This is a genomic window from Bartonella sp. AA1HLJMS (assembly GCF_042197445.1).
Lineage (GTDB): Bacteria > Pseudomonadota > Alphaproteobacteria > Rhizobiales > Rhizobiaceae > Bartonella.
The window spans coordinates 1-57,671 of the sequence record NZ_JBHIRW010000009.1; the positions used below are offsets into that span (position 1 = coordinate 1).

The 57,671-nt window shown below is 37.3% G+C and carries 49 protein-coding genes, 1 tRNA gene and 1 pseudogene (1 of these 51 running past the window's edge); 16 read left to right on the forward strand and 35 right to left on the reverse strand.

The window, feature by feature from the left end:
• Positions 1-43: 43 nt before the first annotated feature.
• The 4 genes from ACFIQE_RS04025 to ACFIQE_RS04040 form a co-directional block, all read right to left on the reverse strand.
• Positions 44-685: a ribonuclease HII gene (locus ACFIQE_RS04025; protein WP_375629540.1), complete on the reverse strand. Its 642-nt coding sequence runs from the start codon at positions 683-685 to the stop codon at positions 44-46.
• A 198-nt stretch (positions 686-883) separates the two neighbouring features.
• Positions 884-1,792, reverse strand: coding sequence for a 4-(cytidine 5'-diphospho)-2-C-methyl-D-erythritol kinase (locus tag ACFIQE_RS04030; RefSeq protein ID WP_375621086.1), 909 nt, complete (start codon positions 1,790-1,792; stop codon positions 884-886).
• Positions 1,793-2,029: 237 nt separating this feature from the next.
• A complete protein-coding gene (locus tag ACFIQE_RS04035; protein WP_375612095.1) occupies positions 2,030-2,878 on the reverse strand; it encodes a S49 family peptidase in 849 nt (282 codons plus the stop codon).
• A gap of 191 nt (positions 2,879-3,069) precedes the next feature.
• Entirely contained in the window at positions 3,070-3,858 is a 789-nt protein-coding gene (locus ACFIQE_RS04040; protein ID WP_375621087.1) for a tRNA1(Val) (adenine(37)-N6)-methyltransferase, read from the reverse strand.
• Between the two features lie 179 nt (positions 3,859-4,037).
• Between ACFIQE_RS04040 and ACFIQE_RS04045 the strand changes: the two genes are divergently transcribed.
• The 4 genes from ACFIQE_RS04045 to glyS all read left to right on the forward strand — a co-directional run bounded on the left by ACFIQE_RS04045 (position 4,038) and on the right by glyS (position 10,159).
• Positions 4,038-5,114 (forward strand): polyprenyl synthetase family protein, encoded by a 1,077-nt coding sequence (locus ACFIQE_RS04045; protein WP_375621088.1) that lies wholly within the window; start codon positions 4,038-4,040, stop codon positions 5,112-5,114.
• 95 nt (positions 5,115-5,209) lie between these two features.
• On the forward strand, positions 5,210-6,904 hold the full coding sequence (locus ACFIQE_RS04050; protein ID WP_375621089.1) for a tetratricopeptide repeat protein: 1,695 nt from the start codon (positions 5,210-5,212) through the stop codon (positions 6,902-6,904).
• A gap of 91 nt (positions 6,905-6,995) precedes the next feature.
• Positions 6,996-7,937 carry a glycine--tRNA ligase subunit alpha gene (locus tag ACFIQE_RS04055; RefSeq protein WP_375621090.1) on the forward strand — a complete coding sequence of 314 codons (942 nt, stop codon included), beginning with the start codon at positions 6,996-6,998 and terminating at the stop codon, positions 7,935-7,937.
• Positions 7,937-10,159 (forward strand): glycine--tRNA ligase subunit beta, encoded by a 2,223-nt coding sequence (glyS, locus tag ACFIQE_RS04060; protein ID WP_375621091.1) that lies wholly within the window; start codon positions 7,937-7,939, stop codon positions 10,157-10,159. The genes ACFIQE_RS04055 and glyS overlap by 1 nt, the downstream gene beginning before the upstream one ends.
• A 124-nt stretch (positions 10,160-10,283) precedes the next feature.
• On the opposite strand, the gene ACFIQE_RS04065 is transcribed toward glyS, so the two are convergent.
• The 8 genes from ACFIQE_RS04065 to ACFIQE_RS04100 form a co-directional block, all read right to left on the reverse strand.
• Positions 10,284-10,778 carry a F0F1 ATP synthase subunit B gene (locus ACFIQE_RS04065; protein ID WP_375621092.1) on the reverse strand — a complete coding sequence of 165 codons (495 nt, stop codon included), beginning with the start codon at positions 10,776-10,778 and terminating at the stop codon, positions 10,284-10,286.
• 11 nt (positions 10,779-10,789) lie between these two features.
• Complete coding sequence (locus tag ACFIQE_RS04070) at positions 10,790-11,356, reverse strand: F0F1 ATP synthase subunit B (protein ID WP_375621093.1); 567 nt, start codon at positions 11,354-11,356, stop codon at positions 10,790-10,792.
• Positions 11,357-11,498: 142 nt separating this feature from the next.
• Positions 11,499-11,729, reverse strand: a complete 231-nt coding sequence (locus ACFIQE_RS04075; protein ID WP_005773968.1) for a F0F1 ATP synthase subunit C — start codon at positions 11,727-11,729, stop codon at positions 11,499-11,501.
• Positions 11,730-11,783: 54 nt separating this feature from the next.
• A complete protein-coding gene (locus ACFIQE_RS04080) occupies positions 11,784-12,542 on the reverse strand; it encodes a F0F1 ATP synthase subunit A (protein WP_375606478.1) in 759 nt (252 codons plus the stop codon).
• A gap of 7 nt (positions 12,543-12,549) precedes the next feature.
• Entirely contained in the window at positions 12,550-12,984 is a 435-nt protein-coding gene (locus ACFIQE_RS04085; RefSeq protein WP_375621145.1) for an AtpZ/AtpI family protein, read from the reverse strand.
• A gap of 1,040 nt (positions 12,985-14,024) precedes the next feature.
• On the reverse strand, positions 14,025-15,449 hold the full coding sequence (gene der / locus ACFIQE_RS04090) for a ribosome biogenesis GTPase Der (RefSeq protein ID WP_375621094.1): 1,425 nt from the start codon (positions 15,447-15,449) through the stop codon (positions 14,025-14,027).
• A gap of 4 nt (positions 15,450-15,453) precedes the next feature.
• Complete coding sequence (locus ACFIQE_RS04095; RefSeq protein ID WP_375621095.1) at positions 15,454-16,125, reverse strand: tetratricopeptide repeat protein; 672 nt, start codon at positions 16,123-16,125, stop codon at positions 15,454-15,456.
• 574 nt (positions 16,126-16,699) lie between these two features.
• On the reverse strand, positions 16,700-18,472 hold the full coding sequence (locus ACFIQE_RS04100; RefSeq protein WP_375621096.1) for an SLC13 family permease: 1,773 nt from the start codon (positions 18,470-18,472) through the stop codon (positions 16,700-16,702).
• 353 nt (positions 18,473-18,825) lie between these two features.
• On the opposite strand from ACFIQE_RS04100, the gene ACFIQE_RS04105 reads away from it, so the two are divergent.
• The 3 genes from ACFIQE_RS04105 (at position 18,826) to ACFIQE_RS04115 (ending at position 23,247) form a co-directional block, all read left to right on the forward strand.
• Positions 18,826-20,532, forward strand: a complete 1,707-nt coding sequence (locus tag ACFIQE_RS04105; protein ID WP_375621097.1) for a hypothetical protein — start codon at positions 18,826-18,828, stop codon at positions 20,530-20,532.
• Between the two features lie 146 nt (positions 20,533-20,678).
• A complete protein-coding gene (gene nhaA, locus ACFIQE_RS04110; RefSeq protein ID WP_375613536.1) occupies positions 20,679-22,037 on the forward strand; it encodes a Na+/H+ antiporter NhaA in 1,359 nt (452 codons plus the stop codon).
• Positions 22,038-22,998: 961 nt separating this feature from the next.
• Positions 22,999-23,247, forward strand: a complete 249-nt coding sequence (locus ACFIQE_RS04115) for a hypothetical protein (RefSeq protein ID WP_375629565.1) — start codon at positions 22,999-23,001, stop codon at positions 23,245-23,247.
• 1,396 nt (positions 23,248-24,643) lie between these two features.
• Here the strand turns inward: ACFIQE_RS04115 and ACFIQE_RS04120 are convergent.
• Positions 24,644-25,900, reverse strand: a complete 1,257-nt coding sequence (locus ACFIQE_RS04120; protein ID WP_375612083.1) for an aspartate kinase — start codon at positions 25,898-25,900, stop codon at positions 24,644-24,646.
• A gap of 188 nt (positions 25,901-26,088) precedes the next feature.
• Here ACFIQE_RS04120 and ubiG point away from each other — a divergent pair, with 188 nt between their 5' ends.
• The gene (gene ubiG, locus ACFIQE_RS04125) at positions 26,089-26,832 is read left to right on the forward strand and encodes a bifunctional 2-polyprenyl-6-hydroxyphenol methylase/3-demethylubiquinol 3-O-methyltransferase UbiG (RefSeq protein ID WP_375621099.1); all 744 of its coding nucleotides are present in this window, start codon (positions 26,089-26,091) and stop codon (positions 26,830-26,832) included.
• Between the two features lie 20 nt (positions 26,833-26,852).
• Here ubiG and grxC read toward each other — a convergent pair whose 3' ends face one another.
• Entirely contained in the window at positions 26,853-27,107 is a 255-nt protein-coding gene (gene grxC, locus ACFIQE_RS04130; protein ID WP_375612081.1) for a glutaredoxin 3, read from the reverse strand.
• 47 nt (positions 27,108-27,154) lie between these two features.
• Positions 27,155-27,940 carry a ComF family protein gene (locus ACFIQE_RS04135; RefSeq protein ID WP_375621100.1) on the reverse strand — a complete coding sequence of 262 codons (786 nt, stop codon included), beginning with the start codon at positions 27,938-27,940 and terminating at the stop codon, positions 27,155-27,157.
• A 196-nt stretch (positions 27,941-28,136) separates the two neighbouring features.
• Between ACFIQE_RS04135 and ACFIQE_RS04140 the strand changes: the two genes are divergently transcribed.
• Complete coding sequence (locus ACFIQE_RS04140) at positions 28,137-29,015, forward strand: methyltransferase (protein WP_375707293.1); 879 nt, start codon at positions 28,137-28,139, stop codon at positions 29,013-29,015.
• A gap of 7 nt (positions 29,016-29,022) precedes the next feature.
• On the opposite strand, the gene ACFIQE_RS04145 is transcribed toward ACFIQE_RS04140, so the two are convergent.
• Entirely contained in the window at positions 29,023-30,378 is a 1,356-nt protein-coding gene (locus tag ACFIQE_RS04145; RefSeq protein WP_375621102.1) for an L-cystine transporter, read from the reverse strand.
• Between the two features lie 828 nt (positions 30,379-31,206).
• On the opposite strand from ACFIQE_RS04145, the gene ACFIQE_RS04150 reads away from it, so the two are divergent.
• Positions 31,207-31,644: a type ISP restriction/modification enzyme gene (locus tag ACFIQE_RS04150; RefSeq protein ID WP_375621103.1), complete on the forward strand. Its 438-nt coding sequence runs from the start codon at positions 31,207-31,209 to the stop codon at positions 31,642-31,644.
• Positions 31,645-32,772: 1,128 nt separating this feature from the next.
• Here the strand turns inward: ACFIQE_RS04150 and ACFIQE_RS04155 are convergent.
• Together ACFIQE_RS04155 and ACFIQE_RS04160 are read right to left on the reverse strand one after the other, a co-directional pair.
• Positions 32,773-34,146: a glutamate--cysteine ligase gene (locus ACFIQE_RS04155; protein ID WP_375621104.1), complete on the reverse strand. Its 1,374-nt coding sequence runs from the start codon at positions 34,144-34,146 to the stop codon at positions 32,773-32,775.
• A gap of 68 nt (positions 34,147-34,214) precedes the next feature.
• Complete coding sequence (locus ACFIQE_RS04160) at positions 34,215-34,958, reverse strand: 16S rRNA (uracil(1498)-N(3))-methyltransferase (protein ID WP_375613542.1); 744 nt, start codon at positions 34,956-34,958, stop codon at positions 34,215-34,217.
• A 235-nt stretch (positions 34,959-35,193) separates the two neighbouring features.
• Between ACFIQE_RS04160 and ACFIQE_RS04165 the strand changes: the two genes are divergently transcribed.
• Complete coding sequence (locus ACFIQE_RS04165; protein ID WP_273790383.1) at positions 35,194-35,337, forward strand: hypothetical protein; 144 nt, start codon at positions 35,194-35,196, stop codon at positions 35,335-35,337.
• Positions 35,338-35,652: 315 nt separating this feature from the next.
• On the opposite strand, the gene ACFIQE_RS04170 is transcribed toward ACFIQE_RS04165, so the two are convergent.
• The gene (locus tag ACFIQE_RS04170) at positions 35,653-37,533 is read right to left on the reverse strand and encodes an AsmA family protein (protein WP_375707294.1); all 1,881 of its coding nucleotides are present in this window, start codon (positions 37,531-37,533) and stop codon (positions 35,653-35,655) included.
• 315 nt (positions 37,534-37,848) lie between these two features.
• On the opposite strand from ACFIQE_RS04170, the gene folD reads away from it, so the two are divergent.
• Complete coding sequence (gene folD, locus ACFIQE_RS04175; RefSeq protein ID WP_375621107.1) at positions 37,849-38,748, forward strand: bifunctional methylenetetrahydrofolate dehydrogenase/methenyltetrahydrofolate cyclohydrolase FolD; 900 nt, start codon at positions 37,849-37,851, stop codon at positions 38,746-38,748.
• 66 nt (positions 38,749-38,814) lie between these two features.
• Here the strand turns inward: folD and edd are convergent, their stop codons facing one another.
• From edd to ACFIQE_RS04210, 7 genes are all read right to left on the reverse strand, one after another.
• Positions 38,815-40,638 carry a phosphogluconate dehydratase gene (gene edd, locus ACFIQE_RS04180; RefSeq protein WP_375621108.1) on the reverse strand — a complete coding sequence of 608 codons (1,824 nt, stop codon included), beginning with the start codon at positions 40,636-40,638 and terminating at the stop codon, positions 38,815-38,817.
• Between the two features lie 56 nt (positions 40,639-40,694).
• Positions 40,695-41,447: a 6-phosphogluconolactonase gene (gene pgl / locus ACFIQE_RS04185; protein WP_375629585.1), complete on the reverse strand. Its 753-nt coding sequence runs from the start codon at positions 41,445-41,447 to the stop codon at positions 40,695-40,697.
• A 10-nt stretch (positions 41,448-41,457) separates the two neighbouring features.
• Positions 41,458-42,930, reverse strand: coding sequence for a glucose-6-phosphate dehydrogenase (zwf, locus tag ACFIQE_RS04190; RefSeq protein ID WP_375707295.1), 1,473 nt, complete (start codon positions 42,928-42,930; stop codon positions 41,458-41,460).
• Positions 42,931-43,050: 120 nt separating this feature from the next.
• Positions 43,051-44,334 (reverse strand): NAD(P)/FAD-dependent oxidoreductase, encoded by a 1,284-nt coding sequence (locus tag ACFIQE_RS04195; RefSeq protein ID WP_375707306.1) that lies wholly within the window; start codon positions 44,332-44,334, stop codon positions 43,051-43,053.
• Between the two features lie 11 nt (positions 44,335-44,345).
• On the reverse strand, positions 44,346-45,773 hold the full coding sequence (locus ACFIQE_RS04200; protein ID WP_375618430.1) for a glutamine synthetase family protein: 1,428 nt from the start codon (positions 45,771-45,773) through the stop codon (positions 44,346-44,348).
• A gap of 458 nt (positions 45,774-46,231) precedes the next feature.
• Positions 46,232-46,528, reverse strand: a complete 297-nt coding sequence (locus ACFIQE_RS04205) for a class I SAM-dependent methyltransferase (protein ID WP_375707307.1) — start codon at positions 46,526-46,528, stop codon at positions 46,232-46,234.
• A 155-nt stretch (positions 46,529-46,683) separates the two neighbouring features.
• Positions 46,684-47,250, reverse strand: a complete 567-nt coding sequence (locus ACFIQE_RS04210; protein ID WP_375707308.1) for a hypothetical protein — start codon at positions 47,248-47,250, stop codon at positions 46,684-46,686.
• Between the two features lie 806 nt (positions 47,251-48,056).
• Between ACFIQE_RS04210 and ACFIQE_RS04215 the strand changes: the two genes are divergently transcribed.
• The 3 genes from ACFIQE_RS04215 (at position 48,057) to ACFIQE_RS04225 (ending at position 50,550) form a co-directional block, all read left to right on the forward strand.
• Positions 48,057-49,121, forward strand: a complete 1,065-nt coding sequence (locus tag ACFIQE_RS04215; RefSeq protein ID WP_375707296.1) for a coproporphyrinogen III oxidase — start codon at positions 48,057-48,059, stop codon at positions 49,119-49,121.
• 10 nt (positions 49,122-49,131) lie between these two features.
• Positions 49,132-50,352, forward strand: a complete 1,221-nt coding sequence (locus ACFIQE_RS04220) for an MFS transporter (RefSeq protein WP_375706897.1) — start codon at positions 49,132-49,134, stop codon at positions 50,350-50,352.
• Between the two features lie 72 nt (positions 50,353-50,424).
• Complete coding sequence (locus ACFIQE_RS04225) at positions 50,425-50,550, forward strand: hypothetical protein (protein WP_375629597.1); 126 nt, start codon at positions 50,425-50,427, stop codon at positions 50,548-50,550.
• Between the two features lie 777 nt (positions 50,551-51,327).
• Here ACFIQE_RS04225 and ACFIQE_RS04230 read toward each other — a convergent pair.
• From ACFIQE_RS04230 to ACFIQE_RS04265, 8 genes and pseudogenes are all read right to left on the reverse strand, one after another.
• The gene (locus tag ACFIQE_RS04230) at positions 51,328-51,477 is read right to left on the reverse strand and encodes a hypothetical protein (RefSeq protein WP_375640948.1); all 150 of its coding nucleotides are present in this window, start codon (positions 51,475-51,477) and stop codon (positions 51,328-51,330) included.
• A gap of 65 nt (positions 51,478-51,542) precedes the next feature.
• Complete coding sequence (locus ACFIQE_RS04235; RefSeq protein WP_375640949.1) at positions 51,543-51,716, reverse strand: hypothetical protein; 174 nt, start codon at positions 51,714-51,716, stop codon at positions 51,543-51,545.
• A 424-nt stretch (positions 51,717-52,140) separates the two neighbouring features.
• Positions 52,141-52,389, reverse strand: a complete 249-nt coding sequence (locus ACFIQE_RS04240; protein WP_375707309.1) for a hypothetical protein — start codon at positions 52,387-52,389, stop codon at positions 52,141-52,143.
• A gap of 56 nt (positions 52,390-52,445) precedes the next feature.
• A pseudogene (locus ACFIQE_RS04245) lies at positions 52,446-52,604 on the reverse strand (hypothetical protein); the annotation flags it as partial.
• A 248-nt stretch (positions 52,605-52,852) separates the two neighbouring features.
• Positions 52,853-54,196: an MATE family efflux transporter gene (locus tag ACFIQE_RS04250; RefSeq protein ID WP_375640950.1), complete on the reverse strand. Its 1,344-nt coding sequence runs from the start codon at positions 54,194-54,196 to the stop codon at positions 52,853-52,855.
• A 122-nt stretch (positions 54,197-54,318) separates the two neighbouring features.
• Entirely contained in the window at positions 54,319-54,474 is a 156-nt protein-coding gene (locus tag ACFIQE_RS04255) for a hypothetical protein (protein ID WP_375640951.1), read from the reverse strand.
• Between the two features lie 10 nt (positions 54,475-54,484).
• Positions 54,485-54,561, reverse strand: a tRNA-His gene (locus ACFIQE_RS04260).
• A 139-nt stretch (positions 54,562-54,700) separates the two neighbouring features.
• Entirely contained in the window at positions 54,701-55,783 is a 1,083-nt protein-coding gene (locus tag ACFIQE_RS04265; protein ID WP_375707297.1) for a quinone-dependent dihydroorotate dehydrogenase, read from the reverse strand.
• Between the two features lie 1,328 nt (positions 55,784-57,111).
• On the opposite strand from ACFIQE_RS04265, the gene mscL reads away from it, so the two are divergent.
• Positions 57,112-57,519, forward strand: coding sequence for a large conductance mechanosensitive channel protein MscL (mscL, locus tag ACFIQE_RS04270; protein ID WP_375707298.1), 408 nt, complete (start codon positions 57,112-57,114; stop codon positions 57,517-57,519).
• Positions 57,520-57,537: 18 nt separating this feature from the next.
• Here the strand turns inward: mscL and ACFIQE_RS04275 are convergent, their stop codons facing one another.
• Positions 57,538-57,671: the end of an ATP-binding protein gene (locus ACFIQE_RS04275; RefSeq protein WP_375629605.1), read on the reverse strand. 1,573 nt of this gene lie beyond the right edge of the window; only the last 134 of its 1,707 coding nucleotides appear in the window; the start codon falls outside the window, past its right edge — the gene reads right to left on this strand; it ends in the stop codon at positions 57,538-57,540.

Genomic DNA, 57,671 nt, shown 5'->3' on the forward strand with positions numbered 1-57,671 from the left:
GCTATTGCCTCTCTTATCGAAGCACTATCGAGTGGTAGAATCGTCATGACACATCATTTCTATAACACTCTTTTAGTGGTGCAAAACTATAACGATGTAATCCTATAACTGGTCCATATTTATCAAGAGCTGTACGATGCGCTAGCGTTGCATAACCTACATGCTTCTCTAAACCATACCCTTTATAAACTTGTCCTGCACATTCCATCATCCGGTCACGCGTTACTTTCGCAATAATGGATGCGGCTGCAATTGAAACCGAACGCTGATCGCCCTTAATCAACGCCATTGCAGGACAGGACAACTCAGAAGGAATATCACGCCCATCAACAAGGACATAGTGGACTGGAATGACTAATCCTATAATACAGCGACGCATTGCTTCTAAAGTTGCTTTTCTAATATTGGATTGATCAATTGTACGAGCACAAAGACTGGCGACTGAAACCGCTAATGCACTTTGCAAAATTTCATGATAAAGTCTATTTCGTTGGAGAAAAGAAAGTTTTTTTGAATCATTTAACCCATTAGGAATACGATCTTTATCCAAGATAACCGCTGCTGTTACCACAGGTCCAGCGAGAGGCCCCCGTCCTACTTCATCAACACCTGCTATATGACAAAAACCCTGTTTTTGCAAATCCAATTCGCACGAAAAATTTGGTTGAAGCGGCAAATTAAACATCTTTGATACATCACAAATACAACAAACATACATCTATTTCTGTAGCCTGATCATTTTTTGCAAGCATTACAGTTTTAAATGGCTCTTCAAACATTCCACGAATTCTTGCACAAAAAATAAAAAACACATTTCTTTGGTTACCCTCTTTCATTATGTATAATAAAATCATGATGAAATAAAAGCTTTTATATTTATTTATCAAATATTTCCTAAAGTCATGATAGGTTTTACAAACCAATTTGGGTGCATTGATTTGATAAAAAGAGCTGCTTGTTGCGCCGTTTGTTTATTTTTAAAAATGCCAAAGCAAGTTGCTCCCGTTCCAGACATACGGGAAAAAAGAGCCCCACATTCATCTAATATAGATAACACTTCAGCTAACTGAGGTGCTATTTTTAATGCAGGAGAAAAAAGATCATTACGCGTTTCTTGTAAAGCTTCAACCAATGAATCAACATTTTTTAAAGCCTCTGTATTAATTTTTAAAGAAGGATTATGACGCTTCTCTAACGCTTTAAAAACAGCTTGTGTTGAAATCTCTTGTCCATGATTAACCAATACCATTGCTAATGAACAAGCTTCTTTTAGTCGTATCATCTCTTGACCAATTCCTTTAACCAAAAGCGGCTGCTGATATTCTAATGCACAAAGGCACATGGGAACATCAGCACCAAGAACTAAGCTCTTTTTTGCTAATTCTTCGTAAGGACAATCAAGATTCCACTGTTGACGCAACATGCTGATAACCCCAGCTGCATCACCTGAGCCGCCACCAATGCCTGAAGCAACAGGTAATGTTTTTACAAGCCGAAAAAAAGCAGGTTGAGCACATTCCGGAAAAGTCTTATGCATAAAGTCCCGTGCGCGAATAACCAAATTGTCTAAATGGGAAACAAGTCCTTTTGCAAACCACCCCGTCAAAACAAACTGATTATTTTCACAAGGTGCATAGTGTAGACAATCACCACTAAGACTAAAATAAACCAAACTTTCTATTAAATGATACCCATCAGCACGTTGCCCCACAACATGTAAAGCTAAATTCAATTTAATAGGTGTAAATAAATAGGAATGTCTTTGGAACGAAGTTTGTACATTTGATATCATATGACCTAATATTCACTTACATAGGGTTCTTTTAAAAATTCCCCCCTTTTACCCATACTTTTAGCACGAGCCCTATAAACAGCTTGGAATATTCTTAATCGTTTTCTAAAAAAACAATAAATATAAAGAGTTCTCATACAAAATAAATGACATGTTCTCATTCGTATCATTGCAAGCCTTTTTCCTTCTAGCATCTGTTTTTAGATAAAATCTCTCTGGCTTGAATGATCCTTTCCATCACAAACCATAACGCTGCCAAAGAGCTCGCTCTTCTGCTGCCATCAATGCACTATCAACGACTGTATAAACCGTATGTGCCGTCACTCCTGAAGGCGTTTTAGGTCCTAAAAAACTTTTTGGAGGCATAATAAGTCGAAGTTTTGCATCATTACCAAAGCGCTCCTTAATAACAGAACGTACATCATTCAATCCATCAACCAGACCAAGCCCAACGCTTTGTTTTCCACTCCAAAACATTCCTGTAAAGAGATTCGAATCATCTGATAATTTTTCAGCACGCCGTTCTTTAACCAAATCGATAAAAGTTTGATGCACTTCAAGTTGGAGAGATTTCAAATGCTCAATATCCGCCTTTTTTTCTGGCTGAAATGGATCTAATGTAACTTTGTTCTTTCCTGCTGTGTAGACACGCCGTTCGATACCAATTTTCTTCAAAAGTTCCGGAAAACCAAAGGAAGCTGAAACCACTCCAATGGAACCAACAATTGAAGAAGGATCTGCAAAAATTTCATCCCCTGCACAAGCAATCATATAACCACCAGATGCTGCAATATCTTCAATAAACACAAGAACCTTTTTATTTTTTTCTTCTGCCAAGTCACGAATGCGCTTGAAGATAAAACGCGATTGTACAGGTGAACCACCAGGAGAATTAATAATAAGTGCAACAACCGGTGACTTTTTGTGTGCGAAAGCCTTCTCTAAAAGATTTGCACACCTACTGAGGGAAAGGGTACGAGATATAGATGCTGATGAATCCATAATTGCTCCTTGAAGGCGCACCACAGGAATTTCAAGTTTATCGGAAGAAAAACGGCGTGGAATAAAACTTTTAATAAAATCCATCAAAACAAAATCTCCTTATAAATTAAGAACAATTAAATAGGCAAGGACAACAAAAAGGAAGAACGCGATAACATCCAAAAGCGCCAATCAATCCCCACATTACAAGCAGAAATATAATTTCACCCAAAGTCAAACCTCCCTAACAACAAAGTGTAGACTTTAAATAATAAACTAAAAAACACAAGATACTATTAGAAAAGTTCCCACAAGCTTATATATCCATTATTAATTGCATCAACTCGGGGTGAAAAAGTATGGTCATTACCTTCATGTATAACCAATGCCGGTAAAATAGATAAAGCTGCTCGGCTTCCTCGTTTTGCGTAAAATAAAAGACGAATTGCTGCTGTTTTCGCACGAGCATGCACAGGAATTATACAAATACCACCAAAACGCCCTTCTAAAGCACGCAAGATATCTGACAGCGATTGTGGACGCGCAATGAGCCCTAAGTATCCACCTGGCTTAACAATAGCTGCTGCACTCCGCAACCAGTTATCAAACATTGCTTCAGACATAACATGTGCTTCAGATTTTTGTTTATCAGGTGTCTTACGATCGGTGGGATTATTAAAAGGTGGATTCATAATCGCAAAATCAAAGCTATTATCTATCAAACCTGCTTTTATACGGGCATTCCCTTTGAAGGTAACATCTGCTTCTAGCAAACAAATTCGGCTAGCAAATTGTTTATTTTGTTTTAGCATAAGCGTTTTTTGAGCGTAAGATACCATAAAAGCTGAACGTTCAACTAAGGTAACATGAACTTTCAGACAACGCGAAGCAACAGCCAAACCCGCAGCTCCAGCACCTGCACCTAAATCAACAACCTTGCCCTTTAAATCACTTGGAACCAAACTAGCTAATAACATCGCATCCATTCCAGAACGATGACCATATTTATGGGGTTGAACCAAATAAAATTTCCCGCGGTGAAAACTGTCAATTGTTTCACCACTCTGATTCGCTGCTTTATCCATTTAAAAGCCTAATGCTCACCTTTATAAACTGCATTTTTGCCATTCAGCTGCTATTTTAAATTTTTTATTATTTCATAACAATAAGATTACACTCGCTAAAGAACATTTCTTGCCAATAACATTCCAAGCTAACACTTTTAAACGACATCAAAAGCTTGAGTCAAAACCAAACCCCCTTTATGCTAATGAATAAAGTAAATTTTATATATGTCCATTGCAATACTCTAGGAGTAAACACATTGAGTGCAGCTATCAAACCAAAACAAATAAGAAATAATCAAATTTCTCTTCAATCTCTTGTCAATCTTACTCAAAAAGATATGGATTGCGTAAATCAATTTATTCTCTCTATGGCAAAATCAGAGGTTGAGATGATTCCTGAAATTTCTAACCATCTTATTTCATCAGGTGGAAAGCGATTACGCCCAATGATTACGCTCGCTTCTGCTCATATGTTCGGTTATCAAAGTGACGGGCATATAAAACTCGCAACAGCTGTTGAATTTATGCATACAGCAACATTACTACACGATGATGTGATTGATGAAAGTAATTTACGACGTGGAAAATCTACAGCACGGATGATTTGGGGGAATCAAGCAAGTGTACTTGTTGGTGATTTCCTATTGGGCCAGGCCTTTAAAATGATGGTCGATGTCGGTTCCATAGAAGCGCTCTCTGTCCTAGCCAACGCTGCTGCAATTATTGCTGAAGGAGAAGTTATGCAACTTTCTGCCGCAAAAAATATAAAAACCAGCCCTTCAGAATATCTCAAAATCATCAATGCAAAAACAGCAGCACTTTTTTCAGCAGCCGCTGAAGTAGGACCCATTATTGCTGGCTATGGAAATAAAGAGCGTTCTTCATTACGTGAATATGGAACATCCTTAGGTTTAGCTTTCCAATTAATTGATGATGCACTTGACTATAGCGGTAGTGCTCAAAACTTAGGAAAAAATATAGGGGATGATTTTAGAGAAGGAAAAATCACAATGCCTGTTATTCTCGCATATGAGCGTGGGAATATGGTAGAAAAAGATTTCTGGAAAAAAGCGCTTGAAGATGGCAATAATAATGATGAATCCTTCGCACACGCGCAACACTTAATGGAAAAGTATGATAGTATCACAGATACAATAGAACAAGCACGCATCTATGGAAAATATGCAATTGATGCTCTTGTTCCCATGAATGAAAATCTTGCTTATAATGCTCTCGTTGAGACTGTTGAATTTTGTATTGCGCGCGTAAACTGAATTCTTTGCAAGAATCGCAGTATTTCTCAACACAGTAATGAGATATGATCTATAAACAACACCATCAATTGATTATCTTGAAAAGGATTAGCTCCATGTGCTCTGCAACGGTATCTCGACTTTTTGCCCTCTTTATCGTGGGTATCATGCTGATGCCATCCCTCACCTACAGTAAAATAAGTGCAGCAACTCATACAAGCTCATTTACAGGTGCTTATTTAGCTGGAAGGGTTGCAAATCATGAAAATAAAACAGAACTTGCTATCAATTATTTTAAACAAGCACTGGTTTATCAACCTGATAACATTGAAACACAAAAAGAGCTCCTTGAAGCTATGCTCTCGGTCGGAAACTTTAAAGAAGCTGTCCAACAAGCCCAAAAACTCAAAGAGAACGATGTTATAACTCCCTTTGTTTCCTTAACTTTGTCAGTAGAAAGTCTCATCAAAAAAGATTATAAGACTGCCAAGGCTCTTCTGAAATTAAAGGAACTTCCTACGTCCAATAATCCAATACCTGAACTCATCGGCGCTTGGATTACATTTGGATCTGGACAAAAATCTCAGGCAATCGATGATCTTAAGAAACTCAAAGGTCCTGTCTGGTATGATCTTTTTATATCTTATCATCTAGCACTTATGAGCGACCTTGCAGAACGGCCAAAGGATGCAAAAAAATATTTCATTAAAGCACTGAGTAACAAACAGGGAACTCTTATCGCTCCTAATACTTATGAGCGTATTATCATAGCCTATGCCTCATTCCAATTGCGCCATAATATGCGCAACCAAGCTCTTCAAACAATCCAGCATGGCGAACAAATGTTGTCAGGTCGAGAAGTCCTTAAAAACTTTCAAGAAAAAATTGAAAAAAATTCTTTCTTAGAGAGAGTTATTAAAACACCTCAACAAGGAGCAGCCGAGGTATTATATAATTTTGGAACAGCCCTCAACTACAAAAACTCAGGGCGAATTGCACGTATTTTTAAGCAATTATCTTTCGCATTATACCCTCAAAATGACGCAACATTGTTTCAGCTCGCACACATTTCTGCTAAATTGAACGATCCACATCAAGCAATTAAACTTTATCGCGCTTTATCCCCTAAATCTCCTTATTATAAAGATGGACAACTTCATCTTGCATTCCTTCTTGCCAATAACAACAATTACAAAGAAGCAATAAAATTACTCACATTGTTAAATAAAAAATTTCCCAATGATCGTAATATTTTGATAACGCTCGTTGCTTTTTATATGCAGGATAATAAATTTCTTGAGGCCATTAAAACTCTAGACTACGCTATTACAAAGATAAAAAACTTTCAGCAGGACGATTGGAAACTCTTTTATCAGCGTGGTATTGCTTTTGAACGTTTAAAGCAATGGCCAAAAGCAGAACTTGACTTGCGAAAATCACTTGAATTTTTCCCAAATCAACCGCAGGTTCTTAATTATTTAGCCTATTCCCTTGTGGAACGTGGTGAGAAGCTTGAAGAATCGCTCCGTATGCTACAAAAAGCCTCTGCTTTACAAGCTCACAACAGTCATATTCTCGATTCTTTAGGGTGGGCTTATTATAAACTAAAAGAATATAATAAAGCAGTGCAAATATTAGAAAATGCTGTCAGATTACAACCTGAGGACCCAACACTAAATGATCATTTAGGGGATGCCTATTGGAAAGTTGGGCGTAAACGTGAAGCAATCTTTCAATGGAACCACGCAATTGACGGAAAACCAGAAAACTCTGAACAAATTCAAGAAAAGTTGAAATTTGGTTTGCAATAAACGATGCTTAACCATAAACCACATGAAATAATAAATAGAGAAACTAAAATTACTTTGTTTTTTGTTTAGTTCAATATAAAGAGTATAAAGCGTGAAACTGCCTGAACATCTTAACCCCAAACGTTCTTTTCAGGGACTAATCTTAACTTTGCAAAATTATTGGGCACACTATGGGTGTGCAATTTTGCAACCTTACGATATGGAAGTCGGAGCTGGGACTTTTCATCCAGCAACAACATTACGCTCTCTAGGACCACGCCCTTGGAAAGTTGCTTATGTCCAACCCTCTCGACGTCCAACAGATGGCCGATATGGTAAGAATCCAAATCGTTTACAACACTATTATCAATTCCAAGTGCTTCTCAAACCCTCTCCGCTCAATCTACAAGAACTTTATATAAAGTCGCTACAAGCTATCGGGCTTGATACAAAACTGCATGATATTCGCTTTGTTGAAGATGATTGGGAAAGTCCCACTCTTGGTGCTTGGGGGCTTGGATGGGAATGTTGGTGCGATGGAATGGAAGTCTCTCAATTTACTTATTTTCAACAAGTGTGCGGCATTGAATGCACTCCTGTTTCAGGGGAACTCACATACGGTCTTGAGCGTCTAGCGATGTATATCCAAGGGGTTGATAACGTCTATGACCTTAACTTTAATGGTTTGGAGGGAGAAAACAAAATAAGTTATAGAGATATTTTTTTACAAGCAGAACAGGAATACTCATATTATAACTTCGAATTTGCTGATACAAAACTGCTCCATCAGCACTTTATCGATGCAGAACGCGAATGCAGCGCACTTCTTGATGCTGGAAAACCAAATAAAGAAAATGTATTCCATCGCTGTGTTTTTCCTGCCTATGATCAATGTATTAAAGCGAGCCATATCTTTAATCTTTTGCAAGCACGTGGCGTTATTTCTGTAACCGAACGACAAAATTACATTCTTCGCGTTCGTAATCTTGCGCGCCGTTGTGGGGAAGCCTTCTTACTCACAGAAGCTGGACAAATATATACTGGAGAAGCCTAATGTCTGATCTTCTTCTTGAACTTTTCAGTGAAGAAATCCCCGCACGTATGCAACGAAAAGCTGCTGCTGATCTTAAGAAATCTGTTACAGATCAACTTGTGAATGCTGGATTGATCTATGAAGCTGCTCGTGAATATTGGACACCTCGTCGGCTAACATTGGACATACGCGGACTTTCCACACGCTCCAAAGATGTCCATGAAGAACGCAAAGGTCCCAGTATAAAATCACCACAGCATGTAATTGATGGTTTTCTACGTGCAACAGGATTAAATGATGTTTCTGAAGCGCATATTGGACATGATGATAAAAAAGGTCATTTTTATATTGCTAAAATTGTTAAAAAAGGTCGAGCTGCAGAAGAAATTATTGCCGATATTTTACCGGATATTATCCGCAACTTTCCATGGCCGAAATCTATGCGTTGGGGAAAAGATTCAGCACAAAGTGGTACTTTGAAGTGGATTAGACCTTTACAAAACATTCTTTGCATCTTCGGACCAGAAATTGGTGAAACACATGTTATTCCGTTTACAATTGGTTCTCTTAAAAGCAATAATTTAACTTATGGTCATCGTTTCTTAAGTGATGGAGAGCCATTTCAAGTGCGCCGCTTTGATGACTATGTTACTCAACTTGAAACCCATAAAGTCATTCTGGATGCCGAAAGACGAAAGAATATTATTTTAGCTGATGCCCAAAATCTCTGCTTTGCAAACGGTTTAGAATTGGTTCAAGATAATCCCCTCCTAGAAGAAGTTGCTGGTCTTGTTGAATGGCCTGTTATCCTGATGGGTGATTTTGACAAATCATTCCTTGATATTCCTCCAGAAATTATTCGTTTGACCATTAGAGCCAATCAAAAATGTTTTGTCACCCGTAAACAAGGAGAAAAAGTAAAACTTTCTCATCATTTTATTCTCGTTTCTAATATTCTTGCAAATGATGAAGGCAAAGAAATTTCGAAAGGAAATAGTAAGGTTGTCCGTGCCCGTCTTTCTGATGCACTTCATTTTTGGCAAACCGATCAGCGTGATTTGCCTGATCTTCAACAATTGGAATCTTCTATAAAAAAATTTCAACTTGATATAAAAAAACCTCTCGATCAAAGAATGGCGCGACTTGATCATTTGAATGTAACTTTTCATGCTAAATTAGGTACACAAGGAGCAAGGGTAGAACGCATTGCTGCACTCGCACAAGAAATTGCCCCTTTGATACAAACAGATCCTCTTTTAGCAAAACGTGCAGCCATCCTTGCAAAAGCTGATTTGCAAACAGAAATTGTCGGAGAATTTCCTGAACTACAAGGTGTTATGGGGCAAAAATACGCCCTTCTTCAAGGGGAAGATCCTCGCGTAGCTGTAGCAATCGAAGACCATTATAGACCTCAAGGACCAACAGATCGTCTTCCACAAGAACCACTTGCTATAACCGTTATGCTCTCCGACAAAATTGACATGCTCGTTGGCTTTTGGCTCATTAATGAAAAACCAACGGGCTCAAAAGATCCCTATGCGTTAAGACGAGCAGCATTGGGAATTATTAGGCTTGTACTTTCGCGAGATTGGAAAATCAATCTTATGCCGCTGTTCCAGTTAGCAACGAATCTTTTCTTACAACAAAAAAATAAATATGAAATCTCTCAAAGAGAAAATTCACAATTGCAGAATCTGATTCCAGAAAAAACAGAATATATTTTATCAGATCTGTTATTCTTTTTTCATGACCGTCTGAAAATCTATCTAAAAGAGGAAGGCGCTCGTTACGATGCCCTTGAAGCCGTTTTAAATAAAGATTCTGATGATTTTTTATTGGTTGCACGTCGTGTCGAATCCCTTATCGCTTTTATCAACACCCATGATGGAATGAACTTTGTAGCCTCTGTAAAACGTACTGCCAATATTCTTGAAAATGAATTTCAAAAAAGCACAACAATAGCGAATGTAATTAATCCTGAGCTCTTTGTCGAGAAAGAAGAAAAGCAGCTCTATCATGCAATCTGTGAAGTAGAAAGAAAGGTTCTTGCTCCCATCAATGCAACAAATTTATCATTTGCACTCAGTGTGCTAGCGCCACTTGGAAAATTGATTGATATATTTTTTGAAAAAGTATTGGTGAATGATAAAAAACCTGATGTTCGTGCTAACCGTCTTGCTCTTCTCAAACGCACTCACATTGTTACACAATCGGTTGCAGACTTCTCAAAACTTGTCATTTAAAATCAAAATACCCTATTAACTGATAAAAATAATGAAGATAGTTTTTTCTTTTTTATGACTTTTATTAATTAATATTGAGAAAATTATGCAACCAAAGAGACTGTTCTTTATCTCTCAAATATCATTAATTAAGATATGTTTTCATTTTGATAAATGATTCTTTCTCAAGAGACTCTTTGATAAGTTCATCTGCCTTATTAGAATCTATTTCCCTTGCAATAAGGGTACGTGCTGTAGAAATTGCCAAATCAATCGCTGATGAAGAAACCATGCGTATTGCATCCGCTTCTGCTTGGGCAATTTTTTGTTCTGCCAATTTATTGCGGTTTTTTACATATTCTTCTGCTTTTGCACGGGCCTCAGCAATAACAGATTCAACTTCATGCTTTGCTGCTGCAATAATTTCTTGCGCATCTTTTTCTGCTTCTGCATGTTTGCGTTGATATTCAGCCAATATTTCCTGTGCCTCTTCACGAAAACGCAGAGCCTCATCCAGTTCATCTTTGATACGTTTCGCACGCGCATCAAGATGGCGTATAGCCCTCTGTGGAATTTGGAAATAGACTAAAAGAGCCAAAAAAAGAACTAACCCAACAAATGCCCAAAAAGTATCAGTCATCTTTGTCTTCCTCAATAATCCGCAGTTTTAACAACTGAACGAACAGCCTCTTTGCTGATATCAACGTCAATCAATTTTTTCACAATTTCAAGAGCTACTTCTTCAGCGATAGAACCAACATTTTGCATCGCTTTATCCCGAATTTTTGTTATCTGTTTTTCAGCATCTGCGAGTTTTTTCTCTAGACTCTCTTCAATTTCTTTCCGTTTAAGCTCTGCCTTTTCTTTTAATTCTTCACTAGCTACCTGCGCTATAGCCTGCGCGTTCAAACGCGCTTCTGCTAATTTCCGCTCATAAGTTCCAACAACAATGTCTGCTTCTTGCTTCATGCGCATTGCCTGATCTAAATCAGATGCGATTCGATCTCGCCGTGTTTCAATAACACCGCCAATACGTGGTACAATTACACGGGAGATAAAAAGATAAAAAAGTCCGAAAGAAATTGCCAACCAGAAAAAATGCGAACCAAAATGCACAAAATCAAAAGGCGGAAACACACGATTTGCATGCTCTGCCACCTTTTTAATATGTTCTATCGACGTTTCAGTGTTCTGTGCATAAGCGCTTGAAACAAACATCTTCTTTCATCCTTTAAATAGCTTATTAAAGCACTCTATAACCGATGATAACTGACAAACACCTTTCTGGCATCTCTCTTGTTAAGAGCTAAAAGGGTAAATCTTTCCTCATGAAAGAACAGACATACCCTTTTGATGATGATTAAACCCCAAAAAGAAGTAATAAAGCAATGAGCAATGAAAAAATTCCCAAAGCTTCTGTTACAGCAAAACCAAAGACGAGACGTCCAAACTGACTATCTGCTGCTGATGGATTTCGTAATGCACCAGAAAGATAGCTACCAAAAATATTACCAAGTCCTAAAGCTGTTCCAGCCATACCAAAGCAAGCAAGACCAGCGCCAATATATTTTGCTGCAAGCACCATTTCCATGTTATTCTCCTTTAAAGCGAAATTGCATTATTCGACGGAAAACCGCCAGTTCTATTAATGTCCTGGATGAATTGCATCATTAAGATACATACAAGTTAAAACCGTAAAGACGTAAGCCTGAAGAAATGCGACCAAAAACTCAAGAGCAGTAATTGCTACAGTCATAATAAGCGGTAAAATCGAACCACCCACACCTACGAGTCCTACCCCAATCATTGAAACAACAAATCCAGAAAACACTTTAAGCGTAATATGACCAGCAAGCATATTCGCAAAAAGACGAAGAGAAAGACTAATTGGACGGGAGAGAAAAGAAATAACCTCAATCATTGTCACCAGAGGTAAAACCACAACAGGAACTCCACTGGGAACGAACAATTTCAAAAAACTGACCCCATGCTTATAAAAGCCATAACCAATCACCGTCAAAATTACCACCATTGCTAACGAAAACGTGATCATGATTTGAGACGTAACCGTATAAAAATAAGGAAAGAGACCAATAAAGTTAGCAACCAAAATAAAAGTAAACAGAGAAAAAACTAAAGGAAAAAACTGCATTCCCTGCACACCAGATGATTCCCGCAGAGTCGATGCTACAAATTCATATGCCATTTCCGAAAGAGACTGCATCCGTGTTGGAACCAATCCACGACTCGATGATGAAATAAAGAGAAAAATAGAAGTTACAACAACCGTGAGGACTGTAAACAATGATACATTTGTAAACGATAAATCCATATTTCCTATGGAAATCTTAATCAGCCTTAAAACCTCAAACTGATGAATAGGATCTGGAGCGTGCGCTGTCACTTCAACCTCATTTATCGGACCTCTCATTGGCCCCTTTATTTTGTTTATCTTGGCGCAATACGCCTTTTTTTCCTAATTGACTGGAGGAAACATACCCCACAGACCGAAGAATACTCAATACACCAGCAGCAAATCCAAAGAAGAGAAAAAATACCAATCCCCAAGGCCATGAACCTGCTAACTTATCAAACCCCACCCCCAAAACAATACCAACTATAATACTTGCCAGAAACTCACTGGAAAGCTTAATTGCACCTGCCATCCTTCCTTGTGATTTTTCCCGCTTATTCCTATGCTCCCGCTTCTTTAATGCTTGCTTGCGCACTAAAGCTACGCTTAAGTTCCTACTACGACATTCCAAATCCTCTGAATGAAGACACTCTCCTTGCTTTTCCTCTTCAGCCTCCTTACGGCTCATAACGGGTTTCTCGCCCATCGCCATCATTGGCTCCTTAATTAAAAAGCAACATAAGAATACATTTCATAAAACCGTGTGCATCATATTGTTCCCGAATTTATTCGTCAAGATACTAAAAGAAATCTATCACAAGTTATCGTATAAATTTTATTGCAGAAATAACGTATTTTTCAATTTACATGCTTTCTTAAAAAGATATTCCAAGCACCTAAACCGATTTCACGACAGCACCCGTGAATGTATAACGAAAAGTTCACGTGAATAATATAAAACTCATAGAACAACCATTTTTACGCTTAACAAAAGGTGTAAACTAATACCATCTTATTTTCCGACTCCCAATGTTATATCAGTCCTAGTTTTGAAAGAGAACATAGAAAGCTAAAAACAGTATGAGAGCGTTAATTTTCCCCTTTCATTCGAATAAACTTGCACTTTTTAGTTTATGGAAATGATAATAATCAATGGTTTCTATATGATCCTATTCGCAAAGTATTTTACATCCGCCATTACAGACCACATCACGAAATGAGCTTGAGGGTATTAAGAGAAGGTCCTTTAAATACAAAATATTAATAAATCCAAAATTTCAAATAGATTAAGCCAATAAAACACAATAAAATTTAAACACGATTACCATACTACTTTATAAAATTTTAATCCACTTTTATGAATTTCGTTCTTTACAATTGAATATCCGTAGATTCAGCAAATATTTTTGCTTTTTATTCAGACAAACTATCGTAAGCAAAAGCGCTTATTCATAAGCTTTATTTTTATGAAACGATAATCTCATGCTGTTTTCAAACAAGCATCATAATTATATTCCCCTACCCTCATATTGCATCTATTCTTGCACTTAAATAACCCATTAAGAGGATTATGTACTCTTTCTTAAATACTCCCTATCACACTCTTCTCATGCCATGCAAATAAATGATTATCAATAAAATTAAAACTTTAGCAAATAAAATTTTAATTTTATGAAAAGAAAGATCATTGAAAAAACTTATTTTTAAGATTCTTAAGTATAGATTTCATTCACTTAAAAAATTAAAGAGTTATCATTTCTTCTTAGAACGTGTCGCAAAAGGATTATCAGAGGCTCGTAATGATATGCGAATGGGTATACCAGACATATCAAATGTTTCACGTAACCCATTGATAAGGTAACGCAAATACGACTGAGGCATACTTTTGGGGCGCGAGCAAGAAATCATAAATCCAGGAGGACGTGTCTTAACCTGTGTGATGTATTTAACCTTAAGTCGACGTCCAGAAACCGCAGGAGGTGGATGATGTGCCACAACAGTTCCAAGCCATTGGTTCAATTTAGCCGTCGAAATGCGACGATTCCATACACGGTGCATCATCATGATATTTTCCATCAGTTTATCAATCCCTTGACCATATTGTCCTGATAAAGGAACAGCTCTCAAACCACGAACTTGAGGAAGAAATCGCGCACATTTTTCATGCAAATCAATCAATGTGGTCTGACTGCTTTCAATAAGGTCCCACTTATTGAAAGCAATAACTGGAACACGCCCTTCACGAATCACAAGATCAGCAATTTGTAAATCCTGCTTTTCAAAAGGTATCGTTGCATCAAAAACAATGACCACCACTTCTGCAAAACGAATAGCACGCAAAGTATCTGCAACAGATAGTTTTTCTAATTTTTCTTGAATTCTCGACTTTCGACGTAAACCTGCAGTATCAAAAAGTTTAATATGACGACCACGCCATTCCCAATCTACAGAAATAGAATCACGCGTGAGTCCTGCTTCTGGTCCTGTTAACAATCGCTCTTGTTTCAACATACTATTGATAAGAGTGGATTTTCCTGTATTGGGACGCCCCGCAATTGCAATCCTAATGGGCTTACTTTCATCGTAAATAAGCTCCTCTTCGTCCAAATCCTTTACATCATCACCAACAGATGTAGGTTGTATCATTCTATCTTCTTCTTTGTTGTTGCCAAAAACATGCTCTGACCCAACAGCATCTATAATTGCATCACGCAGATCACTAAGTCCCAAACCATGTTCAGCCGATATTGGGCATGGCTCCCCCAAACCTAATGACCACGCCTCATACTCTCCTCCTGTTGCCGCTCTTGACTCAGACTTATTGGCAACAAGCACAATTGGCTTTCCTGATTTGCGAACCAATGAAGAAAAATTTAAATCACTTGGTGTTATTCCGCTCTTTGCATCAAATACAAATAAAATAAGATCCGCTTCATCAATTGCAACTTTTGTATGAGAACGCATACGCCCCTCAAGTGTATGATCACCTGCTTCTTCCAGCCCAGCCGTATCAATCACATCAAAACGTAGATCTTGAAGTTTTGCCGCATGAATACGCCGATCACGTGTTACACCAGGCTTATCATCAACCAAAGCCAATTTTTGCCCAACCAAACGATTAAATAGCGTTGACTTCCCAACATTGGGACGACCAACGATAGCAATGGTAAGGCTCATCGATTTATTCCTTATTTGTCTTGCCCTCAGCTTGTATAAGCTCAAGCATCATTCGAGCCCGATCTGTTATTTTTAAACCCAAAGAACCTTCTTCAGAAATTTTCTTAAAATAATAAACCGCCTCATCCATTTTATCCGCCTTATAAGCAGCTAAGCCTAAAGCTTCTCTTGCAGACATACGCATAGGATCGGTATCACTTGCCATATCTTTAATGCGCTTTTCAACATCAGCTAATGTCCCTGTATCAACCAGAATATAAGCCGCCCGAATTTTTGCAACTTTCTGCAAAATCTGCGGTGCTTTCTCATCCGCTGCAACAGAATCAAAGATCTCCACTGACTTAATAATATCACCTTTCTCCATGAGTAAAGAAGCCTCACGTAAACGAGCAAGAAAAGGATATCCCCCAAAATGAGAGGTTTTAACAGTTTCTAATTGCTTTATCGCTTTATCAAAATCACGTGTATCCACAAGATCAAGACTCTTTACAAATGCATCACCAATATAACTAGCTTTCTTTATTTGTGTATGATGATAAACTTGATAAGCAACTATCATGAATATAAAAAGAATAGCTGCTCCAATAATTGAAAAACCATACCGTCTCCAAAAAGCAAGCGCCTTTTCCTGACGAAATTCTGCATTCACTTCAGCAATAAAACTATCATACGACATATATCATACCTTGAAAAAAGTTACTTCACCTGTGCTTTTACGCATAAATGGATAAAGATGGTAGCCCTAATTAACTAAAAATCTTTAAATTACTCGTTTATTTATTTTAAATCAACATGTAGCCAATTCAATCAGATTTTTGCAACAGTCTTAATCGAAAATGATGTAAGCACCCTGTTTGTTCACATTACAGCTTTTACATATTATGAAAAATTCACTGCCTTAATATTTATCATGATTGCCTATCATCTCAAGCGAACTTTCTCTCCATTATATAGAGGGATAATCTTTTAAAGTCTTCAACCGCAATCGTTGGTTGTATTGGATTATACAATTTATAATAGAAAAACCAATTCTTGAAAAAACTTGAATAAACAGTAAATTTCCATGAATATCTACTAAAACCAAATAGATAAATTTTTATCTGTATCCAAAATACCGAAGCGCCATGATTACAGTGTGGTATAATTCCAAATCTTCAGTTAAAGCTCTTTATATAAAGTATATCCCTTCAACTTATCTTCATACGATTAACAACCTTTTATAATTGATCCTTAAAGTTTCTAAAAATATCCTATTGTAAGGGCCAAACCCACATAAGCATTGGAACAGCAATAATAACGATCAACACCGCCAATGGAGCACCCAAACGTGGATAATCACTAAAACGATATCCTCCTGGCGCCATCACGAGCATATTACTTTGATGTCCAATAGGTGTAAGAAACTCACAGCCCGCACCAATTGCAACAGCCATCAAAAAAGCTTCAGGCTTATAATGAAGGGAATGAGCAAAACTTGACGCAATTGGTGCTACCATCATCACTGTTGCTGCATTATTCAAAAATGGCGTGACCAACATAGCTGTCACCAACATAAGCGCTAAAGCACCGGATGGCGGGAAAAATATTGCCAATTGGCTCAGCCATTGACCAATGAGATCAGTACATCCTGTTTTCTCTAACGCTTCACTCACTGGAATAAGAGCCGCTAATAGCACTAATATTGGGCCATCTAATGCCTGATACAGATCACGCGCGGGCAAAACACGAAAGATCACCATTGCAGCAGCAGCAGAAAAGAAAGAAAAAGCAACTGGAACAATATGAAAAGCTGTAAAAATAATTGCTATAAATAAAACAGCTAAAGAGATGAAACCATGTCGTAAATTTCCAAACACAATATTTCGTTTTGCTAGGGGCAAGCATTTCAATTCTCTTAATAAATTTGGAATAACTGCATCCTGTCCTTGCAAAACAATCACATCTCCAAGATGGAAAATAATATCATCAAGTCTTCCCCGCACCCTTTCATGTTGACGACTTAACGCAAGCAAATTTACATTATAGCGATCAAATAAAGAAAACTCTTTCGCACTAATACCGATAAGAGGTGAATTATGGGTAATGACTGCTTCAATAATATCAATATCACTGTCCTTATCACCTGCAACAATAGTTCGCCCCTTAGAAAACTCTAAACGAGCAGAGTTCATCACGCTATCTAACCCTGTATGTGATCCTTCCAGCAAAATAATATCATTTTCAGACAAAACAAAATCTGGTAATGGTGAAATAGATACTTTGTTTCTGATGATTTGAATCACCATAACATCACCACTTGATGGCTTAACCAAATCAACAATATTTTTTCCCACAATCGGTGAATTTATTGGAATATGTACTTCTGCAACATAATTACGAATATCAATGGCATCATCAAACGATACACCCGAACGCACACGCACAGGCAAAAGCCAATAAAAAAGAACCAAATATACAACACCAGCCGTCGCAACAACCGCACCAACTGGTGTAAAATCAAACATAGTAAAAGGTGTTCCTGCTAAACGTTCTTGCATCGCTGAAATAACAACATTGGGAGATGTTCCTATCTGTGTCATAAGCCCCCCCAACAAAGAACCAAAGGCCATGGGCATCAAAAAGACAGAAGGAGAAACCTGAGAACGACGTGCAAACTGAAAAGCTATCGGAAGCATAATCGCCAAAGCACCAATGTTTTTAACAAACATTGATAATACGACAACAGAAAGAACCAAAAAAGCTAATTGAAGACGCACCGATTTCACGTCTGGCCATATCCGTTGGATAATAAATTCCATTATACCAGAGCGAGATACAGCAGTACTGACAACAAACACACTCCCCACGATAATAACGATATCATTACTAAAACCGCTAAAAGCTTCCTTCGGACTGACAAGACCAAGGGCACAAGCTATTAATAAAGTACAAATAGCAACAAGATCATAACGAAATCGATCCCAAATAAAAACAACCATCATGAGACCAATGATCGAAAAAGCCATTATTTGATTTTCTGTCATAACACTTACCTCTCCCCATTAAATTATAATGAACAAGAACATATTTTTTATGTTTTAAATATTCCTATAAACAGCAGCAAGATAAAAGCAGACATCGAAATATTTTAGGATAATTTTAAAGTGATAAAAAATTATGATGCGCATAAACTTGCCTCTCCTTATTATGCGTGCTTTTCTATAAAGTGCTGAACCCAAAGAAAATTGATAAAAGTTGATAAAGCTATATTGTAAAAAAGATGAGAATAACTCTAATATAGAGAGTAGATAATTGTTGAAACTGGTACACGCTATATTTAAACCTTTGTCGTTGCTTAAAAGAATTTATCTTCACTCTCAATTCAAGAGTGGTAAAAATGAAAGAAGAAAGAATGGTCAATCTTAATAGTGGGTATCAAAGTAACCTCAGATATTGGCTCACTTGCATTATTGGATTTGTTGCTATCTTAGCAATTATAATTGTTGGTGGATTTTATATTGCAAAACCCTATCTTGACAGTTTTGTAAGAAAAGAAATAGCCCGTCATTCCATAAAAGCCGAAACATCTGAAGTAAGCATTCTAGGTAAAATCAATTTGAAGAATGTGACATTACCTGTTCCAGCTGGTACATCACTTAAAATTGGTGCCATTTCTGCCCGTCCTCCTCTTTCCTTTATTCCCGGAACTTTTACATTTTATAATGTTGATTTAAAGCATAATAATATTCACGTGCAAATTCCCCAAATTTCTCTTCGGAATGTATCCTTAAAAGAAAAGGATAGAACGATAACATCACGTCTTTTACAATCAATGATGCGTATTGAGCTTTCCTCAATTATTGCTCCCAATATACAACTTTCTATAGAAAATAAAAATAACCGAACAGAAACGGTTGAAATCAAGAATTTCCAGCTTTCTGATTTTAGAAATAACCATATCCATTCAGTTAGTATCAAAAATATGGATCTTAAAACGGTCGTAGCAAATGGTGCCAAACAGATGCAACTTATGGCTAAAAGTGATACAATAAAAGCCCATGATATCGATATCAACTATGCCTACTCTATCATTTTTGGAAAAAACAATGCTCTCAATCAAGGTAAAACCGTTACTGGCCCCATTTCTTTGAATAATATAAGTGTCGATATTTTTGAAGAGGCAGAAAAAAACAGCTCTTTCTTCCTTGGACAGTTTAAAACATCTGGTTTAAAGATGAAACCGCTTGAACAAACTCCTGAAAAATTAATCAAAGCTTATCTTAATGCAAGAAAAGAGAATAATAAAATCGCTGAAAAAGTAGCACAAAATGGTCTTCTTCTAAACATACTGCTCGCCATTACCTCAGCGGATGCCAAAGTTGATAATATCACCGTTGATATACCGCAGTTGAAAGCAACGCTCGAATCATTCCAATTCAAACCAAGTTTGTGGAAACAGCCTATCCCTAAAAAGCTTTTTCTTTCTCTCAATAACCTTTCCGTTTTACCTAAAAAAATGAATGAAAAAGACTTAAATTTGCTTAAAAAAATCAATCTTGAGCGCTTTAATGTTTCAGGAAAAATTGATATTTCTTACGATGAAAAAAAACGTATGCTCTTTCTTGATACAATGTCTTTCAATATGAAAAACGTTGGATCTGGGAACATATCTGCTAAGGTTATTGATGTTGATGAAAAGCTTTTTTCTGGTCAGAAAAATATAATGATTGCTGCGTCTCAAGACCTTGGCATCAATGAAATTAATATACAATATACGGATGCAGGTTTCATTGATAAGCTTTTTTCTTATCTTGCGCAAAACCTTAATGACAGCCAACATGATCTAAAAAAGGAACTTTATGACGATTTCTATCTAATGATGACGCAGACCCCAAAAATTCTTATAAAAAATCATGACGAAGCAGAAAAAATTTCAAAATCCTTAGGAGAATTTGCTAAAAATTCACAAACATTGATCGTTAAAATTAAAGCAAACGATAATAAAGGTCTCGCAATAGTTGATCTCGAATCTGCTCTACAAAATGATCTATCCAAGGCTTTAAGCAAAGTACATCTCACTATTAAAAATGAAACATCACCTTAAACATTTTGTGCTTTAAACATGATGATCTTACCTATAAATTAAGAACTTTATTCCTCTTTTTTCTTTTATATGATACAGAAGGTATCACACAGAGTCATTTATACAGAGAATATAGAATCTAAAATTGTCGATTCTTGGAGTTGTTCATGTCTGATTTATCTTCAAATCGCCTGCCTAATCGCGCTTCTCGTGTCACCAATCAAGCGCTTTCTGCTATCGAGCGTTTTCTCCATATTGAAGCTCTTAGTGGTGTTGTTCTTTTATTAGCTGCTGCTGCTGCACTTATTTTTGCCAATTCTAAATATGCTGCTTTCTATGAATCTTTTTGGCATACACCTCTTGGCTTTAATTTGGGTCATTTCACTCTTTCATGGGATTTACATTTCTGGGTTAATGATGCCCTTATGACTATTTTCTTTCTCGTCGCAGGAATGGAAATTCGACGCGAAATTCATGAAGGTGCTCTTGCCGATTTTAAACAAGCAATCTTACCAATTGTTGCTGCAATAGGGGGCGTTTGTGTTCCTGCAATTATTTACTTTATCTTTAATTTTAACGAGGGACATATCCGCGGTTGGGCTGTGCCAACAGCAACAGATATTGCCTTTGCTCTAGGTATTCTTGCTCTTCTAGGAAAAAAAATTCCTTCTAATCTTCATATTATTCTTCTATCATTAGCAATTATTGACGATATTATCGCTGTTCTTATTATTGCTTTTTTCTACTCAACAAACATTGATCCTAGCGGTTTAATGATTGCAGGAGCGGGTATTGCTTTGGTACTATTTTTTCAGTGGATCGGGCTTGCATCAGCATGGCTTTACATTTTACCTGGTGCAATCATTTGGTGGGGTTTAATGGTAACAGGTGTTCACCCATCGCTTGCTGGCGTAATCTTAGGGATGATGACTCCCGTTCTTCCTACCCGTACTCTTGTAGCGCCACTCACCATGCTCAGTAACGCTATGCAAATTCTTCAAGAAAAAAATACAAAAACAGATCTGCATCATATTTCAACAGCATTGAAAAAGATGCGCAAAGGACAACGGGCCATGATTGCCCCAGTAACACGTGTTCAAAAAGCATTGCATCCATGGGTTGCATACGGTATCATGCCAGTTTTTGCCTTCGCAAATGCAGGAGTAAGTTTTGCAAACTTTGATCTTTCTTCTGACAAATCATTCTTGATTGTTCTGGGTGTTGTCATTGGTCTTTTCATCGGTAAGCCTCTTGGTATTATCACTGCCAGTTATATAGCTGTAAAATCAGGGCTATGCCGCCTACCCCCTCATATGACCTGGACAGGCGTTTTACTCATTGGTTTTTTAGCAGGAATTGGCTTTACAATGTCTATTTTTGTTTCAATGCTCGCTTTTAAAGATATTATTCTGCTTGATGCGGCAAAAATTGGGGTCCTTTGTGGCTCAGGTTTATCTGCCCTTATCGGTCTGGGATATGGATTTATTTATATTAAGCGCAATAAAGGAATTTCTCATAGTTCCTAACAAACTAACTGAAAATACATTTTTATGCAGAACTTTTAAAAAACGATTTCGCTCATTTGTTGGGTTCGGACGATATTTAATGTAAAAGCTGTTGTCTCGCCTCATCTTTACACTTATGAAGGAGAAAGCTAACATCATCATACTATTTACGAGCCTCTAATGTTACAACACCTTTGACTCTTAAGAAGACTTATAAGAGATATTTTTATTTCTTTCTTCAATATTCTTTTACTCATGCACCAGCTCCACTCATGATATGCACAGAAATGATTTTAATTGTTTCAATATAAAAGGCTTCGTGGTTTCAGAAAAGCTGCCTTTCGTCAGGACTATTATTCACTATAAAAAAATTAATTATTATGAATCAATATCTTATGTTTAATCATACGAAACAGATAAGAATAAGCAAAATTCAATAATCAGTTAAGTAATTCCATGGTTTATTTTTTTCCAATAAACCACCCTCCTCGTTACTGATTTTATTGCGGTATTCTAAATAACTTTAATTTTTATCTGCTTAAAAGCACATTATTTTTGGATAAAAAATATTTAATTTATCATTATAAATCTTGAATGGAGTTCAAATATCGTATGATTTCTTCATTTCAAATCTGTACATGATAAATCAATCAAGACTATTCTCTTACACGTCACAAGCCGAGGAGAAATATGGATTATTTGAAGAAAGAAGACTGCTTCACCATATCCATACAAGAGTTGTTCAACACGAAAACTAAAAATTAAATGATGACGGCCAACTGACACCTTTGATCTAAGAAGGAGATGGGGCGCACAATGGCTTTACCGTTATACCATTCATGGTCGGTGCCGTGAAATGGACTTGGGGGACTTGAGAGATATTTTTTCAAAACAAGCGCGTAAATTGGCACTATAATAGCGTTTTGTTTTACGTGAAAGGTATATACGATTTAAATAACGCAATAAACAAAAACGTGAACCAATGTGTAATATCCATTATTTAAAAGATATTGCTGTCAATACCTTTGAAAATTGTAAAGCAGAATTAAAAGGAAGTTGGTTTTCACTTTTATGGCTTCATATTCTCACCCAATTAGGTTTTATCTCCATTTCAGAAATTACCCCACTAGGTATACGCAACATCCTTATTCCTATCTGGCATACAAAAACAGGAGTTGCTCGTAGGCCCCTTATCCGTCTCAATATACCATCAAATATGCATCTGCTCTGACATTAGATATTGATACAGGTAACAAAAAACAAAAGATTTATTTGGAATAACAACGTCATAACATCACTATTAAATTGACAATGGAGTGGAAAAATATTCCCGTTTTTTATCATCGACACATCGCTTGTCTCACTCCATGAAAGAATTAAACTTGAAGCATGCTTCCATAGGGAGCACTCTAGTTTACGTAATTAACTCGCGGGAAAAAAGAAACCCCTAGTCATTTAGACTATTCTAAAACATATGATTGATGGAAAAATAGAGCATATATATCGTTGTTCTCCCCTTTTTCCGCTCTTATTTGATATTTATTTTCTTTTTGTTTAAAGAGGTCGCTCTATATTTCTTGATACCATAAAATACTCTTCATAGATAATTTAAAAAGCAATGTTTCCGAGACTTTCGAATTTATACAACGCCACATAAAATACAAGAAGAGTAAAATAATATGGCTATATTTCTCACAAGAAGAGCTTTACTTACAAAGACCACCATTTGCAAAATATGTAAACATGATAAGAAACTAGCACAATATACTGCAAAAACGAAAGAATGTATTTCATGTGTGATTGGCAGTATGACACAGAAAATACTTATAATAGATTAGTTAAGGGAAGAAAGTTAACCTAAAGAACATATGGAGGTATCAAAAACTTTGTAAATCTTAATCATAATTCAAAAAAGAGAAATAGACATGAAAAAAATTTAAGTAATAAAATCATAAAAGCAACACACTGTAACATTATCATTAATTTTGATCTATATTTACATGATTTTATGAAAAGTACTTCTGAAGAAGCTATAAACGCATAAGACATGGTAATTTTATAACTTATAGTGCAACATAAATATTATCTATAGAGATATATTTTTTATTGCCTCGTAATACGGAAAAAATTAAATTTTCAAGATATACATAAAGTCATAAACAATCATTTGATGACAAACTAAACATCTCTAGAAAATACATCATCAATTCTATTTTGGTAATTCCGTCACTAATCCAATGAGCTCCCATTTCTCTAAGATTTATAATATTAAATCTGTATTCACGAGGCTGTCCCTCATGTAACATGCATTCTTTGAATAAACGCAGTGCATTGTTCCTTAGTTCTATTAAGGCTTATCGTAAAGTCTTCTCCATCTCACTCTATAGGCTCTAAAACGTTTATAGACGGCATATTTTATATCCCTTCTTAAACCGTTTTTTACCCAAACATCTTTCTCTTGTAATGTATAAGTGACCATTTTAAATTCATCATGAACAAGTTTAAAATGAGAGAGTCCTGCTGTATTAAATATTCCATTTAAGTTAAAATATAAATATCCTTAACAAAAATTATTAATATATATTAAAGCTTTACGTTATTGAAACTCTGTTGAAACTAAAAAATACTTATCCCTTATCAAGTGCATAAACAGCATGTAATGTTCTAACCGCAAGTTCAGTGTAAGCACTATCAATCAAAATAGAAATTTTAATTTCTGAGGTCGTAATTGCTTGAATGTTAATACCCTTTTCAGCCAAAGCCTTAAATGCTGTAGCGGCAACACCTGCATGGCTACGCATTCCAATACCAATCACAGATACCTTGGCGAGATCGCTTTCAAACTGGAGAACATCAAATCCAATTTCTTTGCGATTCTTTTCAAGAAGTGTAACGGCTTTTTCTACATCTGATGATGGTACAGTAAAAGTCATATCAGTTTTTGAGCCATCTTCAGAAATATTTTGCACAATCATATCAACATTAATGCTTTCTTCAGCCAAGGGACCAAAAATTGCTGCCGAAATCCCTGGACGATCGGCAAGCCGACGAAGGGAAATTTGTGCTTCATCCTTAGCAAAAGCAATACCAGTAACATTTTGTTGTTCCACAATTTCATCCTCATCGCAAATAAGTGTTCCAGAAGAACTCATTGGATCCTCCATGCCTAACGCATCAGGATCCTCAAAACTTGAACGCACAAAGGTACGAACCTTATGAACCATTGCCAATTCAACAGAACGAACCTGTAAAACCTTTGCACCAAGAGAAGCCATTTCTAGCATTTCTTCAAAAGCTACTTTTGGTAAACGACGCGCTTTCGGCTCTATACGTGGATCCGTTGTATAAACACCATCCACATCCGTATAAATATCACAGCGATCAGCTTGTACAGCAGCGGCTATAGCAACAGCACTTGTATCTGATCCCCCACGCCCTAAGGTAGAAATCCGGTTATCCGGAGATAACCCCTGAAAACCAGCAATAACGGCAACCTGACCTTCCTGAAAACACTCGATTAAAAAAGATCCATCAATATTAGTAATACGTGCACGGCCATGCGCATTGTCTGTATGAATAGGAATTTGCCAACCAAGCCATGAACGTGCATTCACCCCCATTTCTTGAAGTGTCAAAGCCAACAAACCTGACGTAACCTGTTCACCAGAAGCAACCACAACATCATATTCACGAGCATCTCTATGCATAGAGGAAGCATCACTTGTCCACTGAACAAGTTCATTTGTTTTACCAGCCATCGCAGATACGACAACGGCAACCTCATTGCCTGCATCAACCTCTCTTTTGACATGCCTTGCAACATTATGAATACATTCAATGTTTGCTACAGACGTTCCACCAAATTTCATGACAATGCGCGCCATTAATAACACTCTTACCTTTACATCTCTTATCTCAAACAGTAATGAGAATTAGATGCTGTATCAACTAACCATTTTCTCGACATAGCGAATATCTATCATTTGTGCAAGTTTCATTATGATTATATTAATTTCTCTTGACTTTGTATAAAATCTACTTGACCTGATCATTAAAAATAAAGGAAGGCAACATGATCGATGAAACACAAACAACTATTGATCAAAGTGAAATTGATCATTTTTCACGTATTGCTACAGAATGGTGGAATCCACAAGGAAAATTTCGACCTCTTCACCAATTTAACCCAACGCGCCTTGCTTACATCAGAGAAAAAATCTGTTTAGAGTTTAATCGTGACCCTTCTTCACTTACGCCCTTTCACAATTTGAAAATTCTTGATATTGGCTGTGGAGGAGGCTTGTTATCTGAACCAATGGCACGTCTTGGTGCTATAGTTGTAGGCGTTGATGCTGCACAAACAAATATTGAAGTCGCAAAAACCCATGCAGCCCAAAATGATCTTTCCATTGATTACCGCACGACGACAGCAGAAGTACTTGCCAATGAAGGAGAAAAATTTGATATCATCCTTAATATGGAAGTTGTTGAACATGTCGCTGACGTTAATCTCTTCATAGAAGCTACAGCAAAAATGCTGAAACCACAAGGGGTGATGTTTGTCTCAACACTCAACCGCACATGGAAAGCATGGGGGCTTGCTATTGTAGGCGCTGAATATATTCTACGTTGGCTTCCTAAAGGAACCCATGATTATAAAAAATTCCTAAAACCTCTAGAACTTAAAAATTTCTTATCAAAAAACGCTCTGACTGTCGTTGATGAGATAGGTATTACTTATAACCCATTAAACGACAGCTGGAATCGCTCAAAAGACATGGGCGTTAACTATCTCCTTCTTGCAAAACGGTCTTAAGAATATGTAATTTACAAATATTATATGCCTTGTAATAAAGAATTGAGCTTTCCCTCAGCCTCTAAAGCATAAAGATCATCACAACCGCCAACGTGATAATCACCTATGAAAATTTGTGGAAATGTATTACGTCCATTTGCACGCTGTACCATTTCTTGGCGAAGGGATGTGGAAGCATCAATATCTGTATACTTTACGCCTTTTTTATTAAGCAAATCACGTGCTTTTGTACAATAAGGACAGTTAGGGCGTGTATAAATTATTACCTCTTTCATAGTATTATCCTCCAATATTTTTTAATAATATTCATTTTAAATTCCTCTTAAGAAGAGGGAAAAATAGAATCTTCTTTGAGAACACGCGAAAATGTTAGCACATCAACCTGTCGTGCACCTGCATCTTTTAATGCAGCAGCTGCTGCTGTAACTGTTGCACCCGTTGTAAATACATCATCAATCAGCAAAACAGAACATCCTTTGAGATATTTTTTAACTTTATGCGAAACCTTAAAAGCATTTTTTACGTTAAGTTTTCTCTCTCTCGAAGAAAGACTAACCTGCGGACGGGTATGCCGACAACGAACAAGCCAACTCGGTTTTAAAAGCTTTTTTTGTGATGCTGCAATGTAACGTGCAAGCTCAGCAGATTGATTATAACGCCTCTCCCAAAAACGACGAAAATGCAATGGAATGGGAATAATAACATCACAATCATCAATAACCTCGCGTCCAGCAAACATCATCCAATTGGCCATAAATGATGCCAATTCTATATGATCACCATATTTTAAGCGCGTTACTAAAGTTCGTGCAAGCCCTTTATGAACAATGACTGAGCGAACACGTGAAAAAGGATGGGAATTACGGAGTGCTTCACCACTAAGAAAACCATCCCCCATATCACAAACAAAAGGAGTCCCCATAACAGGACAATAAGGTTTTGTGATAAATTGAAGATCTTTCCAACATTCGGAGCAAATCGTACCATAAGTAAAAACATTTTGCTTACATCCAGGACAAATTGGTGGATAAAGCATCGTTTTCAAGCGTTCAACGAACTTACTTAGTATATCCCCACTATTTAACGCCGCTTCTCGAAAATACAACATTATAAATTTAGGCTTTTACAAGTTTCCCTCAGAACAAAAGTTCCTTTGTATTTCCTCAATTTATAATTTTAATTCCTTTAAAAACTCTTACCTTCTATAAATTTATTTTCTTTCATATTATAAACTTGACAGAGCTTGCACAAATAATGAACCTTTTTAAAATATATTCTTTCATAGATCGAAAGTGTTCTACAATATGTCGCATCCTTTAATTTTTGATCATAACCGCATTGAACAATTCCGAAAACGTGCCTTTCAAAAAGCAAAAAAAGGATGTGACTTTTTACTCTCTCACATGGCAGAAGATCTCTATAAACGCCTTAGCACTGTTGATCGCCTCTTTACATTAGCTCTCGATTTACACAGCCATACAGACCTTGCTGCGCAAGCTTTAATGAAATCTGGAAAAGTTTGTTCCATAGAACGCATTGAGACCGATACGCTTTATCAAAGCCATGATAAAAAATTTCATTTACGTCATCGAGAATTTCTTGATTTACCTCAAAGTTACTGTGACCTTATTGTTTCACTTCTTTCATTACAATTGACCAATGATACCCCTGGTGTTCTAAGCCAGATAAAAAATACTCTTAAACCAGATGGCTTATTTCTTGCTGTTATGGCAGGAGCTGGTACATTAAGAGAATTGCGGGAAAGCCTGCTGCAAGCTGAAAGTGAAATTTATGGTGGAGCAAGCCCTAGAATCTACCCTTTTGCCGACATTCGTGATGCAGGCGCTCTTTTACAGCGTGTTGGCTTTGCCCTGCCTGTAGCAGACGTTGAAGATATCACAATACGTTATAATACAATGTTTGACCTTATGCACGATCTTAAAGCTATGGGAATGCAAAATGCACTCATCAATCGTTCACGACGCCCTGTATCCAAACGTTTTTTTCTCCGCGCAGCTGAAATCTATGCACAACAATTTAGTGATCCTGATGGACGTATTCGTGCACATTTTTCTTTCATCTGGCTCTCTGGTTGGGCTCCTCATCCCAACCAACAAAAACCCCTACAACCTGGTTCAGCGCAAATATCTCTTACAGATGTTTTACAGCCCCAAAAAATATAACCTAAAATTATTTTTTTAAAATACTTTTATCTGTTGTCCGTAATATTTGACTAGTGACCGTTCCAGCTATCATTGAATCGCTCACGTTTAGAGCAGTACGTCCCATATCAATTAGCGGTTCAATAGAGATAAGTACAGCAACCAAAGTAACAGGAAGCCCCATAATTGGTAACACAATCAATGCAGCGAAAATAGCACCTCCCCCCACACCAGCAACACCAATAGAACTCAACGTTACAACACCAACAAGCGTAGCAATCCAAGTGGGATCAAGAGGATTAATACCCATAGAGGGTGCAATCATGGTCGCAAGCATTGCTGGATAAAGACCAGCACAACCATTTTGTCCAATTGTTGCCCCAAAAGAAGCTGCAAAACTCGCAATGGATTGTGGTACACCTATCCACTGTGTTTGCGCTTCAATATTCAAAGGAATACTTGCAGCACTTGAACGACTGCTAAAAGCAAATGTTAAAACTGGTAAAACCTTTTTGAAAAAACGAAAGGGATTAATCCCAGAAATACCAAGCAATACACCATGAATTCCAAAAATTAAAATAATACCGACATAAGAGGCAATGATAAAAACCAGTAAATTTAAAATATCTGTAATACGCGATATTGCTCCTACTTTCGTCATAAGTGCAAAAATACCATAAGGCGTCAAAGCAATCACAATACGGACTAACCGCATAATCCAAGCTTGTGCTACTTGAATAAATAAAAGCGCTTTTTCTCCTTTTTCTGGCTCATCTTTCTTTAAAAGAAGAACCGATGCACCTAAAAATGACGCAAAAATAACAACACTGATAATTGACGTACGTTTAGCTCCACTCAACTCAGCAAATGGATTTTTAGGAATCATAGACAAAATCATCTTTGGTATATTCATATCTCCAAGTTTAGAAATATGACCTTCAAGAAGAGCAGAAACATTTTGCCCTTCATGCACTAAACCATCGGTTGTTAATCCAAAAAAATTAACCACAAGCACACCAACCAATGCTGAAAGAGCCGTTGTAAAAAGCAATATTGAAATTGTTATTATACTCATCTTTCCAACAGCATAAACAGAATGTAAATGAGCAACTGCTGAAACGATAGAGATAAAAACCAATGGCATAACAATCATTTGCAACAATAAAATATAGCCCTCACCGACAATGTTAAACCATTCAACGGATTTCAATAAAGTGCTTTCACCCTCTCCATAAATAAACTGCAAAACACTTCCAAAAATCAAGCCAAGGATAAGCCATAGCATAACACGTAGTGAAAGACTCCATTGCATTTTCTTACTTTGAGAAACCAATAATAAAAAAATAACAAATAGAAATAAATTGACGAAAAAATTAAATGTCATTGTCTATACTCACTATTATTATGGTTGACATAAATAATCTGCATAATTCAAAATCAATGCATGATATTTAAAATTAACCTATAAAGCTTACAAGGCTTTTACAAAATCATTATTTTTTTAATTTATAGATTAAAAGAGAATTTTTTATCTACTAATAACTGTTTAAAGAAAATAAATAAAATTATTTTCTTATTCTTTAAATTTTCACTCTCATAAAATATTTAAAAAAGAGAAATATAAGCAACATTCATTGCATCTTAATACTGAATAATTACAGCATATCTTATCCTATAAATCTCCTTACCTCTCTCTTTTTCTATTTGAACTGAAGCGGGCTTTCCAAGCAAGGATGAATTAACAATTGAACATTCATGATTTTTCTAGAAAATACACCAACAAGCTACTTCTGCTCATTTTATGGACTGCACTCTCAATAGCTTTGATCAGCACTTCAAATATAATTATTTTATTGAAAATACTTTTTATACATTCTTTCTTTGCTCTCAATGAAAGCTTTTTTATTTTTCAAAACTCTTTTTATAGTCATAAAAAGGCTTTGAAATACAACATGTTGATTTATAATCATAATTTACTGTTTTGCATATTAAATTTGCATATTAAATGAGAGTCCCGAATAACGTAAGATTCTCTCATTTCAAACCTGTTTATCTTGAATCAATCAAAATCATTTGCTTGCACGTCACAAGCAGGGCTGGCGTATGGGTAAAAATGTATAAGAAAGGAGTAAAAAGACCTTTTATGAAACATCTTAATGCAAGAGCTGTCGCAACATTGGAGGGCGGAGCTTGAGCAGCAAATATAAATAATATGATTGCTTTTTATAATAGCGCAGTAAAACGTTTTAACGATACCTATTCATATGCTGATCGAACAACACGTGCACATGCTATAGATAATTTTGCCACTTTAGATATAAAAAAGATAAGTTGGAGTTATAATCTTACGCAAGAACTAATAAGAGGAAAGGTTTTTGAATTTGAAGAGGCATGCCTCACTCAGAGTTCATATCATCCTTTTACGCAACAGTGGTTTTATTGTAATCGGAATCTCAACGATGGAATTTACCAAATGCCTCGTATAGTCCTGATAGGACAAAAAGTTGAAAATAGGATGATACAAATTACAGGCATAGGAGCACGAAGCGTTTTTTCTGTATTGATAGCTAAGAATTTGCCTAATCTAGATGCAATAGATACAGGTCAATGCTTTCCACGGTATCTTTATAAAAACGTTGAATCTCTGTAACTGTTCATGATGAAAAACAATCCCATTTGTTTGCAAATTCAATAAAGGAAAGAAAAACATCTGGTTTACAGAGGCGTGATGCCATTAGGGATGAAGGACGAGCACATTTTAAAGCTGCTTATCCTAGTGAGAGCATAACAAAGACGATTACAAATTTCTAGATAATGAAAACAATGGAAAAGACTGAGGATATATGATTAAAATGGGAGGCTTTAAACCTAAAAATATTATAAATTTTATGAATAATACAGTTTAAAGCATTAAAAGCAGTCTTACAGTAGATTTACAATGTATGGGGATAATTAATTGCCTATAATAAGTTGCGCTCATACTGATAAAGATTATTCTGCTATAGAAATGTTGTGCTTTTTTGACTTTTTGTGCGTATTCAAACACTCATTCGTTGCAAATTCAATCTCTTTATCTCGTGCCTCTTTATCAAGAATAATAGTATTTTAATATAATACCCCTTTGCATACAAATAGTTATTTCTTATCTATGAATAGCTTATAATTTCATATAACTCTATGAAGATAATATTTTTTATTTATCAATATTTAATGATGTAATTAACACATTCATTATATATATATAATAATCTTTATTTCTATCTATTTACATAATATATTTCTTTTTTTATAAAAATAAAATTGAGTTATACATACATCGATCTATCGGTATTTTTTCTACTTTCTTTTTAGCGCACTGAAAGATTGATATCGTAATTTTTGTATAATAAAATACTCTTTCATATAAGCATCGTATATTGAATTATAATAATTGACTATTAACGGCAAATTATATTTTTTTATCCCTTTTAAAAGTAAAAAATATTATTTTCAGACCTATTCATAAGTAGGCTTAGCCAAGTGAATAAAAAATGTTTGATAATAAGCTTTATCTCTTATGAACTATCTTTTGTACAAAGGGACAACATTATGATTACGGAAATATCGTGATATTATTAGGTATAAAAATCACACTCCCCAAGAAATTTTTGTATTGTATCCTTTCCGTTATGAGAAATGTTAAAAGCAAGATAGGGTATGCTCTCTAGAGCAAATGAGTGAATGAACCACCACGGTGATATGTATTTTTAAAAAAATAGGAAGTATCTTTGCTTCAAATTTAATAGGCACATTCTAAAAATAAAGGTTCTACAGACTCATTCCAAATAGAATAGTAATGGGACAAATATTTTTCAGCATCTGTTTGTCCCATTGCAACAACCTCTTCTAAAGGATTAAGAAAATTTGTTTCATCAAAACCATTCGTATCATACTGTTTGCGATTTTTTAAGCCTTTGCGAGCAATAGTAAGAGCTTGACGTGCTAACTCTAAAAGAATAGTTTGACGAAAAGGAGTTCTTAACCCTTCTTTAGGAACACGTTGGCGCAACTCTAAAACTTCTTCAAAACACCAATCTTTTGTCAAAGCCTCTGCCTCATTAAGTGCTTCCCTATCATAAAGAAGCCCAACCCAAAAAGCTGACAACGCACAAATGCGCTTCCAAGAACCACAATCAGCTCCCCTCATTTCTAAAAATCTTTTTAAGCGGACTTCAGGAAATAACGTTGATAAGTGATTAATCCAATCTCCCATGTTTGGAATTGAATTTGCAACTTGTCCTTTTAATGCTCCATTCATAAACTGACGAAACGTTATGTGTGTACAATCATAATAACGACCATCACGCACAACAAAATACATTGGAACATCAAGGGCCCATTCAACATAATCAGCAAAACCAAAACGCTCAGAAAATACAAAGGGCAGAACGCCTGTCCTCTGATTATCCGTATTACGCCAAATTTCAGAACGCCACGATAAAAAGCCATTTGGGCGCCCTTCTGTAAAGGGCGAACTTGCAAATAATGCCGTTGCAATGGACTGTAACTTCATGGATACTTGCATTTTTCGCCGCATATCACTTTCAGATGAAAAATCAAGATTAACCTGAACTGTTGATGTGCGATACATCATATTAAGACCATTATACCCCACTTTAGGCATATAATCAGTCATAATCTGATAACGTGATTTAGGCATTCGCGGCGTTTCAGCTAAAGTCCACTTTGGACTAGCTCCAAGACCTAAAAAACCTATACCTAATGGTTCTGCAATTTTTTTGAGAAGAGTTAAATGCTCCATCAACTCGTAATATGTATGGCTTACTGATTTTAATGGTGCACCAGATAATTCAAATTGTCCCCCAGGTTCCAAAGAAATGGCTCCCTGATCAACTGATCCTACGAGCCCAATAATATTCTCTTCATCTAAAATAGGTTTCCATCCTAAGGCGCTTTGCATCCTCTCTAAAAGCGCTCGGATTCCCCTCTCTCCTTCATAAGGAACAGGGTGAAAACCATCTCTATAAAACGGAAATTTTTCATGTTCTGTACCAATGCGCCAATCATCTTCTGCTTTATACCCCCCTTGGAAATAGCTAACCAAAGAATCTAAGTTATAAATTTCACTTTCATCAGTTATATCAAGCGCCATAACTTACCGTATCCTATAATTGGTATCATCATCTTAAATAAATTGTTTAGAATGATTTTACAGATTTCTCAATCCATTGCCCAATCCCCCACGGTAGCATTAAGAAGAGCCAAAGCAGCAACAGCGGCAGTATCAGCGCGTAAAATACGCGGACCTAGTGATATTGGAACCACAAAAGGATGTTTTTTTAAAAAGCTCCGCTCTTCTTCACTAAAGCCACCTTCCGGTCCAATAAGAATACCAGGTGTTGTAACGTCACGCTTTTTAAAAGAAGGTAATGGATTATGCGATTTATGCTCTTCATCACAAAAGAATAAAGGCTGTGTCTCATCCCACTGTGCTAAAAGTTCTGCTAATGATAGAGCCGATACGCATTCAGGAAGAGATAAAATTCCACACTGTTCAGAAGCTTCAATAACATTGGCTTCCATACGCGCCATATTGATACGCGTAACCTGCGTATGATGCGTTATAACAGGCTGCAAAATCGATACCCCCATTTCAACAGCTTTCTGCACCATATAATCCAACCGCGCATTTTTGAGTGGAGCAAAGCAATAAATAAGATTGGAATGCGTCGTTTGTAATCTTTCTTGATGGATAAGCTGAACCACAACAAATTTTTTCTTAACAGTGATAAGTTTAGCAAGCCACTCACCATCCTGTCCATTAAAAAGTAAAATTTCTGCTCCTTCTTTCATACGCAAAACATGCATAAGATAAGAAGCTTGTGCCCCCTCTATCTTTATTTCTTCATTCAAAGCCAATGTCTGTCGAATAAATAATCTTTTAAGTTTATAATTTATGCGCATAAAAATTTTGCCAATGCTCACTATCGTCATCGAGAAAATGAAGAAAAATATATAGCAAAAAGAAAAAATTATATCTATAGAACTATAATATATTAAAGAATTATAGAGTTTTTTTAGCTTTATGAGATAATAATAGGAACTTATAGATCCTTAAGTGATTCTGCTTTCATAAAAGTTTAAATAATGCACCATTCATCTTTGCATTCAGTCATTGATGCATCCGTGGAGGAAAAATATGTCTGCTAAAAAAGCTACAATTATTACGATTACAACCCTCTTAGCCTTTATTTTGATTACAGTGGGAATTGGTTCTGTTGGAGCCGACGGGAAGCATACAATTACCAAAGATGGCTATGGTATTTCTTCTGCGATTCAATAAGCACTGGCCAACATCCTCCTTAAAATTTTAATGTTTTTTAGCAATTTTTATAAGATTAGCACCAATATTATGAATCTCTTGTATTTGAAAGATTCCATAAGAAGGTTTTTTATTCCTCTCTTCAGTCATTTATCTATACCAACCTCACTTATTATGACGGTGAGGATGGTTTTTACTGCTTCACGACGAACGGATTTAAAATGAGAGAATCTTCCGATAATGGGAGCTCTGATTTAAATTTAAAAGACAATTTTAAGTTGCAAAAAGACGAATTACCATTATAGGATAGAATATTATACAGATGAAAAACGATACTCAATCTGCGTTAATATCTTTTGTAACCCAAAAATCACCATGATTTTGTCCTTTAGAGCTTAGAGAAAATGTAAAAGGCCATGCAAGGCTATTAGCAAGACATTGGACATCTTTACATAAAGTTTCTGATCTATAGTTTTTGCGTAGTTGTGCCTGTAATATCAGTTCATTTTCCTTCCCTTGCGCAATAGCAGTTGCAATGGTTCCTTGAATGGATAAGCTCAAGTCTGCTGTACGCATTAATGACTCTGTTACCTTCATCATACCTTCTGAAAAGCTTGTCTGAATATCCCAGTGATCAAATGTTGTTGAAAAAGTATCATTATTCATTAAAAGAAATTGTTGTTTATTTGAAAGTCTTGTTTGTAATTCATTCAGATCATACCCTAATAGCCGACCAGAAGACATCTTCAGTGTTAACTCACTCTGCATTTTCGTAAAAATTTCTGGCCAAGAATCAGCAAGTGTTCGTACCGTTGCAGTAAAATTCGTTTTGCTTTGTATAAATGGAATAAATCCCCAAATTTCTAAAGTCTCCTGCATATCAATAGAAGCGCCTGAAATATTTCCTCCAATACGCACTTTCTGTCCAGCTGACGTAACTTCAATATTACTTTGCACGGATCCACCAAAAATATTCGCATGTCCAAGATCAAAAATACCATGCCCATCTCTTATTTGTATTGCAGCAGCTAAATTTGTGAGTGAAATATTTCCTATTTTAGCTTGTGGCGCAGAAAGTCGTATATCCACGCCAATACGATCAAAAATTCTCATGTCAAAGCAGGCATTTTTCTTTTTACCTGAAAAAAACATTGAACCCAAGAGGCTAAGGTCTAGGTTATCAAAAGCTAAAGAGCCCATGAGATTTGGTACATAATCTTGAAAATCGAGTTTTAAAGCTCCTCGCGCATTGGCTTTCCCCATCGTAAATGTAACATTGTTCATTTGGATATGCATTGGCTGCGCTAAAAAATGAGATTCCCATACAATGGGTATTTTTAATTTATGTCCCCAAAACTGATTTCCACCAACCCAAGACAATGTCTGATTCCATCCAGGAGAACGCATCGACACTTTTCCGTCAAAAATATAATATTCAGATAATCGAGCCTTTCCTGTAAAAGTTATTCCCCCACGTACAGAATTGAGACTTGCCCTAATATGACTTTTGCCTCCTGCAAGAAGCAGCAATGCTTGAGAAGCATCAAGTGATAATTTTGTAAATTCTCCGCGCCAACGCGCATCTGCACGTAACCGTACTTCCTGAGTTGATTCCGGCCAATCTAAAGTTGCATTTAATCCTGTTATTTTTTCTGCTACTCCTGAAAAACTATCGTGATACACAAGAACACCATTTTTAATGACAATCCGTCCAAAAGGTTGTTTTAAAAGGTGCTCTATCTCTGGATGCTCAGGATTATGTTTTAATATTTCACGCGTATTACGTATAGCCACCCCTAATGCACCTTGTGAGCGAGAAAACCGATCAAAAAAATCTGCTATTGTTTTAACAGGCTTTTCCATAACAAATTGAGGACGCATAATCCGCGTCTCTGAAAAAGAAATATGTCCCCAAAGAAGATCGACGACAGAAAGATCAACTTCTATTGATTCAGCTTCCATTAATGGCGCAACATCATCCATTTTTGATGTTAAAGTAACGCCAGAAAGAAATGCTTTAGGATAAGGAAAAAGATGTAACCGCGGTGGATCACGCAATTGCACATTGTAACCCGTCCATGCACTTAAATCCTGCGCTAAACGAATACGAATCGCATCTGTAGAAATAAGATAAGGTAAAACGAGAATCCCCACTCCAAATAAAAAGATAATTGTAATAAAAACTCCGCTCAAAAATTTTATTATTCTGATGCGCACATTATCCCTCTATACTTATCCCCCTATAACAGATTAAAAACAAACTTAAATGATCATAAAAAGTTTTTATAATCCTATAATTCACTATATCCACTTTGTATCTTCATTATTTTTGTTCTTTATCCAAAATTTATTCAAACAGCAATGTTGCTGCTTCTTTATAAAGCAATTATTTAAAAGTCTTCAAAACTATAAATCCACAACATTATAAAACCATTCTTACTGTTCTCATATGAATATTGCTATAAAACTCTATCGTATTATTAGAAAATGCTTTACAAAAAAAACAAACAGCCTTACCGAAAGGATCTCTGAATGAATAATATTATCGACGGAAAAAAACTTGCTGAAGAGATTATTGTGAAAGTTAAGGCCGAAACAGCAAAGCTCCGCCATCACTATAATATACAACCTAGTATCGCTGTTATTATCGTTGGAGATGATCCTGCAAGTCAAGTATATGTCACCTCAAAAAATAAAAAAGCCGAAGAATGTGGGTTTCTTTCAATCAAACATGTCGTTTCCAAAGAAACGCAAGAAAAAGATCTCCTTCAACTTATTACAACATTAAATTCTGATCCCAAAATTCATGGTATTTTGGTACAGCTGCCTCTCCCTGCTCATATGAATACAAATCGCATAACACAAGCCGTTGCTTTCCAAAAAGATGTTGATGGTTTTCATTATATTAATGTAGGAAAACTCGCGGCAAACGCACTTGAAGATGCGATGATTCCCTGCACTCCAGCTGGTGCCATGATGATGATTGAACAACACTGTGGACGAGATTTATCTGGACTTGATGCTGTCGTTGTTGGACGCTCTAATATTGTTGGAAAACCTATGGCTGCCCTTTTAACAGCAGCCAATGCCACTGTGACAATTGCCCATAGTCGTACCCGTGACCTTGATGATGTGTGTCGAAGCGCTGATATTCTAGTAGCAGCTGTAGGCCGCCCACAAATGATTAAAAAAGACTGGATAAAAGATGGTGCAATTGTTATTGATGTCGGTATTAACCGCGTTGCTGCACCAGAAAAAGGTATAGGGAAAACACGTCTTGTTGGTGATGTCGATTTTGAAAACGTAAAAGAAAAAGCTGCTGCGATCACCCCTGTTCCAGGAGGCGTTGGACCAATGACAATTGCCATGCTTATGGTTAATACACTCAAAGCGGCCGCACGATCATACAATCTGCCTATACCAAAATTCTAAAAATTGTAACAATTCCTTGTATATGGTTTAATTGTATATGATTCAGCTTATTTATTTTTGCATTTTTCATGTCATAAAAACAGATGCCCCTTGATCTGCACGATTAACGGATTGACGAAAAACATGAAAAAGTTCGCGTCCAACACCATGTTCGTTTTTTGAAAGATCCGGAGATATGATTTTTCGCGCGTTAAATTTTGCTAAATCCTCCAAAAGGGTTAATTTACCCTCATGAGCATCAAGAAAAACAATATCACCATCCTGCAAACGTGCAATGGGGCCATTATCCACTGCTTCTGGTGTCACATGGAGAGCAGCAGGAATTTTTCCTGACGCTCCTGACATACGCCCATCGGTTATCAATGCTACCTTTTGACCGCGATCTTGTAAAACGCCTAAAATGGTCGTTAATTTATGAAGCTCTGGCATACCATTGGCTTTTGGTCCTTGATAGCGAATGACAGCGATAAAGTCTTTATTATGCAACACTCCAGATTTAAAAGATTTTTGTAGTTCCTCTTGATCATTAAAAACAAAGACTGGTGCTTTAATCTGCCAATACTCTGGTTTAACAGAGGAAACTTTTATAATAGCTGTTCCCAAATCTCCTGATAAAACACGAAGACCACCATCAAGCTGAAATGGCTTTCTCCACCCCGCTAACACCTTATGATCACCACTTTCCTTAAGAGCCGCTTCACGCACCACATGACCATCAGCAGAAAGCTTTGCTTCAATTGCATAAGCATTGAGATCTTTACCAAAAACCGTAGAAACATCTTCATGGACCAAGCCTGCCTCGATAAGCTCGCGAATAATAAATCCCATTCCCCCCGCAGCGTAAAAATGATTAATATCTGCTAAACCGTTAGGATAAATGCGCGCTAAAAGAGGCACAACGGATGAAATTTCTGCAATATCATGCCATGTCAATTTAATACCGCAAACAGCAGCCATAGCAATCAAATGAATCGCATGGTTGGTAGAACCTCCTGTTGCATTTAATCCTACAATGGCATTCACAAAAGAACGCTCATCAATGATCATACCAAGTGGACTATAATGATCACCAAGATCTGTCATTTCAAGTACACGTTTCGTAGCTTCTTTTGTTAAAGCATCACGCAACGGTGTATTCGCATTAATAAAAGAAGCTCCAGGCATATGAAGCCCCATCATCTCCAGTATCACCTGATTAGAGTTAGCTGTTCCATAAAATGTACATGTTCCTGGCCCATGATAAGAACGTGCTTCTGATGCTAAAAGTGTTTGCCGATCTATTTTATTTTCCGCGTAAAGTTGACGTATCTTCGCTTTTTCATCATTACCTTGACCACTTGTCATGGGACCAGCTGCTATAAAAATTCCTGGTAAATGACCAAATGTTAGGGCACCAATCAATAAACCTGGCACAATTTTATCACACACCCCAAGATACAATGCTGCATCAAAGACATCGTGTGATAAGCTTATAGCTGTTGCCATTGCAATTACTTCACGCGAAAAAAGGGAAAGCTCCATCCCCGCATTTCCCTGCGTAACACCATCGCACATCGCGGGAACACCACCTGCAACCTGTGCAACACCACCAACCATACGGGCCGACTCTTTAATTAAGTGAGGAAATTTTTCAAAAGGTTGATGTGCTGAAAGTATATCGTTATATGCCGTGATAATGCCAATATTCCCAACGATATTTCCCTTCAAACGCTCTTTATCTATTGCACCACAAGCAGCAAAGCCATGAGCCTGATTGGCACATCCTAAAAAACTCCGTTTGGGGCGATGAACTTGTGCTTTTGCAATACGATCTAAGTAAATTTCTCGTGTTGATTGAGACCGTTCATAAATCCTTCGTGTAACTGTGGCAATTGTCTTGGAAAGTGCCATATTTCTCTCCCCCTTTCATTGTTGCTGCCCCTCATTCATTGAGAGAGATTACGTTTTTATTCACCTTGTGTCGCATATTTTGATTCACTTATTTCATTTTCTGCAGGCGACCAATAAACCTGAACGAGATGAGGGGAATTACGCAAAATTGCCCGAATAGGCATTTCTATTTCAGACCCGTCTTGACAAGCCTCTTCAAAACAATCGCGTTTCTGAAAACCTTCAAAATGGAGAATAATACAACGAGATTGCATAATAACTGGCAAAGTTAGTGAGAGTCTTGGCTCAACAGCACTCTTAGCATGAAGGGGTAAAACAAGTGCTTGTGTTCGTAAATCAAGCGCTTGCTTTAAACGATCAGCATCAGGAAAAAAAGAAGCCGTATGTCCATCCTCCCCCATTCCTAAAACAACAACATCAAAGGGTTTAGGCAAAGTATTAACACGACTCGCCGCTGAAAAAGCAGCAAGTTCAGCAGTAATTGCTTTATGATAAAGCCCTACAAAACGTGCTTTTTCGGCACAATTTTGTAACAAATGACACCGTACCATATGTTCATTTGAACGTTCATCGTGTGTAGGAACAAAACGTTCATCGACCAACGTGATAATAATCTTTTGCCAATCAATATCCGCTTTTGACAAATAATGAAAAAACAATTCTGGTGTTTTACCACCAGACACCGCTAAAACAGCTCTCTTGCGCTCAAGAACAGATACACTAAGCTCTGCTGCTACTCGATCTGCTAATGCCAAGGCTAAAGTCTGAGGGGTTTCAAAATCTAAACGGTCAATATTCATTCTATACATACTTATTGCTCTAAACTAAATTGTTCCATATACGCCCATCACGTTCCATGAGGCTCATCGAAGCAGACGGCCCCCATGAACCAGCGTTATAACTGTGAACAGGCTGTTTTATTTCTTCCCATCCCTCAATGATTGGATCAATCCAACGCCAAGCAGCCTCAACTTCATCACGACGCATAAACAGTGTTTGATCTCCACGAATAACATCCATTAATAAACGTTCATAAGCATCAGGATTACGTTCAGAAAATGCGGAAGCAAAACTCATGTCTAATGGAATGTGACGAAACCGCATACCGCCATAACTTGGATCCTTAATCATCAACCATTGTTTTACACCTTCATCAGGTTGGAGACGAATTACAAGCCGATTAGAAAAAATTTCATCTAAATCCACATTAAAAATATTATGAGGAATAGGTTTAAAAACCACAACAATTTCAGACATTCGCGTGAACATGCGCTTACCTGTTCGTAAATAAAAAGGCGTATTAGCCCAACGCCAGTTATCAATCTTAACCTTAAGTGCTACAAATGTTTCACTCTTACTCACTCTTCCCAGATCATCAAAATAAGACTCTACCGATATACCATTTGATAGACCAGAAAGATACTGCCCACGTACAGTATGCTGCCCTACATTATGGACATCAAGCGGTGTTAAAGAATGTAAAACTTTAAGTTTTTCATCGCGCACAGCATTATCACTGTTGGTAAATGGTATTTCCATCGCAACCAAACAAAGTAATTGTAGCATATGGTTTTGAACCATATCGCGTAGAGCACCTGTGCTTTCATAATATTCTGTACGGCCCTCTAACCCTAAAGATTCAGCAACGGTTATTTGAACATGATCAATATAATTGGAGTTCCATAGCGGTTCATAAAGTGTATTAACAAACCGCAATGCCATTAAATTTTGAACAGTTTCCTTCCCAAGATAATGATCAATACGAAAGATCTGCTCTTCATTAAAGGCACTTGCAAATACATCATTAAGTGAAACCGCTGTTTTTACATCGCAACCAATTGGTTTTTCAATGATAATCCGTGTTTGTGGTGTCACCAAATCATTTTTTTCCAACTTCATCGCAATATCAGCAAAAAGTGACGAACCAACAGCCAAATAAAAAGCTCGAATATCCGCTGAATCTTGTGACAGAAGGAGGGCTAAATCCTCCCACCCTCGATTTGAGGTAACATCAACAGAAACGTAAGTTAAACGTGCAAGAAAACGATTGAGTTCTGTTGAATTGAGATCTTTTGGATGGATATGTTTTTCTAAAGAAATGCGGACAAAATTTTGATATTCTTCACGACTTAAGGAAGTGCGCGAAACCCCAATAATACGTGTTGGCTCACTGAATTGCCCAGCACACTGACAATGATACAAAGCCGGCAAAAGCTTGCGCAACGCCAGATCACCATTGCCACCAAAAACAATACAATCAAAGGAAGAAACTGGAATAATTTTACGCACCATGAACTTGTTTATTTTTCTATTCGATTATGAAATCCCATATCACTTATAAAAGCTTTCATCATTAAAGCAGACAGATACTAAATAAGCCATTAATTTTCTTCATTTCAAGCAATGTTTCCATTAAAGGCGATCCAATAAAGAAAACCAACGCATTGCTAAAAATATAAGCGGATAACGCAAAACTCTTCCTCCCGGAAAAGATGAAATCTTTAAGTCTTGGAAATAGGAAAAACGTTCATATTTTCCAGTTAACCATTCTGCGTATAATTTTCCCACGAAAGGAGCCAGCATAACGCCATGCCCTGAATAACCACCACAATAAGTCATCCTTGAAAAAATTTGGCGAACATAGGGCATGCGTTCAACTGTGATGGCAACCGTTGCTCCCCACCGATGGCTTAAATTGATAGAATGTAATTGAGGATAAATTTCAACAATTTGCCGTTTTATACGTTCATCTAAATTTAGAGGATGCTTATTATCATAACTTTCTACACCACCAAATAAGAGACGATTATCAATGCTTTTGCGAAAATAGCGAACCATAAAACGGGAATCATCAACCGATTCCCCCCCTATAAGAATTGAACTATGCTTTGGTAATGGGTCCGTTGCTCCAATATAAGAGCGAATAGAAACAATATTTTTTTCAATAAAACGCTCCAGACCAAGTTTATACCCATTTGTTGCAAGTAAAACATGCTCTGCTGTTACACTACCTTTTTCTGTTATTACTTTCCAATGTGCTCCCTTGCGCCTTACGGTCGTTACTTGTGACTTCTCATAAAGCTTAGCATCAGCATCTTGTGCTCTTTTTGCCAACCCAATAATCAATTTTAAGGGATTTATATGACCGGTATCCGCATCATAAATACCACCACAATAAAAAGTTGATCCAAGTCGCTCAAATGTTTCAGCCTTATCCATAAAAGTAAGCGCGTGATAGCCATAACGCTGCATCGCCTCAATATGCTGTTGATAAGAGAGAAGCTCACGCCTTTTATGAGTTACAGAAAGCTGTCCTCCTATCAAATCACAAGGACAATTAGGCATTGCGCATAAAGCTAAAATATCTCTTTTAGCTTCTTCTGCTAAATCAAATAGAGCCTTACTTCGCTCAAAACCATACTTTTTTTCTAATGTTTCTACCCATTGCCGTTGCCCTGTTCCCAGCTGTCCACCATTGCGCCCTGAAGCACCATCACCAAAACGTGATGCTTCAAATAAAACAACATCTACTCCAGCCTTGGCTAAATGATAAGCAGCCGAAAGACCCGTAAATCCGCCTCCAATAATGACCACATCACACTGTCTGTTTTCACAAAAAGAAGGATAAGAGGGACGTTCTCTTAAAGCATCTTCATACCAAGAAATTCCTGGAGAAATTGAATTATAATCAATCATCGTCATAAAATTTAAACATTCAGCAGGAGATATTCACGCTCCCACGGACTGATTACTTCCATAAAAGTTTCAAACTCTTGTCGTTTGATTGCAGCATAAGTACTGACAAACACATCCCCTAAAATAGCACGTATCACTGTATCTTGTTCAAACAAATTGACTGCCTCAATGAGCCCACGCGGTAACTCAATATTATCAGCGTTTACATTATTTATCGCTGGCTCATCCGGCTCAATTTTTTGTTGCAAACCAATAAGACCACACGCTAAAGAAGCCGCAAGGGCTAAATAAGGATTCGCATCTGATGAAGGAAGCCTATTCTCAACACGTCGCGCTTGAGGAGCAGAACGGGGAACTCGAAAAGCTGTAGTACGATTATCATATCCCCACCGCAAATTAACAGGAGCCGAATTATCAGGGACAAGACGTCGATAAGAATTCACATAAGGCGCAAGCATCACAAGTACGCCTGGCATATGTTTTTGCAATCCACCAATAAAATGGCGAAAACAGATACTTTCTTCACCATTTTCCTGTGTAAAAATATTCATACCGGTTTTCTTATCAACAACCGATTGGTGAATATGCATAGCAGAACCCGGCTGCCCTTGAATGGGTTTTGCCATAAAAGTTGCATACATATTATGTTTTAGTGCTGCTTCACGAATTGTTCGTTTAAACATAAAAACTTGATCCGCTAATTCAATAGGATCACCATGACGTAAATTGATTTCAAACTGTCCTGCTCCTTCTTCATGAATGAGGGTATCAATTTCCAATCCTTGTGCCTCTGAAAATTGATAAATATCATCAATCAAATCATCGAATTCATTAACACCAGCAATGGAATACCCCTGTCCACCACCAATTGAACGCCCAGAACGACCAACCGGTGGAACTAACGGATAATCAGGATCGGGATTTTTTTGTACCAAATAAAACTCAATTTCTGGTGCCACAACAGGGCTTAAACCCATTTTTGTGTAAAAATGAACCACTGTTCGTAAAACATTGCGTGGTGTGTAATCCACAACCTGACCATTTTGATACACAAGATCACAAATCACCTGTGCCGTAGGAGCATCTTCCCATGGAACAATGCTTAACGTAGAAAGATCAGGCTCAAGGCGTAAATCACCATCTGCTTTAGGATATTCAAAACCATGACCATCTTCCGGATAATCCCCTGAAATTGTTGCCATAAAAACTGCTGAAGGCAATGCCAATGATGTTTCCGATGTAAATTTTTTAGAAAGCATCATCTTGCCCCGTGGTACCCCTGCTTGATCAGGCGTAATACATTCAATATCCTCTACCTTACGAAAAGCAAGCCATTGTGAAACTTGTTCCCAATTGCGCACACCACGTAAACTTTTGAGAAAACGAGAGACAGGTTTAAAATTCTTACTTTTCGTTTGTTTACCATTTTTTACAGCCATAACATACCAACTTTAAAAACAATCAAGTCCTATTCTTATTGTATCAGCCCATGCATAAACGACACGAAAAAAATTTATCAACTGATATTTTTGAAGAATACTATAAGATCTATCAAGGTAAAAGAACTTTACGCTCAAAAAGCTATCCTATCACCATAGTGAAAAAATTGATATTGCACCCGATACATCGATGCGAACTTTCTCCTTATATAAAACAGCGAGAAATACCATATTGTACGTAACCTAATTCCGATTCAAATAATCATATATAAGCAAACATTGACGAGAATAATAAAGGCGAGATATTTAATTTCCTTTTGGTTGTAGCAATGCTTCATATTAAAAGAAAAGAAACTTTTCTTTTAATATGAAGCAAGTTTTGTAACTCTATTGTTATCCACATAGAAGTAAACACCCTAGGATGGTGAGTAACCTTTACAGCTAGTGCTTACAAACACTCACCCCGCCATAATATGCGTAAATGTATTTTCAGGATAAGTCATACGCTCAGCATTTCCGACATGAAACTTAACCATCGTCTGCATAACAGAGCTATCAACCTTGTTCTGAGTGGATGGTACAGACTCTGCACTTATATCAATTCCCACCGCTTGACATTGCACTTCGCACACAATATTTAGAGCTGAGAATCCAGTAGAGCATACCAAATCCAATAGATAGGATTTTTTGCTAATTGCGCCATGCGTGATCCAACATTTGATAGTCTCCAGCCCACTAGGAGGTGTGTTATTTATATCTAAAAAGCCAAAAAATCAGGATATGAGAACACAATAATATCAATTTCCTTTTAACTAACGTCCTTTATCGTCGATCTTCCACCATCGTAAAATCTATTTTGTATCAGTTGCTTTCATATACTTTGACTTATGATCTCGTGATACTGGGCAGACTAAGTACACATCCCCAGAGCCCAGATTATAATTAAGTTCGTACCATTCTGCTCTTTTATAGAGCTAATATTTGAAAATAAATAACCATAATCTTTAGATATAATACGCCTAGGTTCAATAATTACTGTAAGCTTATGTAAATCACAACCCAATTGTGATAATGCCTCATAAATTTTACGAGGGTATTCGTCATTGACCGTCACGACATGGCAGAACGCTGTGGAAGTCCGATATCCTCCGCCTAGACTGATAAAACTTTTTTGATCCTTCAATGCGTAAATATCCTTTCCAGCCTTAGTTAAGGTGGATACTATTAACTCAGTCGAATTCAAATTAGAGCCCACATGCAAAGGCACCCCATTAAGCCTAATCCTATTGGATTCTAGCAAAGATAATGCGGCACGTAACTTCGCCGCAGTCATACCAAAACACGATCTATCCCCGTTTGCCAGTACATGGCACAATCTCAATGAGATTTTAGGTAATATATCAAAATGGCGTGCAAGAGTGATGATGTCATGTAATTCGATAATATTATCACACTGGATATTTATATGTTTTCTAATAGGATAATTCTATCTCTTCTCGAAGTTTTACAGGGATATAAAAAATGTATCTCTACCTTTAAAACCATCTTTTTGCGCTAATGATATTTCATAACCAGACGCAAATTCCAAGTCCTAACAACATAACAATGATGCCCCGCACATCCATTAAAATACCCTGCTTTTTCTCGCTCTAGGCATTCATAGCCAGACCACGTAAAACAGGATACCAATTACAATATCAGACCATAAGGCTGAAAGAGAAAGTTTTTTTATATTTTTATCTTTACATTGCCTCTTAAACAAGCTGGCCTGTTCATATAAGAAGTTATATGTATAATACATATAACTTCTACAAAAGGAGGATTCATTATGTTCCGTGAAAATCTTTGGTAATACACTCGGGTGATTGGGTCACCAGTCGCCCGTCAATAATATAGTGCGAGTTAAGAAATTGGGGGAGGTAAGCTATGCAACTCGTGGATCATCCTTTTGTGAAGTTCGATCAACTCAAGCCGATTTACAACTTCACATATCCGTTATTTCGCACTATTTCAAATGAATTTTACGATTACCTAGACTTTAATAAACTAGCGCACAGTAAGCAGATTCCACAAGCGCGTACCATTTCTCTTTATTTGCATATTCCCTTTTGCGAAACCATCTGTTCCTTCTGTCCCTTTTAGAAAGGGGCCTACAAGCACGTTAAACAAATCGAATCTTATATTTCAGCGCTTACCACAGAGATCAGAAACAAAGGAAATTTCATTCGCTCGCTTAGAGGGCCCATCCGCAGCATCTATATAGGGGGTGGCACACCGTCGCTTTTGTCCGCAGATAATATCCGACACATCGGAAAAGTATTGCATGCCGAATTTGAGCTCTCTTCCTTAGCCGAATTTACACTGGAAAGCGAACCGAAGAGCGTCACACGTGATAAACTTTATGCTGCCCGTGAGATCGGCGTTAACCGGATCAGCTTCGGTATACAGAGTTTCATTGAGCGTTTCCGATCATTGTTTAACCTCACCTCAACACGTGAACAAATCAACAATACCGTGGCTTGGTCACAAGAGATAATTGGACATGTCGGTTTCGACCTACTATATGGCATACACAGCCAGCAAGCCGAAGAACTATTATACGATTTGAAGCAAGCCAGCGAGCTTCACCCTGAAACCATCAACCTCTATGCAATTAACAATCTGGCTATCACGTCGCAACTGCATAAGTCTTACGCACAAAAAGGGCTAAAGCCATCCAGCCTACAGCATCGACAGATGCTTCGCTTATTTAGCGACATCGTTATGCGCAGCTGCGGCTATGCGCCGTGTAATGGGCATTCCTATATCAAAATTGCCAACAACACTCCTCTAACGCTCGCTAAAACGAGTTCAGCTAATTATTTCCGCTATCACAAATATTTGCATGGTTATCATGACGATTATGTGGTTGGCTTCGGGGCGTCAGCAATGTCGATTCTCGGCTCACTCGTCACACGAGCCAATCCCAGTCGAAGCGGATACATTACCGACATACAACTTAAAGGCAAATCCAAAGTATACTACAATTGGGTATCAGCAGAGCAACAAGCCTCCAAGGCTTCGTGTATGAGGCTACCTTATAACGGTTATGCCAAAAAAGAAAGAATTGACTGGACCGCACTCCCCTCTTTCGTTTACAATAACCTACAACAGCTCATAGGTGCAGGTCTCATCGCAGAAAGTGATAACGATCTCCAGCTGACTCAGCGTGGTTGGCAATGGTATTCCAACCTTATGTATTTTCTTCTACCTCAGGCAGATAGGAATATCTTGGACGGCTATGTCGCAAACATGCTGAATACAACCGCCGTACTTGATGGAACAGTGGAAACCTGTGTGGCATCTTAAGGAGAACAGAATGTTCACGCTTTTTTCCAACAAGAACATACGCTATTTTTGCCTAACCGTTAGTCTGCTCGCCTTACTCAGCGGTGCTTTGCGCACTGCCATCCCGCTATTAGCAAGACAATCTGGATATGGCGTAGTCGGAGTAAGTTGGGCGCAAGGTCTCTTTTCATTAGCGTGGCCAATTTTCGGCATCCTTGCAGGCGCTTTACTTGATCGCTGCGACAAAATAAAACTTGCCACCTCGGCTCTCCTCATCTTCACGCTACTGCATATTGTACTGTTCGTACTGCTCATGATACAGATTGCTCCAGCCGAACAAATTTTCTTCTATGCAACCATTGCTGGATTCATCGTCGTTTCTGCCGAAGCTTATATAATGACGATTCCACCACTTATCATGGAGGGAGAGCGATTGATGACCTTCTACTCAATTGTCTTGTTTTTAGATTTCGGGGTCTCCTATTTTCTTGCCCCTGTCATAACAAGCAGCATTTTAGCGCATAGCACACTGCTATTTCTCGGCCTTTTAATCGTGCTTTTTATCACATTGATTTTTACCGCTCGCCGTGCTGTTCCGACATCGCCAACACCTGATAAAGAAAACATCACTTTCCGTTATATCATTGCCGGCTTTCATTTCATTTTTTCAAATCGGCATCTTACCTCCCTTACATTACTCACATTCTTTCTATCGGTGGTATTTGGAGCATTCCTAACCTCGTTCATCTTCTTCGTTACCGACGGTCGGTATCTGGGCCTACATAGCAGCCAATATGGCGTGATGTTTGCAGCCTACGCGCTTGGAACAATGGCAGGTGCCCTATTTGCACCGCGTATACGTTATGCACCGGTGCGCCTAGCTGTTCTCACTGACGGTTTAGGAACGGTTGTCTTACTGCTGGTTCCAGCCTTTTCAAAAAGTGCTGTCGTCGTATGGGGCGTCACCTTTATCGCTGGCGTTGGAGCAAGCTTATGGTTTATTGGTGTTACCGCCTTCAGGCAGCGCCTCACACCAAAGCAACTTCTCGGGCGAGCTAATTCTGCTTTTCGAGTGATAGGCTATGCTGGAACGCCGGTCGGAAGCTTTTTGGTCGGCGTCCTTGGTTCTTTTATATCATTGCAGTTTGCTGCCACCTTTATCGCTGGGCTCCTATTGGTGGCTATCGCGATAACGCTTCCTTTTCTTTGGCAGGCTGATCATATAAACACACCCAATCCTGCCACGAGGTAACAGCTGCTTTTTAAAAAAGACACGGTCAAAAAAGGCACACATACCCTATTACGCAATCGATTGATCTGTTCTTTGGACGAGAAAATTATCACCATAGTGGCTGATAGAGCCAGCGGCACTATAGAAGCAGCCAAACAAGCGCTAAAGACAAAACAGCCCCTTTACGTTGCATTGGGCGATGATCCAACGCCTATATGAAAGATGCAGAGAGCTTATAGCGTACGAAGTGCAATTCTTAACCAAAAACTCCGCCCTAGCAATACCCACTTATACTCCAGTTAATCCGTTACCCGCTGGACATCAAATGCCTCACCCCTTTACTGCTCCTCAAAATACATTTTGCTGCACTTACGCGCCGTATTCTTCCTTTGTAATCAAAAGAGCAGCCCTCCTTTCCTAGTTTAGGATCTTTGCCTACACAACGCAGCAACAGATGCGACCATATATGCAATCACGCCTTAGGGCCTGCATAGTAGAAAGCTTAGTTCGAGAGATTCATAAAGCCTATATCCCAATAAATTTTCCACCCAATCCACCTTTTAAAAGGGCGGCTTTATATAAACCGTTAGAGCAAGCTATGAAATCCTTAGGTGTATTAGAAATAATTGGCGGTTTTACCTCAGACCAATGTTGATTGACTTTTACTCGTGCATATACGCAAGCGGTGCTACTCTTTTCTCAGATAGAAAGGACATAACCGTTACCATCTGACCTATTATTGTTTGAAAATAAAGAAAAAGTATCAGTGTGACTAATGATATTGAAGAGCTATCTCATTATGTGGCTGTACTTAATTACGGCATTGGGAAGCTAGTCACGTAATCACCCCCTTCTGCGCGCGCCTTCTGCATGATATTCATAAGATTTTATTACGCGGTAAACGCGGTACGTCCAAAAGCCTTGGCGAATTTCGCAAAGCACAAAATTAGCTTGGCGGTACGCAACTAAAGACAGCGTCATTCGTGCCGCCCACTCTTACCACAGCCCCCCTACTCTCTCTACTACCATCCCCCGCTTAGAATCGCGCCAACTCATCACCGGTGCCTCGTTAAACACCACACCAGTCTCAAGAGCGGTAAAATGCGCCTTGCCGCATTTAATCTTCAGCATTTCTTTAAGGCGCAAATCAAACTCGCTATTCGTTCCTTTTGTTTCCAGTACAAAATAAAGCTTTTGTGCGCCATCTCACTCTAAAAAAACATCCAATCAGGCGTATAAGAACCAATGGGAGTGGCTATTTTAAAACTTCTTGGCAGTTTAAAAAACAATCTTACATCAGAGTCATTATCGAGATTTTGCGCAAACTCTTTCTCAATACGGCTCTCACAAATCACATGATCATAAAGACTTTTCTCATTGACCACCGCCGGCCATATGATCGCCTTTTCCGACCTAATTTTACAGATGTGGAATCAATCTTATTGTGATGCGCACATCCAGAGATTATTTTATCCTCTGCATTAGAACCAAAAACATGAACAATACGCAGAGGCTTCGGTAAGAAGGCCAACCGCTCAATCTCAATCTACACAAAAATACATGTGCAGGCGAATGCCCTCCATAATATGCAATATTTCAAGCCCGTCCATAGTGGTACCCTTTTTAAAAATTGTGTCTATGGCTTATAATAATCTCCAAAATATACATTTAGCCCTTGTCTGAAATAGCTCAATTTTGGATTGATGAGAATAAAAACGCGCTGCGATAATCACGTTGTTCAGCCCTCATGACCGGCAAAAGGGCGCCAATATTCCTGTACTACCAACGACTAACTAACGGTATTTCTTATCATTTTTGATCATATCCTCCACCCTTATTATTTAAAAATTTATACATTTCATCAACAAGATGTGCGCAGCGAGCCCGTACATCTTCACTGTTCAATCTCCATGTACGGCCTGCATTCTCAGACACAAAATCATCTTTAGCCGAAGCAACTTGATATTGCAGAGCTTGTCTATAAAGCGTATGCACAACTGGTACCAAATATTTACATGACAGTAGCGCATTTTTTGCTGTACTGCCATGAGAGCCCAAAAAGCATCACAATCTAAATTATCAAAAGCGTTCTTCAAAGTCTCTGAATAAGACCTGTGATAAACAGGGCTTGCAAGAATAACATCGTCAGCGTCTGCGATTGTTTTGACAAATGTATACACTTTAGCATCGCAATGGTAATAACTTATAAAAACAATAACTTTTTTAAATGACTCCTCAACGGCGTATGAATATAAGCACGTTTTTCTCGTCATTTTTTAAGGTATTAAACTCTTCCAATCTACCGAACTTACTCTTAAATTGTAGCCGAATGATTTTAATAAACCTATATTATTTTAAAAACTCAATAAATAATATTGAGACTACAATCAAAGACACTTCTTTTCAATATTAAGCAAGTTTTGTAACCTATATTGTTATCTCCATAGAAGTAAAACAGCCTCTATGGACGATGAGTAGCTAAGCCTTCACAGCTAGTGCTTTACAAGCGCTTTTATAACACTCACTCTGCCCCAAACATAGGATTGCATTTTATTAAATAACCCACGCGCATATAATTAAAGATAGAAACGATTAAGCTTGCACCAATCATGCCAAACCAATAGCCAATAAAGCCATATTCAAAAAAATGCGCCATTAGCGCTCCCCCAAATAGGCCTAACCCCCAATAACTTATTGCTACAACAATTGTTGACCAAAACGTATCAAGCAAGCCCACAAGTATGCCATTGAGCATAGCACCTAAAGTGCCAAAAGCAAAAGACAATAAGATGAACGGAAGCAACTTCCAAGAGAAAACAACAACGCGTTCTGAAGAAATATTAAAGATGGTTGTAAGGATGAATCCATAAGAGAGATAAACAATCCCTGATAAAAACAAGACATAAGTTACAGCAAAAACAGTGACATTCATACGCAATTGTTTTAGAGCCATATTATTCCTATCTGCTCTATACCACGCTGCTATTGTTGCGGCTGCGCTGGAAATCCCCAAAGCCACCACAGAAATAAGCATATCGAGACGCATCCCTATCGTATGCGCGGCCAAAGATTCGACCCCATAAACCGTAATCATAAATGCAATGACCGAAGGAAAGCCCTCCGCAATAAGAATACGTATACCAATGGGTAGCCCTACTCGCAGCAATTTTATTATTCGTGAAATCTCTAACTTTTGTCTCAAATAATTAAAGCGAAAAGAATGAAAAGCAGAATTGCGGGACAAAATTATTGCTGCTGCAATAACAATCAAAATACGGATCAAACTGCTCGCAATTCCTGCACCAAAGACACCTAATCCGCTTATAGAACCTATACCAAAAATAAGCGGCCAAGAGATAAGAAAATTCACAAGGATAGCCGCAAGCATAACCCAGGTTAACGGCTTTGGATTACCAATTGCTGACAGTAATCCCCGGCTATTCACATAAAGATAAAAAAACACCACCCCTATAGCAGCACCACTATTATATTCCTGCGCTATATTGGCAATTGTCCCATCTTGGCCGAGAAAACACAAAATATTCCTCGTGTTGAGTAAAATGATCGCACTCACCGTTCCAATCAAAAGGGAAAGCCCTATTCCTTGATCAAACCATGCCTTTAATGCATATCTATCTTGTCTACGAAAACTTTCCGCAAGTTTTGGTGCAACCGCGGTAATAATACCTAGCCCAAACAACATAACAAAACTAAATATACTCAGAGCTAACATTGTACCACTCAAGGCTTGCACGCCTAAATGCGCTACAAGCGCTGCTTCTGTGAAGGAAATCATCATCTGAGAGATAAACCCAACAGCCAGTGGCATGCCAAGAGATAGCAATTGCTTCATCACAACAAACATTGTGAATACCCTTCCATATTGAAAAGTGTATGAAGCTCGGATCTTTTAAACAAAACAATTGATTTGTTCCGTAAAATCTTTCCATCGCAAGTCTTGTGTAAAAGATGCATAATGAGAACGCATTAAGGTAAGAGGAGAAGCGCAATGCGCCTTATTGTTTTTTTTGGAATGCCATGCGTTTTTTGTACAACATTATACCCCCAAGCAGTTACAGTCGGTGATACAATACTCTTAGCAAGCGTTTGTTCGTCTTGCACATCCATTTTCAGTATTTTCAATAAAATTTTTTGGTACGGTTGGTGGGATTTGAACCTACGACCTCTGGTGCCACAAACCAGCGCTCTAACCAACTGAGCTACAACCGCATAAAAAGAAAATGTATCATAAATGTTCACGATTTCGTAAACATTTATTCTTATGCTTATGTGACATAAGGAAAATCAACAAAGTTTGCAAGCCCCTTTAAAAAAATCTCGCAATTTTTTGTGAAGAAAAAAGCGTTTTTTACAAAGGAAATTTTGCCCAATGCTCAAGACTATGATCACGATAGCCTTTTATGTTATCAACGCCATCTTGTTGCATCATCTGCAAAATCTCTTGCAGAATAGTTATGACAAGATCTGGACCTTCATAAACCATCCCACTGTATAATTGAATCAAATCTGCACCAGCTTTTACTTTTTCCAAAGCAGTCTGTGCATCCTTTACACCGCCAACGCCAATGATTGCAATCTCCTTCCCTAATTTTTGACGCATTTTTGCAAGCATAATAGTAGAACGCTCAAAGAGTGGACGTCCAGAAAGCCCACCCTCTTCATTACGGAAGTGACTATTACTAAGACCTTGGCGTGAAAGAGTTGTGTTAGAAACAATCAGCCCATCAAAATCAGAAAGTTTTATTTCTTCAGCAACATCATCTAATTCTTTCTCTGATAAATCGGGAGCAATTTTTAAAAAAATGGGAATGGAGAATCCGTGCTTGTTCTCTTGCTCATTTCGCTCTTGCGAAATTGCACTCAACAAAAGATGCAAACTGTCACGGGCCTGTAAATCACGTAAACCTGGTGTATTAGGAGAAGAAATATTAACCGTAAAATAATCAGCAACATCATAAAAATGAGCAATACCAACAGTATAATCATCAATCTTATCGACCGTATCCTTATTGGCTCCAATGTTGACTCCTATAACACCAGTTTTTTTACACGCACGCAATCTATTGTAAACAACTTGATGTCCATCATTATTAAAGCCCATTCTATTAATAATCGCTTCATCTTCTTTTAAACGAAAAAGCCGTGGTTTAGGATTTCCAATCTGAGGGTTTGGTGTCACTGTCCCAATTTCAGTAAAACCAAATCCTAACCGAAAAATACCATCTACAACCTCTGCATTTTTATCAAACCCCGCTGCAAGACCAATAAAATTTTCAAACTCAAGACCAGCAACAGTTACACACAAACGTTTATCGACAACCTTTTGACAACCATTTAATCCACTTTTCAGCCCGAGAATCGCTAAACCGTGTGCTTGCTCTGGATCCAACATAAATAAGGCAGAACGGCCAATACAATGAAAAAAACTCATCAATCCTTCTCCACAACATAAAAATGATCCATCGCACCTCACCTATATCTTTTAACACAAAAGATTACTAATCAAAGAGAGCATATTATCCAAATAATACTGCTCTCTTCTATAAGAAACTTCAGCATAAAAATCCATTAATAACCATACACATTTATATTGATGCATACCGTGTAAAAACTTTTTATTCTTTAAAAAACGTTTCTCTTTTTCGACATTTTTTAAAGATTAAAATATGAATCCTAATCTTATAAAATTCAGCATGAATTGGAACATCAATGGCTCTTACCATAGTCATGGTTTTATGACGCCTTATGCAGGCACGCTCATAATTTTCTTAAAAATGCAGGCAAATTATCTCTATTCCCAAAGTTCCTTTGTGTAATATTGTTTTCAATAGAAACAAAGCTTGTTCTATAAAGCTATTTTTTCCTAGCATTTATAGGATACATGGTTCATAAAATCATCTAAATTCATACTATTGTTGCACTATTTATGAGCAACAGAATGTTCAATCAATTTGTACTCTATTGATAATCTGCGTTGTTTTCTTTACCATTTCTGATGTATTAAATACAATTTTGCATCTATTAAGTGCTCTGCCTAACATATATTTTAAGTAATGACAGTTGATTATTGAACTCAAACATTATGCCAACGACTTCCAAACCAAAATGATCTTGCAAACCCTAGAGCTCTGCTATTTATAAACTGATACAATCTTCCAGCAGATGAAATGTGTTTCTTCCATCCGAATTATCGCCATTTTAGCTCATGTAACCCAATACAAATAGCTTTTAGATAAGCCATAATGCCCTCCTAATTGCTATTATCGCTTACTAAATTAAGAGGAATTAAATTATAAGTTTTACTCCTGTCTCATCTATCTATTTCTTCTATCAGTGCTGAAATATATTTTTTATTCCTAAATTCTCTTTTTATGACAAAATGTTATGCTAATATATGCACTTCATTTGAAAAGCTTTCTGATAGCTCAACTTTCAACACTACTCATTTTGTAGTATTGTGTAAAAATCTCTCTTTTTAATGTTATCATAAAGATCTTGAGGAAATTATATAAATTAAGCTACAGTTTTCTACTTTCTGTTGAAAAAGCAGATATAGTTTTTATCAAAAAAGCTTTTTTCTAGGAAATATTCTATGTACATTCAAATAGAGCCCTAAAGCTCTTTATTAAACCTTATAAAGTTCTTTGAAAATAATATTAATATCGTAATATAATCCTAAAAATAAAATCTGCCCTTTCCTTTTTCATCAAAAGCGGTAAGTAAATTACCGTATATCGCTTATATAAAGGGGAAAACGCAATGCTTAAAGAATTCAAAGAATTTGCCCTAAAAGGTAATATGATTGATCTTGCTATCGGTGTGATTATAGGGGGTGCTTTTGGTAGCTTGGTCAACTCAATTGTCAATGATATTTTTATGCCAATCATTGGGCTGATTACAGGTGGGATTGATTTTTCTAATATGTTTATTCAACTTGCTGGCGAAAAACAAGCAACATTGAGTGCCGCCAAAGCAGCTGGAGCAACCATTAGCTATGGACACTTTATTACTTTACTTATCAATTTTCTCATTATTGCTTGGGTTCTTTTTTTATTCGTTAAGGCTATGAATAAAATTCGTAGAAAAGAAGAAGAAAGCCCCAAAAAAACGTCTTCAGAAGAACAACTTTTAGCAGAAATTAGAGATCTTTTGGCTAAGAAAAAATAATTTTATGCAAGATTTACATCATGGAACACGAGGAAAAAACATTTCCACAGTTGTTCCATGATTGGGTTTTGAGAACAGTAAAAATTGTCCCCCTCTTTCTTCCACCATTGCTTTACACATTGGGAGGCCTAAACCTGTTCCCATAAAAGCGC

Bases quoted from the DNA above. Each gene is read 5' to 3' on its own strand.
- ACFIQE_RS04025 (WP_375629540.1), bottom strand. From the start codon at position 685: ATGTTTAATTTGCCGCTTCAACCAAATTTTTCGTGCGAATTGGATTTG.
- ACFIQE_RS04030 (WP_375621086.1), bottom strand. From the start codon at position 1,792: ATGATATCAAATGTACAAACTTCGTTCCAAAGACATTCCTATTTATTT.
- ACFIQE_RS04035 (WP_375612095.1), bottom strand. From the start codon at position 2,878: ATGGATTTTATTAAAAGTTTTATTCCACGCCGTTTTTCTTCCGATAAA.
- ACFIQE_RS04040 (WP_375621087.1), bottom strand. From the start codon at position 3,858: ATGGATAAAGCAGCGAATCAGAGTGGTGAAACAATTGACAGTTTTCAC.
- ACFIQE_RS04045 (WP_375621088.1), top strand. From the start codon at position 4,038: ATGCTAATGAATAAAGTAAATTTTATATATGTCCATTGCAATACTCTA.
- ACFIQE_RS04050 (WP_375621089.1), top strand. From the start codon at position 5,210: ATGTGCTCTGCAACGGTATCTCGACTTTTTGCCCTCTTTATCGTGGGT.
- glyS (WP_375621091.1), top strand. From the start codon at position 7,937: ATGTCTGATCTTCTTCTTGAACTTTTCAGTGAAGAAATCCCCGCACGT.
- ACFIQE_RS04065 (WP_375621092.1), bottom strand. From the start codon at position 10,778: ATGACTGATACTTTTTGGGCATTTGTTGGGTTAGTTCTTTTTTTGGCT.
- ACFIQE_RS04070 (WP_375621093.1), bottom strand. From the start codon at position 11,356: ATGTTTGTTTCAAGCGCTTATGCACAGAACACTGAAACGTCGATAGAA.
- ACFIQE_RS04075 (WP_005773968.1), bottom strand. From the start codon at position 11,729: ATGGAAATGGTGCTTGCAGCAAAATATATTGGCGCTGGTCTTGCTTGC.
- ACFIQE_RS04085 (WP_375621145.1), bottom strand. From the start codon at position 12,984: ATGGCGATGGGCGAGAAACCCGTTATGAGCCGTAAGGAGGCTGAAGAG.
- der (WP_375621094.1), bottom strand. From the start codon at position 15,449: ATGAGCCTTACCATTGCTATCGTTGGTCGTCCCAATGTTGGGAAGTCA.
- ACFIQE_RS04095 (WP_375621095.1), bottom strand. From the start codon at position 16,125: ATGTCGTATGATAGTTTTATTGCTGAAGTGAATGCAGAATTTCGTCAG.
- ACFIQE_RS04100 (WP_375621096.1), bottom strand. From the start codon at position 18,472: ATGACAGAAAATCAAATAATGGCTTTTTCGATCATTGGTCTCATGATG.
- ACFIQE_RS04105 (WP_375621097.1), top strand. From the start codon at position 18,826: ATGAAAGAAGAAAGAATGGTCAATCTTAATAGTGGGTATCAAAGTAAC.
- nhaA (WP_375613536.1), top strand. From the start codon at position 20,679: ATGTCTGATTTATCTTCAAATCGCCTGCCTAATCGCGCTTCTCGTGTC.
- ACFIQE_RS04115 (WP_375629565.1), top strand. From the start codon at position 22,999: ATGTGTAATATCCATTATTTAAAAGATATTGCTGTCAATACCTTTGAA.
- ACFIQE_RS04120 (WP_375612083.1), bottom strand. From the start codon at position 25,900: ATGGCGCGCATTGTCATGAAATTTGGTGGAACGTCTGTAGCAAACATT.
- ubiG (WP_375621099.1), top strand. From the start codon at position 26,089: ATGATCGATGAAACACAAACAACTATTGATCAAAGTGAAATTGATCAT.
- grxC (WP_375612081.1), bottom strand. From the start codon at position 27,107: ATGAAAGAGGTAATAATTTATACACGCCCTAACTGTCCTTATTGTACA.
- ACFIQE_RS04135 (WP_375621100.1), bottom strand. From the start codon at position 27,940: ATGTTGTATTTTCGAGAAGCGGCGTTAAATAGTGGGGATATACTAAGT.
- ACFIQE_RS04140 (WP_375707293.1), top strand. From the start codon at position 28,137: ATGTCGCATCCTTTAATTTTTGATCATAACCGCATTGAACAATTCCGA.
- ACFIQE_RS04145 (WP_375621102.1), bottom strand. From the start codon at position 30,378: ATGACATTTAATTTTTTCGTCAATTTATTTCTATTTGTTATTTTTTTA.
- ACFIQE_RS04150 (WP_375621103.1), top strand. From the start codon at position 31,207: ATGATTGCTTTTTATAATAGCGCAGTAAAACGTTTTAACGATACCTAT.
- ACFIQE_RS04155 (WP_375621104.1), bottom strand. From the start codon at position 34,146: ATGGCGCTTGATATAACTGATGAAAGTGAAATTTATAACTTAGATTCT.
- ACFIQE_RS04160 (WP_375613542.1), bottom strand. From the start codon at position 34,958: ATGCGCATAAATTATAAACTTAAAAGATTATTTATTCGACAGACATTG.
- ACFIQE_RS04165 (WP_273790383.1), top strand. From the start codon at position 35,194: ATGTCTGCTAAAAAAGCTACAATTATTACGATTACAACCCTCTTAGCC.
- folD (WP_375621107.1), top strand. From the start codon at position 37,849: ATGAATAATATTATCGACGGAAAAAAACTTGCTGAAGAGATTATTGTG.
- edd (WP_375621108.1), bottom strand. From the start codon at position 40,638: ATGGCACTTTCCAAGACAATTGCCACAGTTACACGAAGGATTTATGAA.
- pgl (WP_375629585.1), bottom strand. From the start codon at position 41,447: ATGTATAGAATGAATATTGACCGTTTAGATTTTGAAACCCCTCAGACT.
- zwf (WP_375707295.1), bottom strand. From the start codon at position 42,930: ATGGTGCGTAAAATTATTCCAGTTTCTTCCTTTGATTGTATTGTTTTT.
- ACFIQE_RS04195 (WP_375707306.1), bottom strand. From the start codon at position 44,334: ATGATTGATTATAATTCAATTTCTCCAGGAATTTCTTGGTATGAAGAT.
- ACFIQE_RS04200 (WP_375618430.1), bottom strand. From the start codon at position 45,773: ATGGCTGTAAAAAATGGTAAACAAACGAAAAGTAAGAATTTTAAACCT.
- ACFIQE_RS04220 (WP_375706897.1), top strand. From the start codon at position 49,132: ATGTTCACGCTTTTTTCCAACAAGAACATACGCTATTTTTGCCTAACC.
- ACFIQE_RS04250 (WP_375640950.1), bottom strand. From the start codon at position 54,196: ATGTTTGTTGTGATGAAGCAATTGCTATCTCTTGGCATGCCACTGGCT.
- ACFIQE_RS04265 (WP_375707297.1), bottom strand. From the start codon at position 55,783: ATGAGTTTTTTTCATTGTATTGGCCGTTCTGCCTTATTTATGTTGGAT.
- mscL (WP_375707298.1), top strand. From the start codon at position 57,112: ATGCTTAAAGAATTCAAAGAATTTGCCCTAAAAGGTAATATGATTGAT.